This is a genomic window from Streptococcus oralis, from assembly GCF_016028255.1.
GTDB lineage: Bacteria > Bacillota > Bacilli > Lactobacillales > Streptococcaceae > Streptococcus > Streptococcus oralis_AC.
Genome location: NZ_CP065707.1, coordinates 57672 through 115342, shown reverse-complemented (window position 1 = coordinate 115342; position 57671 = coordinate 57672). Strand labels below are relative to the sequence as shown.

40 protein-coding genes, 1 pseudogene and 1 riboswitch (2 of these 42 cut by a window edge) are annotated in these 57671 nt (G+C 41.2%); of the genes and pseudogenes, 30 read left to right on the top strand and 11 right to left on the bottom strand.

Annotation, left to right across the window (positions count from 1 at the left end; genetic code table 11):
* The 5 genes from I6G42_RS00515 to I6G42_RS00495 form a co-directional block, all read left to right on the top strand.
* Positions 1–473, top strand: partial view of a peptide ABC transporter substrate-binding protein gene (locus tag I6G42_RS00515; RefSeq protein ID WP_038804568.1) — the 3' end only. 1507 nt of this gene lie to the left of the window's left edge; the window shows 473 of its 1980 coding nt (coding positions 1508–1980); its start codon lies off the left edge, out of view; its stop codon occupies positions 471–473.
* A gap of 66 nt (positions 474–539) precedes the next feature.
* Positions 540–2036, top strand: a complete 1497-nt coding sequence (locus I6G42_RS00510) for an ABC transporter permease (protein WP_000759921.1) — start codon at positions 540–542, stop codon at positions 2034–2036.
* Complete coding sequence (oppC, locus tag I6G42_RS00505) at positions 2036–2962, top strand: oligopeptide ABC transporter permease OppC (RefSeq protein ID WP_000103692.1); 927 nt, start codon at positions 2036–2038, stop codon at positions 2960–2962. Before I6G42_RS00510 ends, oppC begins: the two co-directional genes overlap by 1 nt.
* An 8-nt stretch (positions 2963–2970) precedes the next feature.
* Positions 2971–4038: an ABC transporter ATP-binding protein gene (locus I6G42_RS00500; protein WP_038804567.1), complete on the top strand. Its 1068-nt coding sequence runs from the start codon at positions 2971–2973 to the stop codon at positions 4036–4038.
* Positions 4039–4048: 10 nt separating this feature from the next.
* Complete coding sequence (locus I6G42_RS00495) at positions 4049–4978, top strand: ATP-binding cassette domain-containing protein (protein ID WP_038804566.1); 930 nt, start codon at positions 4049–4051, stop codon at positions 4976–4978.
* 88 nt (positions 4979–5066) lie between these two features.
* On the opposite strand, the gene I6G42_RS00490 is transcribed toward I6G42_RS00495, so the two are convergent.
* The gene (locus I6G42_RS00490) at positions 5067–6506 is read right to left on the bottom strand and encodes a TrkH family potassium uptake protein (RefSeq protein WP_038804565.1); all 1440 of its coding nucleotides are present in this window, start codon (positions 6504–6506) and stop codon (positions 5067–5069) included.
* A 3-nt stretch (positions 6507–6509) separates the two neighbouring features.
* The gene (trkA, locus tag I6G42_RS00485; RefSeq protein WP_038804564.1) at positions 6510–7859 is read right to left on the bottom strand and encodes a Trk system potassium transporter TrkA; all 1350 of its coding nucleotides are present in this window, start codon (positions 7857–7859) and stop codon (positions 6510–6512) included.
* Positions 7860–8259: 400 nt separating this feature from the next.
* Between trkA and I6G42_RS00480 the strand changes: the two genes are divergently transcribed.
* The 19 genes from I6G42_RS00480 (at position 8260) to I6G42_RS00390 (ending at position 36483) form a co-directional block, all read left to right on the top strand.
* Positions 8260–8763, top strand: coding sequence for a tRNA (cytidine(34)-2'-O)-methyltransferase (locus I6G42_RS00480; protein ID WP_038804563.1), 504 nt, complete (start codon positions 8260–8262; stop codon positions 8761–8763).
* A 40-nt stretch (positions 8764–8803) separates the two neighbouring features.
* Positions 8804–9142, top strand: a riboswitch (FMN riboswitch).
* Between the two features lie 153 nt (positions 9143–9295).
* Positions 9296–9859, top strand: a complete 564-nt coding sequence (locus I6G42_RS00475) for an ECF transporter S component (protein ID WP_038804562.1) — start codon at positions 9296–9298, stop codon at positions 9857–9859.
* Positions 9849–10499 carry a phosphatase PAP2 family protein gene (locus I6G42_RS00470; protein WP_038804561.1) on the top strand — a complete coding sequence of 217 codons (651 nt, stop codon included), beginning with the start codon at positions 9849–9851 and terminating at the stop codon, positions 10497–10499. Before I6G42_RS00475 ends, I6G42_RS00470 begins: the two co-directional genes overlap by 11 nt.
* A gap of 27 nt (positions 10500–10526) precedes the next feature.
* Complete coding sequence (locus tag I6G42_RS00465; protein ID WP_038804560.1) at positions 10527–10946, top strand: hypothetical protein; 420 nt, start codon at positions 10527–10529, stop codon at positions 10944–10946.
* A 311-nt stretch (positions 10947–11257) separates the two neighbouring features.
* Positions 11258–12304, top strand: a complete 1047-nt coding sequence (pheS, locus tag I6G42_RS00460; protein WP_008289063.1) for a phenylalanine--tRNA ligase subunit alpha — start codon at positions 11258–11260, stop codon at positions 12302–12304.
* A 23-nt stretch (positions 12305–12327) separates the two neighbouring features.
* Entirely contained in the window at positions 12328–13008 is a 681-nt protein-coding gene (locus I6G42_RS00455; RefSeq protein WP_038804559.1) for a hypothetical protein, read from the top strand.
* A 255-nt stretch (positions 13009–13263) separates the two neighbouring features.
* Positions 13264–15669, top strand: a complete 2406-nt coding sequence (gene pheT / locus I6G42_RS00450; RefSeq protein WP_038804558.1) for a phenylalanine--tRNA ligase subunit beta — start codon at positions 13264–13266, stop codon at positions 15667–15669.
* A gap of 251 nt (positions 15670–15920) precedes the next feature.
* Positions 15921–16814: an ABC transporter ATP-binding protein gene (locus I6G42_RS00445; protein ID WP_038804557.1), complete on the top strand. Its 894-nt coding sequence runs from the start codon at positions 15921–15923 to the stop codon at positions 16812–16814.
* Positions 16811–18010 (top strand): ABC transporter permease, encoded by a 1200-nt coding sequence (locus I6G42_RS00440; RefSeq protein ID WP_038804556.1) that lies wholly within the window; start codon positions 16811–16813, stop codon positions 18008–18010. Before I6G42_RS00445 ends, I6G42_RS00440 begins: the two co-directional genes overlap by 4 nt.
* 210 nt (positions 18011–18220) lie before the next feature.
* Complete coding sequence (gene rplM / locus I6G42_RS00435; protein WP_001044624.1) at positions 18221–18667, top strand: 50S ribosomal protein L13; 447 nt, start codon at positions 18221–18223, stop codon at positions 18665–18667.
* A gap of 18 nt (positions 18668–18685) precedes the next feature.
* Positions 18686–19078 carry a 30S ribosomal protein S9 gene (rpsI, locus tag I6G42_RS00430; RefSeq protein ID WP_000075973.1) on the top strand — a complete coding sequence of 131 codons (393 nt, stop codon included), beginning with the start codon at positions 18686–18688 and terminating at the stop codon, positions 19076–19078.
* 187 nt (positions 19079–19265) lie between these two features.
* Positions 19266–19451 (top strand): hypothetical protein, encoded by a 186-nt coding sequence (locus I6G42_RS00425; RefSeq protein ID WP_000443230.1) that lies wholly within the window; start codon positions 19266–19268, stop codon positions 19449–19451.
* 217 nt (positions 19452–19668) lie between these two features.
* On the top strand, positions 19669–20367 hold the full coding sequence (locus I6G42_RS00420) for a class B sortase (RefSeq protein WP_000698673.1): 699 nt from the start codon (positions 19669–19671) through the stop codon (positions 20365–20367).
* Positions 20364–20993 carry a hypothetical protein gene (locus I6G42_RS00415; RefSeq protein ID WP_000590655.1) on the top strand — a complete coding sequence of 210 codons (630 nt, stop codon included), beginning with the start codon at positions 20364–20366 and terminating at the stop codon, positions 20991–20993. The genes I6G42_RS00420 and I6G42_RS00415 overlap by 4 nt, the downstream gene beginning before the upstream one ends.
* Entirely contained in the window at positions 20971–26094 is a 5124-nt protein-coding gene (locus I6G42_RS09990) for a DNRLRE domain-containing protein (protein WP_232234403.1), read from the top strand. Before I6G42_RS00415 ends, I6G42_RS09990 begins: the two co-directional genes overlap by 23 nt.
* Positions 26091–30437 carry an RHS repeat-associated core domain-containing protein gene (locus I6G42_RS09985; protein ID WP_232234402.1) on the top strand — a complete coding sequence of 1449 codons (4347 nt, stop codon included), beginning with the start codon at positions 26091–26093 and terminating at the stop codon, positions 30435–30437. The genes I6G42_RS09990 and I6G42_RS09985 overlap by 4 nt, the downstream gene beginning before the upstream one ends.
* 2 nt (positions 30438–30439) lie before the next feature.
* Positions 30440–31045, top strand: coding sequence for an immunity 26/phosphotriesterase HocA family protein (locus I6G42_RS00400; RefSeq protein ID WP_001095475.1), 606 nt, complete (start codon positions 30440–30442; stop codon positions 31043–31045).
* Between the two features lie 158 nt (positions 31046–31203).
* Entirely contained in the window at positions 31204–36051 is a 4848-nt protein-coding gene (locus I6G42_RS00395; protein WP_232234401.1) for an RHS repeat-associated core domain-containing protein, read from the top strand.
* Positions 36052–36072: 21 nt separating this feature from the next.
* Positions 36073–36483 carry a hypothetical protein gene (locus I6G42_RS00390; protein WP_001019659.1) on the top strand — a complete coding sequence of 137 codons (411 nt, stop codon included), beginning with the start codon at positions 36073–36075 and terminating at the stop codon, positions 36481–36483.
* A gap of 570 nt (positions 36484–37053) precedes the next feature.
* Here I6G42_RS00390 and I6G42_RS00385 read toward each other — a convergent pair.
* Positions 37054–37953: a tyrosine-type recombinase/integrase gene (locus tag I6G42_RS00385; RefSeq protein ID WP_038804555.1), complete on the bottom strand. Its 900-nt coding sequence runs from the start codon at positions 37951–37953 to the stop codon at positions 37054–37056.
* A 94-nt stretch (positions 37954–38047) separates the two neighbouring features.
* On the opposite strand from I6G42_RS00385, the gene I6G42_RS00380 reads away from it, so the two are divergent.
* Entirely contained in the window at positions 38048–41092 is a 3045-nt protein-coding gene (locus I6G42_RS00380; protein WP_038804554.1) for a hypothetical protein, read from the top strand.
* A gap of 208 nt (positions 41093–41300) precedes the next feature.
* On the opposite strand, the gene I6G42_RS00375 is transcribed toward I6G42_RS00380, so the two are convergent.
* Complete coding sequence (locus tag I6G42_RS00375) at positions 41301–42263, bottom strand: glycosyltransferase family 2 protein (RefSeq protein ID WP_004243870.1); 963 nt, start codon at positions 42261–42263, stop codon at positions 41301–41303.
* Positions 42264–42492: 229 nt separating this feature from the next.
* Between I6G42_RS00375 and I6G42_RS00370 the strand changes: the two are divergent.
* Positions 42493–43295: pseudogene (locus I6G42_RS00370) on the top strand (transposase).
* A 151-nt stretch (positions 43296–43446) separates the two neighbouring features.
* Here I6G42_RS00370 and I6G42_RS00365 read toward each other — a convergent pair.
* From I6G42_RS00365 to I6G42_RS00345, 6 genes are all read right to left on the bottom strand, one after another.
* Positions 43447–49800: an alpha-L-fucosidase gene (locus I6G42_RS00365; RefSeq protein ID WP_038804553.1), complete on the bottom strand. Its 6354-nt coding sequence runs from the start codon at positions 49798–49800 to the stop codon at positions 43447–43449.
* Positions 49801–50087: 287 nt separating this feature from the next.
* On the bottom strand, positions 50088–50564 hold the full coding sequence (locus tag I6G42_RS00360) for a glutathione peroxidase (RefSeq protein ID WP_038804552.1): 477 nt from the start codon (positions 50562–50564) through the stop codon (positions 50088–50090).
* Complete coding sequence (locus I6G42_RS00355; protein ID WP_038804551.1) at positions 50561–51139, bottom strand: DUF3278 domain-containing protein; 579 nt, start codon at positions 51137–51139, stop codon at positions 50561–50563. Before I6G42_RS00355 ends, I6G42_RS00360 begins: the two co-directional genes overlap by 4 nt.
* A gap of 12 nt (positions 51140–51151) precedes the next feature.
* The gene (locus tag I6G42_RS09975; protein ID WP_000838125.1) at positions 51152–51493 is read right to left on the bottom strand and encodes a hypothetical protein; all 342 of its coding nucleotides are present in this window, start codon (positions 51491–51493) and stop codon (positions 51152–51154) included.
* A gap of 10 nt (positions 51494–51503) precedes the next feature.
* Positions 51504–52046: a DUF3278 domain-containing protein gene (locus I6G42_RS00350; protein WP_068981903.1), complete on the bottom strand. Its 543-nt coding sequence runs from the start codon at positions 52044–52046 to the stop codon at positions 51504–51506.
* Between the two features lie 15 nt (positions 52047–52061).
* Positions 52062–52256, bottom strand: coding sequence for a helix-turn-helix transcriptional regulator (locus I6G42_RS00345; protein ID WP_001082470.1), 195 nt, complete (start codon positions 52254–52256; stop codon positions 52062–52064).
* A gap of 164 nt (positions 52257–52420) precedes the next feature.
* Here I6G42_RS00345 and rsmH point away from each other — a divergent pair, with 164 nt between their 5' ends.
* Genes rsmH through mraY form a run of 4 tightly spaced genes read left to right on the top strand, consistent with a single transcriptional unit; the run spans position 52421 to position 56940 of the window.
* Entirely contained in the window at positions 52421–53371 is a 951-nt protein-coding gene (gene rsmH, locus I6G42_RS00340) for a 16S rRNA (cytosine(1402)-N(4))-methyltransferase RsmH (protein WP_000159386.1), read from the top strand.
* Positions 53372–53381: 10 nt separating this feature from the next.
* The gene (gene ftsL / locus I6G42_RS00335; protein ID WP_000840800.1) at positions 53382–53699 is read left to right on the top strand and encodes a cell division protein FtsL; all 318 of its coding nucleotides are present in this window, start codon (positions 53382–53384) and stop codon (positions 53697–53699) included.
* A gap of 3 nt (positions 53700–53702) precedes the next feature.
* Positions 53703–55958 carry a penicillin-binding protein PBP2X gene (gene pbp2X, locus I6G42_RS00330; RefSeq protein ID WP_038804550.1) on the top strand — a complete coding sequence of 752 codons (2256 nt, stop codon included), beginning with the start codon at positions 53703–53705 and terminating at the stop codon, positions 55956–55958.
* 1 nt (position 55959) lies between these two features.
* Positions 55960–56940: a phospho-N-acetylmuramoyl-pentapeptide-transferase gene (mraY, locus tag I6G42_RS00325; protein WP_038804549.1), complete on the top strand. Its 981-nt coding sequence runs from the start codon at positions 55960–55962 to the stop codon at positions 56938–56940.
* A 51-nt stretch (positions 56941–56991) separates the two neighbouring features.
* Here the strand turns inward: mraY and I6G42_RS00320 are convergent, their stop codons facing one another.
* Positions 56992–57671, bottom strand: partial view of an SIALI-17 repeat-containing surface protein gene (locus tag I6G42_RS00320; RefSeq protein ID WP_080641279.1) — the final stretch only. It continues 4384 nt past the right edge of the window; the window shows 680 of its 5064 coding nt (coding positions 4385–5064); its start codon lies beyond the right edge, outside the window; the stop codon is at positions 56992–56994.

Below are 57671 nucleotides of genomic sequence, written 5' to 3'. Positions count from 1 at the left end.
CATGGAACCCAGACTATGAAGATCCGTCAACTTACCTTGATATCTTGAAAACAACGAATGCTGAACAAACAAAAACATACATGGGTTACGAAGGTGCAGATAACGCTGCGGCGGCTCAAGTTGGTTTGAAAGAATACGATAAACTAGTTGATGAAGCTGCTAAAGAAACAAGCGATTTGAATGTTCGTTATGAAAAATACGCGGCTGCTCAAGCTTGGTTGACAGATAGCTCACTCTTCTTGCCAGCTATGTCATCAACTGGTGCTGCACCATTCATTTCTCGTGTTGTACCATTCACAGCATCATACAGCCAGTCTGGAGATAAGGGCTCAGATGTATACTTCAAGTATATTCAGTTACAAGACAAGGTAGTAACCAAGGCTGACTATGAACAAGCTCGTGAGAAATGGCTCAAAGAGAAAAAAGAATCAAACGAAAAAGTTCAAAAAGAATTGGCTAATCACGTTAAATAAATAACTCTCAAGAGAACTTTCTCTCCATGAGGAGAAGGTTCTTTTGGGATTTTAAAAGGAAACGATATGAAGAAATATATTTTTATGCGTGTATTGCGTTCATTGGTGTCTATCTTCTTGGTGACAACCTTGACCTACACGATTATCTATACGATGGTTCCTCGAAAACTGATTTTCAAGCAGGATACCAACTATAACAAAATTGCAACGACGCCAGATAAACGGGATAATTATGAAAATACCGTTTATGAGCGGATGGGCTATATCGAGTACTACGATACCAAGGAGTTGCAAGAAAAAGCGAGCACAATGGACTCATCTGTAACAGTAGATGCCAATGATACAAATAAGGCAATCTACGAAAAATACATCAACCAACTCGGTAATGGTTGGACACTCGGTGTATTCTCAGAAAGTGGTCAATTCTACGCTACGCGTGAAATTCCAATTTTTGAACGTGTTTTCAAATTCTACTCGAACTTGCTCGACATTGATCATACAAACAAGATTCAAGACCCTGAAAATCCAAACTTGGAACGTTATCTTCGTTTTGAAAATGACCCCGCTATCGGTTGGTCATTGGTTGGTTCAGGTACAAAACATAAATATCTTTTGTATTTCAATAATCAGTTCCCATTTGTACACCAAAACTTTGTGAACATTAACTTGGGTGACTCTTACCCAACTTATGCAAACACACCAGTGCTTCAAGTTATCACACAGGGTCAGGGACAAACCAAGACATCAGAAGTTCAATTCCCTACGGGTAAAAAGACTTCCTCTGTAGATATTTACTCTCGTACCTACAAGTCGCCAAGTCAAGCAGATGCGCGTGAAGTAGCTAACTATGGTAAAGACGATCCATATACAGCTACAGAAAGCAATTATCAATATCCATCAATGATTGCAAGCTCGGCTGTTGCTGGTTTGATCGGTTTGGTTATTTCTTATGCTATCGCAATTCCTCTTGGATCTGCTATGGCTCGCCACAAGAATACTTGGATTGACAGCTTCTCGACAGGTGCTCTAACCTTCTTGCTTGCCCTTCCAACGATTGCCTTGGTTTATATCGTTCGCTTGATTGGATCATCTATTGGTCTGCCTGACTCATTCCCTATCTTGGGGGCTGGAGATTGGCGTTCCTACGTCTTGCCAGCAGTCATTCTAGGTCTATTGGGTGCGCCAAGTACAGCTATCTGGATCCGTCGTTACATGATCGACTTGCAATCTCAGGACTTTGTACGTTTTGCTCGTGCAAAAGGACTGTCTGAAAAAGAAATTTCAAATAAACACATCTTTAAAAATGCCATGGTTCCTTTGGTTTCAGGTATTCCTGGTGCCGTAATCGGGGTTATTGGTGGTGCAACATTGACAGAAACAGTCTTCGCCTTCCCAGGTATGGGTAAAATGTTGATTGACTCTGTTAAGGCATCAAACAACTCAATGGTAGTTGGTCTTGTCTTCATCTTCACATGTATTTCTATCTTCTCACTCTTTGTAGGAGACATCTGGATGACTATGCTTGACCCGCGTATTAAATTGACAGAGAAAGGAGGCAAATAATGTCAACAATCGATAAAGAAAAATTTCAGTTCGTAAAACGTGACGATTTTGCCTCTGAAACAATTGATGCTCCTGCCTATTCATACTGGGGTTCTGTATTTAGACAGTTTCTAAAGAAAAAATCAACAGTCTTTATGCTAGGAATTTTGGTTGCCATTATCTTGATGAGCTTTATTTACCCAATGTTCTCAGATTTTGACTTCAACGATGTAAGTAAGGTCAATGACTTCTCTGCTCGTTTTATCAAGCCCAATGCTGAGCATTGGTTTGGTACAGATAGCAATGGTAAATCCTTGTTTGACGGGGTTTGGTTTGGGGCGCGTAACTCTATCCTCATCTCTGTCATTGCAACTTTTATCAACCTTGTGATTGGGGTTATTGTTGGTGGAATTTGGGGAATTTCAAAATCCGTTGACCGCGTCATGATGGAAGTTTATAACATTATTTCAAACATTCCATCTCTCTTGATTGTCATCGTCTTGACTTACTCGATTGGCGCTGGTTTCTGGAATTTGATTTTTGCCATGAGTGTGACAACTTGGATTGGGATTGCTTATATGATTCGTATCCAAATCATGCGTTACCGTGACTTGGAATACAACCTTGCTTCTCAAACACTTGGAACACCAACCTTTAAAATCATCGTTAAAAACATCATGCCACAATTAGTATCCGTTATTGTTTCTACGATGACCTTGATGTTGCCAAGCTTCATCTCTTATGAAGCCTTCCTTTCCTTCTTTGGATTGGGATTACCTGTAACAGTGCCAAGTTTGGGACGTTTGATCTCAGATTACTCACAAAACGTTACGACCAACGCTTACTTGTTCTGGATTCCGTTGACAACCTTGATCTTGGTATCCCTATCTCTTTTCGTTGTTGGTCAAAACCTAGCGGACGCTAGTGATCCACGTACACATAGATAGGAGTAGACATGACAAAAGAAAATAATGTAATTTTGACTGCTCGTGATATTGTCGTGGAATTTGACGTTCGTGACAAAGTTCTGACGGCTATCCGAGGAGTTTCTCTAGACCTGATTGAAGGAGAAGTTCTTGCCTTGGTAGGTGAGTCTGGTTCTGGTAAATCTGTTTTAACAAAAACCTTTACAGGGATGTTAGAAGACAATGGACGTATTGCCCAAGGAAGCATCGACTATCGTGGACAAGACTTGACCGCCTTGAATTCTAACAAGGAATGGGAGAAGATTCGTGGTGCTAAAATTGCGACCATCTTCCAGGATCCAATGACAAGTTTGGATCCAATCAATACAATCGGTAGCCAAATCACTGAAGTTATCGTTAAACACCAAGGAAAAACAGCTAAGGAAGCCAAAGAGATGGCAATCGACTATATGAACAAAGTCGGAATTCCAGACGCTGAAAAACGTTTTGACGAGTATCCTTTCCAATATTCTGGAGGGATGCGCCAACGTATCGTTATCGCGATTGCCCTTGCATGTCGTCCAGATATCTTGATCTGTGACGAGCCAACAACGGCTCTTGATGTAACCATTCAAGCGCAAATCATTGATTTGCTTAAAACCTTGCAAAATGAGTACCACTTTACCATTATCTTTATCACCCATGACCTTGGTGTGGTAGCAAGTATTGCGGATAAGGTAGCAGTTATGTATGCTGGGGAAATTGTAGAATACGGTACTGTTGAGGAAGTCTTCTACGATCCACGTCATCCATATACTTGGAGTCTCTTGTCCAGTTTGCCACAGCTTGCTGATGATAAAGGAGAATTGTACTCTATCCCAGGAACACCACCGTCTCTTTATACTGAGTTGAAAGGTGATGCCTTTGCCCTTCGTTCAGATTATGCGATGCAAATTGACTTTGAACAGAAAGCACCTCAGTTTTCAGTCACTGATACTCACTGGGCTAAGACTTGGTTGCTTCATGAGAATGCTCCTAAAGTTGAAAAACCTGGGGTCATCGCAGATTTGCATGACAAGATTCGTGATAAAATGGGCTTTGCTCATCTAGAAGACTAGGAGGAAGGAAATGTCTGAAAAATTAGTAGAAATTAAAGATTTAGAAATTTCCTTCGGTGAAGGAAGTAAGAAGTTTGTGGCGGTTAAAAACGCCAACTTCTTTATCAACAAGGGAGAAACTTTCTCTCTTGTTGGTGAGTCTGGTAGTGGGAAAACAACGATTGGTCGTGCCATTATTGGTTTAAATAACACTAGTAAAGGTGAGATTATCTTTGATGGCCAGAAAATCAATGGGAAAAAATCTCATAAGGAATCAGCAGACTTAATCCGTCGTATCCAGATGATTTTCCAGGATCCTGCAGCAAGCTTGAATGAGCGTGCGACTGTTGACTATATCATCTCTGAAGGTCTTTACAACTACCACTTGTTTAAAGATGAAGAAGATCGAAAAGAAAAAGTTCAAAAGATGATCCATGAAGTTGGACTTTTGAAAGAACACTTAACCCGTTATCCACACGAGTTTTCTGGTGGTCAACGTCAGCGTATCGGGATTGCCCGTGCCCTTGTGATGGAACCTGATTTTGTTATTGCAGATGAGCCAATTTCAGCCTTGGACGTATCAGTGCGTGCGCAAGTCTTGAACTTGCTCAAGAAGTTCCAAAAAGAGTTGGGCTTGACCTATCTCTTTATCGCGCATGACTTGTCAGTTGTTCGCTTTATCTCAGATCGTATCGCGGTTATCTATAAGGGAGTCATCGTCGAAGTGGCGGAGACAGAGGAGTTGTTTAACAATCCTGTCCACCCATATACTCAGGCGCTTCTATCTGCTGTACCGATTCCAGATCCAATCTTGGAACGCAAGAAGGTCTTGAAAGTTTACGATCCTGACCAACATGATTATGAGACAGACAAGCCATCTATGGTGGAAATTCGTCCAGGTCACTATGTTTGGGCCAATCAAGCAGAACTTGCTCGTTACAAGGAAGCTCTTAAAAAATAATTAGATTCGGAGAGGACCGAATGGTCTTCTCATTTTTAATAGAAAAATTCCCCTTCTACTAGCTTGTAAAAGGGGAATTGTATTGTAATTAACGTTTAGACCAAGTGCGTTTCATAAAGAGGAGCAAAATGGGGTATATCTCTAAGCGGCCTGCAATCATTGCAAAGGAGAGCAGGATTTTAGAGATGGGACTAAAGATGGCAAAGCTCGATGTTGTACCTAGAATAGGTCCGATATTGTTAAAACAGCTGAAGACAGCACTGGTCACGACTAGAAAATCATTACTATCAAGACTGACGATAAAGATGAGAGAGAGTATAATCATCACGTAGATGGCAAAATATTTGAGAATCTTGTGTTGGGTATCCTTGTCAATCACAGTTTTGTTGACATGTAGAGTCAAGACACGGTGAGGGGATAAGATGGACAAAATCTGATTTTTTGCAATTTTTGAGAGGATGAGTCCTCTGATCACTTTGAGACCACCTGCGGTTGAGCCAGCTGATCCACCGATTCCCATGAGGAAGAGGAGGATAAACTGGGAGAAGAGAGGCCAGTTGGTAATATCTCCGTAACCAAAACCTGTTGTCGTGATGATATTGGAAACCTGGAAGAAGGCCATTTCAACACTCTTAGAGACACCTTGGTAGAGGTGGAGGGTGTTGAGGGTAATCAAGCCTGTAGACACTAGGACAATAATCACATAAGCCCGCAGTTCTTCATCTCCAAAGAAGGCCTTGATCCGACGGAGCATGAGGTAGTAGTAGAGATTGAAGTTAACCCCAAAAACCAAGACTCCGATACTAACTAGATAGGTGATGAGTGAGCTACCGTAGTGGGCAATTCCGTCGTTATAGACGGTGAAGCCCCCAGTTCCCGCTGTTCCCATAGCAATGACAAAACTATCATAGAGAGGCATGCCTGCTAGATAGTAGATGACCACAAAAAGGGAGAAGAGAGCCAGATAAAGCAGATAGAGGATCTGGGCAGTGTTTTTTAGTTTGGATACGACCTTGCCAAAGACAGGTCCAGGAACCTCAGCCTTCATCACCTCTAAGTGACTATTTTTGGCATTGTCCATAATGGCAAGTGCGAAAACAAGCACCCCCATCCCTCCGATCAAGTGGGTAAAACTTCGCCAGAAGAGGAGGGAACGACTGAGAACGGAAACATCGTTCAGAATAGTTGCTCCTGTAGTTGTAAAACCAGAGCTTATTTCAAAGAAGGCATCGATGATGCTGGGGATTTGTCCTGAAAAGACAAAGGGGAGGCCACCAAAGAAAGACCATAGAATCCAACAGAGGGCAACAATTAAGACCCCTTCCTTGGCATAAATCCGTTGATTTTTCGGTTTCCGTAAAACACCTAGACCACCAAGAAGGACTAAAATTCCAATCGTAGAAAAGAGAGCGATGAATACTTGACTGGATTCTTGGTAATAGATCGCTACACTAACAGGGACTAGGAGAAGAACAGCCTCAATCAAGAGAAGTTTTGAGAGGAGGTAACGAATCATACTTTTATTCATTTTTTACCTCTCAATCAAATCATAAATTTTGGTGATGTTCGGCAATAAGGTCGTCACGAGCAACTTGTCTCCTACCTCAAGCATATCCTCTCCAGTAGGGAAGATTGTTTTTCCTTTTCGGATAATGGCTGCGATGAGAACCCCTTTTTTCAATTTCAACTGTGATAGAGGTTTGGCAGTCATTTTATTAGTTTCCTTGATTTGGAATTGGAGAGTTTCAATTTGACCGTTTGCTAGATGGTGCATGGCTTGAAGGTCTGAGTACTGAGCGTTTACTCGACCACGGATAAAGTGCATAATGGTATCCACTGCGATGATTTTGGGTGTGATGATACTTGAAAAATCAGGTGCATGGATAATTTCTAGGAGGCTAGTCCGGTTGACCTTGGTGATATTTTTCTGGACGCCAACACGGTCAAGAAACATAGAGGTGATGATGTTTTCCTCATCAACCCCAGTTAAGGTTGCGACTGCATCATAGCTAGGAGCACTTTCTTCCAGTAAGATGTCCTTAGCTGTTCCATCTCCTTGTACGATATAGAGATTTGGGAATTTTTCACTAAAGAAACGAGCTCTTTCAGGATTGATCTCGATAACCTTGGTATCGATGCGACTGTCTTTTAAAATGCCAAGTAGATAATAAGCAATTTTTCCAGCTCCAACGATAAGCAAGCTTTTCACTGCACGTGATTTGAAATAGTTGTGGAAAAGCATCATATCTACACGATTTCCCGTAACAAAAATCCGATCCTTGTCCTGGATAGTAACATCACCACTTGGAATCATGAGTTGATGGTCTCTTTCCATAGCGCAGACAATGATGTTGCCAAATTTCTTACGAAAGTCTGAGATTGGCATTTGACAGAGCCCGCTAGAATCTTTGATAACAAACTCCATCAGGCTGACACGACCTCCAGCAAAACGCTCAACTGAGAGGGCGTTAGGGAAATCGATGATATTTGAGATGGCACGGGCTGCTAGGAGTTCTGGATTAACGATAAGTGAAAATCCAAGAATATTTTTCTCTTTAAAATAGGCATTAGAGTATTCAGGATTTCGCACTCGAACGATGGTTTCTTTAGCGCCCATTTTTTTGGCAAGTACCGCTGAAATCATATTCACTTCATCGTATTCAGTTAGAGCGATAAAGATATCACACTCTTGGACGCCGGCTTGCTCCAAGATGGCAAAGTCAGCACCATTTCCAAGGAGGCCCATGATATCAAAGCGACTGACAATATGGTTAAGTACAGCTTCATTTTGCTCGATGAGGACAACGTCATGGTTTTCCGCTACTAGTGAACGACAGAGGGCAAAACCGACTTTCCCTCCACCAACAAGGACAATTTTCATATAAAAAACCTACTTTTTCATGATGTAACTATCATACCCTTTTTTAGCAAAAAATGCACTTGCCAAGCCAATTTTTGAAGGAAGAAAGGTCTTTTCCAAGTTTTTGAAGATAAACTTGCTTAACTTCTATGACAATGTCTCTGATTTGAAGTGATTTTACTCTCTTGATAAGGCTATTTTGAAAGTGAATGTCTGAGTATGAAAATATAATAAAAAAAGTAAAAAAATCAAGTCGTTTCTATTGACATTGATTCTGAAAGTGTTATACTAAGAAAGTAGTTTCGCTGATTTACTTCAAACCTGTTGTGAGGTAAGTTAACGATGCCTTAACCACGCTGTTTGCTGAGCTTGACTCCGGGCAGTGTGGCTATTTTTTTGCAATGATAAAAGGAAGCCAATTATGACAAATCACATTGTTTTATTTGAACCTCAGATTCCACAAAATACGGGCAACATCGCGCGTACTTGCGCTGCCACCAATTCTCCCCTCCACATCATCAAGCCAATGGGCTTTCCCATTGATGATCGCAAGATGAAGCGAGCAGGTTTGGATTATTGGGACAAGTTAGAGATTCATTTTTATGATAATTTGGAAGATTTCATGTCTCAGATGAAGGGTAAACTCTATCTGATTTCCAAATTTGCAGAAAAGGTCTATTCTGAGGCGAATTTGGCAAGCGATGAGGATCATTATTTTCTCTTCGGACGTGAAGATAAGGGCTTACCTGAGGACTTTATGAGAGAACATCCTGAGAAAGCACTCCGTATTCCCATGAATGATGAACACGTTCGCAGTCTCAATGTTTCCAATACCGTATGCATGATTGTCTACGAAGCTCTTCGTCAGCAAAATTTCGCAGGTTTGGAACTCGTTCACACCTATGAAGTGGATAAATTGAAATAAACAAAATGCTTGCACTTGCAAGCGTTTTTTGTTAAGATTAAAGGGTCTTCAGGGCTGGGTGCAATTCCCGACCGGCGGTGACTTTAATACTCTTCGAAAATCCAATTCAAACCACGTCAGCTTCGCCTTGCCGTACTCAAGTACAGCCCGCGGCTAGCTTCCTAGTTTGTTCTTTGATTTTCATTGAGTATCATTAGGAAAAAATTTTTCCTTTAAAACTTTGTTGACAAGTTTTGCCTAACTGGAAGTTATGCCTACAGCTTGTCGCCTAGTCTAAAAGAAAAATCTCTATTTCCTTCCCTTAAAGAAGTCCGCGAGCGCAAGCTGATGTGGTGCGATTCCACAACCGACAGTATAGTCTGGATGGGAGAAGACGAAAGAATAGCCTTGTCTGTTCTGATGGGTTTATAGATAAATTGCAACCGCTTGCTCAATAGAGTGAGGGGGAGCTTTTGGAATATAAAAAGTGAGAATAGATAGAGGGATCCTTTCCAACTTCTTCTGATTTTATAGAAAATTGGAGGAACCTGTTATGACAAACACACGTCGACTTTCGACCATTGCGATTTTATCAGCCATTTCATTTGTGCTGATGTACTTTGACTTTCCGCTCTTGCCAGCGGCGACCTTCCTCAAGATCGAGTTTAGTATCTTGCCCGTCCTTCTGGGCTTGGTGGTGATGGATTTGCCTGCTGCTCTAGGGATTCTTTTGCTTCGATCGCTCTTGAAGTTGCTTCTGAATAGCCAGGGAGTGAATACCTACATTGGCTTGCCAATGAATGTCGTAGCTCTGGGAGTTTTTGTTATCGCTTTTGGTTTGATTTGGAAAAAGGAACGTAGCACCCTTCGTTTCCTACTGGCATCTCTAGCGGGAACTATTGGATTGACTTCTGCGATGTTGGTTCTCAACTATGTCTATGCGGTTCCTTTGTACGCGCAGTTTGCCAACTTTGATATTAGAGAAATTATAGGACTTTCTAACTACTTGATGACCATGGTTTTACCTTTTAACCTGATTGAAGGTTTAATCTTTGCCGTTTCATTCTGGTTGTTATACGTCCTCTTGAAACCAACCTTAAAACATTATGAGAGATAAACAAACATTTTTAATGAAGGGCAGTTTTGCCCTTTTACTTTTCGTCCTTCTTGGCTATATGGTTAAGTTTTACCCTGAAACGCTGGTCGACTTTGACCAACCGCTTCAGACAGCTATTCGTGGGGACCTGCCAGATTATTTGACAGTTTTGTTCCGTGCCCTTACGCATTTGATTGATATCCCAGTGATTATCACCTGGGTTGCCATCGCAGCCTTTATCTTTTATCGTAAGCAGTGGAAGATAGAAAGCTACTTCATGGCGGGTAATCTAGCCTTAGCTGGTCTTTTAATCGTGACCTTTAAAAACATCTACCAGCGCCCTCGGCCGGCTATCATACACCTAGTCGAGGAGAAGGGCTTTTCCTTCCCAAGTGGGCATTCTCTGGCTGTAACTTTGATGGTAGGCACTCTGATTGTTATTCTCAGTCAGCGGATTAAAGATCCAGTCTGGAGAAAAATTGTGCAAATTGTCCTTGGCTTCTACCTAGTCAGTGTGCTAGTATCAAGGGTCTATCTGGGGGTTCATTATCCATCTGATGTTCTTGCCAGTTTCTGTGTGGGCTTGGGAGTCTTGTTTATCGAATTTCCCTTCTATGACAAGCTTCGCTTCCAATGGCGATTTAAAGGAATACAGAAGTAAGTATCAAATTTCCTTGAGGAGAAAGAAATGAAAGTCAATATAAAAGATCTCCATCCGACTCAACTATACTTATCAGAAAAGAAACTAGCAGGCATCCAGATACTTTATCAGCCGGAAGAAATGAGCAATGTTGCTCCAATCAGTATTCTTGCGTTCGGAGACTTCTTGTTGATTACAGACGGGCATCACAGGGCTTATCAGGCTTTATTGGCAGGTAGGGATACGATTTCTGCTGAGTGGGATAGAGATGGTGGCGATGAACTGTATTATCTCTATGCGCAAGCTTGTGAGGAAAGAAAGATTTACTCTGTTCTGGATTTAAAAAATCATATCGTATCTCAAGATGAGTATGAAGCAAAATGGTATAACTGGTGTGATGGTTTTAATAAAGCAGCAACTCTTTTATTGAAAAGAAAAGCAGATGAAACAGATCCTACAAATAGGTAATGCATTGTGTTTTGTTCCTTTTTATATTGAAATTAGTCTAATCTAACTTGTTTTTTAACTAAAAATCTGATAAACTATGTAGTAATTGAATAGGAATCCGCAAGACTAGTAACTCAAGGGAAGTATATCAGGGAGGAGAGCCGTGACTGCAAGCTCTCTATATGAAAGCTGGGTGAATTCACTTGCGCATGGATTTAGAAATGAAGGTCTGACTTGTCAGATGAAAACGGATGGTACCGCGTGTCAACGCTCCGAGTGGAGTTTTTGGCATGTGGTTTTCTTTTTATCTACGAGAGACTGATGGAGGAATTATGTCAACTATTGAAGAACAATTAAAAGCGCTTCGCGAAGAAACGCTGGCTAGCTTGAAGCAGATTACTGCTGAAAATGAAAAAGAGATGCAAGACTTGCGTGTCTCTGTCCTTGGTAAAAAAGGTTCCCTTACGGAAATCCTCAAAGGGATGAAGGATGTCTCTGCTGAGATGCGTCCAATCATCGGGAAACACGTTAATGAAGCGCGTGATGTTTTGACAGCGGCCTTTGAAGAAACAGCTAAGCTCTTGGAAGAAAAGAAAGTAGAAGCTCAACTAGCAAGTGAGAGCATCGATGTGACACTTCCAGGTCGCCCAGTTGCGACTGGTCACCGTCACGTTTTGACACAAACCAGTGAAGAAATCGAAGATATTTTCATTGGGATGGGTTACCAAGTCGTGGATGGTTTTGAAGTGGAGCAAGACTACTACAACTTCGAGCGTATGAACCTTCCAAAAGATCACCCAGCTCGCGATATGCAGGATACTTTCTACATCACAGAAGAAATCTTGCTTCGTACTCACACGTCTCCAGTTCAGGCGCGTGCGATGGATGCTCATGATTTTTCAAAAGGTCCTTTGAAAATGATCTCACCAGGACGTGTGTTCCGTCGTGATACGGATGATGCGACCCACAGTCACCAGTTCCACCAAATCGAAGGTTTGGTTGTTGGGAAAAATATCTCTATGGCAGACCTTCAAGGAACACTTCAGTTGATTGTCCAAAAAATGTTTGGTGAAGAGCGTCAAATTCGTTTGCGTCCATCTTATTTCCCATTCACAGAGCCATCTGTCGAGGTGGATGTTTCTTGCTTCAAGTGTGGTGGAGAAGGCTGTAACGTATGTAAGAAAACAGGTTGGATCGAGATTATGGGGGCCGGTATGGTTCACCCACGTGTCCTTGAAATGAGTGGAATCGATGCGACTGTTTATTCTGGATTTGCCTTTGGTCTTGGACAAGAGCGTGTCGCTATGCTCCGTTACGGAATCAATGATATCCGTGGGTTCTACCAAGGCGATGTCCGCTTCTCAGAACAGTTTAAATAATAAATCAAACGCGAGGAAATTTTATGATTTCGGAACAAAACTATAATAAACTTTTAGAGAAGTTTGGTGATATATCTTCATTTGTGATTTATAAAGAATCTAAAAATAATGATAAAGCGACATCTGAAAATATATCCTATGAAGAAGCTATTGAAAACCATCAAAAAGACTACATAAATCCTTCAAATATATTACTTATGGTAAATCCCTCTGCTAAAAGAGAACAATCTCCTGATAGTAATTTTTCTTCATTTCATCATTCAAATATCAATGATCGTCATTTAAGATTTTTAACTATGAAAACAAGTACATTTTGGAGAAATCTATACGGATCATATGTAACTGATCTATTTTCTGATGTTGTTGAATCTGTAATGGATAATGTAATTTCGGCAGTAAAGGATGATAATAAAAAGGACTACCGAAAACAATCGTATAAAAAATTAATCGAACAATTAGAAATATTGTCCCAGGATTCAAAAGAAGATAAATTAAATATATATGTTTGTGGTGCTTTAGCAAAGAGTAAGCGTGAAGATTTTAGTTTTTTTATAGAAGAGTTGCTAGAAGAAGTTTCAGAAAGCTCGTATTTAAATATAGAACTTAATTTTTATGCTGTATATCATCCTGGTTATCAAAATTTAAAAAAATTAATTCAAGGTGGTTGTGAAGAAATAGTTAAGCATTCTATGAAGATTGAATGAATAGATTTTAATTGGGAAGTTATTTTTTGCTATAAAAAATGTAGCTTCATAGCAAGAATTTGCTCATAAATTTATGTTTAAATACTTCTGCCAAGGCGATGTCCGCTTCTCAGAACAGTTTAAATAAGATTGAAACCTGAAACACAGTCCTATACAGTCCTAGTCATTTTCTCTCGATGAGAATAGTAAGGACTGACTCGAAGAAAAAGAAAGGAATTGAAAAGAACTTACTTGTGGGTTCTTGCAATTAGAATTATGTTAGTATCTTATAAATGGTTGAAAGAATTGGTGGACATCGATGTGCCATCACAAGAGTTGGCTGAGAAAATGTCAACTACAGGGATCGAGGTCGAAGGTGTCGAATCACCGGCTGCTGGTCTCTCAAAAATTGTCGTCGGTGAGGTTTTGTCTTGCGAAGATGTGCCAGAAACTCACTTGCATGTCTGTCAGGTTAACGTTGGCGAAGAAGAAGCCCGTCAGATCGTTTGTGGTGCCCCAAATGTGCGTGCTGGTATCAAGGTCATGGTGGCACTTCCGGGAGCTCGTATTGCTGATAATTACAAGATTAAAAAAGGGAAAATTCGTGGCTTGGAGTCACTTGGAATGATCTGTTCCCTTGGTGAATTGGGAATTTCTGACTCAGTTGTACCAAAGGAATTCGCAGATGGTATCCAAATCTTGCCTCAAGATGCCGTTCCAGGTGAGGAAGTCTTCTCATACCTAGACCTGGATGATGAAATCATCGAACTTTCTATCACACCAAACCGTGCAGATGCTCTATCTATGCGTGGGGTAGCTCACGAAGTGGCAGCCATCTATGACAAGGCAGTCAACTTTAAAGAATTCAGTTTAACAGAAACAAATGAAGCTGCAGCAGATGCCCTTTCTGTAGGCATTGAGACAGACAAGGCGCCTTACTATGCAGCCCGTATCTTGGACAATGTGACCATCGCACCAAGTCCACAATGGTTGCAAAACCTTCTTATGAACGAAGGGATTCGTCCGATCAATAACGTAGTTGACGTAACCAACTACATCCTGCTTTACTTTGGTCAACCGATGCATGCCTTTGACTTGGATACCTTTGAAGGAAGCGAGATTCGTGTGCGTGAAGCGCGTGCTGGTGAAAAATTGGTGACCTTGGATGGTGAAGAACGTGACTTGGAAACAAATGACTTAATCATCACTGTCGCTGACAAACCAGTAGCCCTTGCAGGTGTCATGGGCGGTCAAGCAACAGAAATCTCTGAGAAATCTAGTCGTGTTGTCCTTGAAGCGGCTGTTTTCAATGGCAAATCGATTCGCAAGACTAGCGGACGCCTCAACCTTCGTTCTGAGTCATCTTCTCGTTTTGAAAAAGGGATTAATGTAGCAACAGTCAATGAAGCCTTGGATGCTGCAGCTAGCATGATTGCTGATCTTGCAGGTGCGACGGTGCGTAAGGGTATCGTTTCAGCAGGTGAGCTTGATACTTCTGATGTAGAAGTTTCTTCAACCCTTGCAGACGTCAACCGTGTCCTTGGAACTGATCTTACTTATGCCGATGTCGAGGATGTCTTCCGCCATCTTGGATTTGGTCTTTCTGGAAATGCTGAAGCCTTTACAGTCAGCGTCCCACGTCGTCGTTGGGATATCACCATCGAAGCTGACCTCTTTGAAGAAATCGCTCGTATCTATGGTTACGATCGTTTGCCAACTAGTCTTCCAAAAGACGATGGTACAGCTGGTGAATTGACTGCGACACAAAAACTTCGCCGTCAAGTTCGTACGATTGCTGAAGGGGCAGGTTTGACAGAAATCATTACCTACGCTCTAACAACTCCTGAAAAAGCAGTTGAGTTCACAGCTCAACCAAGTAACCTTACAGAACTCATGTGGCCAATGACTGTGGACCGTTCAGTTCTCCGTCAAAATATGATTTCAGGTATCCTTGATACGGTGGCTTATAATGTGGCTCGTAAGAATAAAAACTTGGCCCTTTACGAGATTGGAAAAGTCTTTGAACAAATAGGTAATCCAAAAGAAGAACTTCCAAATGAAATCAACAGCTTTGCCTTTGCCTTGACAGGCTTGGTGGCTGAAAAAGATTTCCAAACAGCAGCAGTTCCAGTTGATTTCTTCTATGCTAAGGGAATCCTAGAAGCATTATTTACTCGCTTGGGGCTAGAAGTGACCTATACAGCAACAGCTGAGATTGCTAGTCTTCACCCAGGTCGTACAGCTGTGATTTCACTTGGTGACCAAGTTCTTGGTTTCCTTGGGCAAGTGCATCCAGTCACTGCTAAGGCTTATGATATTCCAGAAACGTATGTAGCGGAGCTCAATCTTTCAGCCATCGAAGCTGCCCTTCAACCAGCTGCTCCATTTGTGGAAATCACCAAATTCCCAGCAGTCAGTCGTGACGTGGCCCTACTCCTCAAGGCAGAAGTGACTCACCAAGAAGTTGTAGATGCTATCCAAGCTGCAGGCGTGAAACGTTTGACAGATATCAAACTCTTTGACGTCTTCTCAGGTGAAAAACTGGGACTTGGAATGAAGTCAATGGCCTATAGCTTGACCTTCCAAAATCCAGAAGATAGCTTAACAGACGAAGAAGTCGCACGCTACATGGAAAAAATCCAAGCATCACTCGAAGAAAAAGTGAATGCAGAAGTACGTTAACTCATCAATCCATCCTTCGGGGTGGATTTTTGCTTTTCAAAATGACAATTCAGGATCAAAAATGGACAATTGAGGAGTAAGAGCACCTGTATGCACTTTAATGGGCTATAATTGTTCTATCACTTGGGTACTCAAAATCCTTAGAGAGTTTAGTTTTTAAGGAAGGATGAACAAGATAAAAATGTACATAAATCCTTGTAAAGGCTATCAAAAAGGAGTATAATAAGTGCAACATATTTCGGAGGTGGAAAATGCTAGAAGTAAGAAATCTAGAGAAAAGTTTCGGTTCCAAGCAAGTCTTGTTTGGTGTCGATTTTCAGGCAAGTCCAGGACGAATTTTGGGACTGGTAGGGAAAAATGGTGCTGGGAAAACAACGATTTTCCACAGTATGTTGAAATTTTTGGACTATCAAGGAGAGATCATTCTGGATGGGCAGGAGATTCGTCAGGAGACCTACGCTCGGATTGGCTATCTGCCTGAGGAACGCAGTCTTATGCCCAAGCTGACAGTCCTTGAGCAAGTTCGCTACTTGGCGACTCTAAAGGGCATGGATGCTAAGGAGGTCAAGGAAAAACTCCCTCAATGGATGAAAAAACTGGAAGTGAAGGGCAAATTGACTGACAAGATCAAGAGCCTCTCCAAAGGAAATCAGCAGAAAATTCAGCTCATTATCACTCTGATCCATGAGCCAGACTTGATTATCTTGGATGAACCTTTTAGTGGTTTGGATCCAGTCAATACTGAGTTGCTCAAGCAGGTCATCTTGAAAGAGAAAGAGCGCGGTGCAATCATTATCTTTTCTGACCATGTCATGACCAACGTCGAGGAACTTTGCGATGATATTTTGATGATTCGTGATGGGCGTGTGGTCTTGCATGGACCAGTTCAGGATGTCCGTAATCAATACGGAAAAACACGTCTCTTTGTCTCAAGTGAACGAAGCAAGGAAGAGCTGGAAAAACTTCCTCATGTCAAACAGGTAAGCTTGACCAAGCAAGGCAGTTGGAAATTGATCCTAGATGACGAGAGCGCTGGAAGGGAACTCTTCCCAATCCTCACTCAAGGTCAATATATCGCGACCTTTGATCAACAAGCTCCAACAATCGATGAAATCTTTAAACTAGAATCAGGGGTGGAAGTATGAGAAATATGTGGGTTGTAATGAAGGAAACCTATCTTCGACATGTCAAGTCGTGGAGTTTCTTCTTTATGGTGATTTCGCCGTTCCTCTTTTTAGCCTTATCTGTAGGAATTGGCTATCTCCAAGGGTCTTCTATGGCCAAGAATAGCAAGATAGCAGTAGTAACAACTGTGCCATCTGTGGAAGAAGGGCTCAAGGGTACCAATGGTATCAACTTTGATTATAAGGATGAAGCCAGTGCTCAAGCTGCTATCAAGGATGAGAAAATCAAGGGATACCTAACCATTGACCAAGAGGACAGCGTTCTCAAGGCCGTTTATCACGGTGAAACTTCTCTTGAAAGTGGCATCAAACTAGCAGTAACCAATAAGCTAAATGAACTGCAATACCAACTCAATCGTTCGGCAGCCAATTTGTCTCAAGAACAGGAAAAACGCCTGAGTCAAACCGTTGATTTTACTGAAAAAATTGATGAATCTAAGGAAAACAAAAAAATTGTTCAAACCATTGCGGCCGCAGGGCTCGGTTTCTTCCTTTATATGATTTTGATTACCTATGCTAGCGTCACTGCTCAAGAAGTGGCTAGCGAGAAAGGAACCAAAATCATGGAGGTGGTCTTCTCTAGTATCCGAGCTAGTCATTATTTCTACGCTCGCATGCTAGCTTTGCTTCTTGTGATTTTGACCCATATTGGGATTTACGTCGTGGGTGGACTGGCTGCCATTCTGCTCTTTAAAGATATCCCTATCTTGGCACAATCTGGTATTTTAAACCACTTGGGAGAGGCCTTCTCGCTCAATACCTTATTGTTTGTCTTGGTTAGCCTCTTTATGTACGTTGTTTTGGCAGCCTTCCTAGGATCCATGGTTTCTCGCCCTGAGGATTCGGGAAAGGCCTTGTCGCCATTGATGATCTTGATTATAGCAGGATTTGTCGGTGTGACCTCTCTAGGTGCTGCTGGGGACAATTTAGTTTTGAAAATTGGTTCCTACATTCCTTTCATTTCGACTTTCTTTATGCCATTTAGAGCTATAAATGGGTATGCAAGTGGTCTAGAAGCTTGGATTTCGCTTGCCATAACGGTTGTTTTTGCAGTCATTGCAACAGCCTTTATCGGACGTATGTATGCTAGCCTAGTCCTTCAAACAGATGATTTGGGAATCTGGAAAACCTTTAAACGTGCCTTAGCTTACAAATAGGAGAGCCTCGCGAAAGCGAGGTTTTTCTAGATGTTAAACAGCGAAATCAGTAAAAATATTTTTCATATCTATTGACTTTTAGTAGTAAAATTTGGTATGATAGTAGACGGTATTGTTTACCCCATTTGTAAGGCCCCGGAACCTTTCAAATACCCCGCGGACCGGAACATCCGCCCCGTAAACAAAAACGATATTCATATAGGAGAAATCATGAACAAAACTACATTCATGGCTAAACCAGGCCAAGTAGAACGCAAATGGTACGTTGTTGACGCAACTGATGTACCTCTTGGACGCCTTTCAGCAGTTGTTGCTAGCGTACTTCGCGGAAAAAACAAACCAACATTCACACCACACACTGATACAGGTGACTTCGTAATCGTTATCAATGCTGAAAAAGTTAAATTGACTGGTAAAAAAGCAACTGATAAGATCTACTACACTCACTCAAACCACCCAGGTGGATTGAAACAAATCTCTGCTGGTGAACTTCGTTCTAAAAATGCAGTACGTTTGATCGAAAAATCAGTTAAAGGTATGCTTCCACACAATACTCTTGGTCGCGCTCAAGGTATGAAATTGAAAGTATTCGTTGGAGCTGAGCACACTCACGCTGCACAACAACCAGAAGTTCTTGATATTTCAGGACTTATCTAAGGAAAGGAACAATAAAGTATGTCACAAGCACAATATGCAGGTACTGGACGTCGTAAAAACGCTGTTGCACGCGTTCGCCTTGTTCCAGGAACTGGTAAAATCACTGTTAACAAAAAAGATGTTGAAGAGTACATCCCACACGCTGACCTTCGTCTTGTTATCAACCAACCATTCGCAGTTACTTCAACTGTAGGTTCATACGACGTTTTCGTTAACGTTGTAGGTGGTGGATACGCTGGTCAATCAGGAGCTATCCGTCACGGTATCGCTCGTGCCCTTCTTCAAGTAGACCCAGACTTCCGCGATTCATTGAAACGCGCAGGACTTCTTACACGTGACTCACGTAAAGTTGAACGTAAGAAACCAGGTCTTAAGAAAGCTCGTAAAGCATCACAATTCTCAAAACGTTAATCAATACGATTATATCAACGTTTCGAAACACTTCATGGTTCACACCATGGGGTGTTTTTTTTGATGATTTTTAGCAAAATTCACACCAAATTCACACCATTATTTATTTAAGGAACGATAAGCGCTCTCTCCAACAGTCATTGGGATTACATTTCTATTTATGAAATCTATCATTACGAAAGATTTCATGGAATCGGATAAATATGTGGTGAAATATGAGAAAGAAATCGCACATTCTGACTATCTAGGCCATAAAACATCTAGGGATTCTTCTCAATTAAAAACGATTTTTAAACTCGATTTTCCTATAGAAAATATAAGAATTGGAGTTTTGCAGGTTCAAGAAGTCATCTATAAAAAGGGAGTTTCGTAAGAAATCAGAGTCAGCTCAAACAGCCATTAAAAAAGGAGCCCATTCTTATTTGGAGAGGGCTCCTCTTTTCTGTTAAAAAGTAGATATCAAATAGGTAATGAGACGATATACATGTATATGGTTATCAAAATACTTTAATAAGAGCATAATTTTCAAAGGATAGTGTATTTACAAGGGAGATAAGGGTCTGATATAATGGTAATGTGGGAGAGATTACATGAAAATTTTAAGGTTTAGTTTGTCATTAATTGCAATGACTACAGTTTTATTTCTAGGTCTAAAGATCTTGGATGGATTCGAACAGAACGCTGTGGAGCAGCGTTCCCAAAATGCAGTAGAGACGAGGTTTCATCAGAATCCAGATGTCTTTGCTTGGTTAACAGTCGAAGGGACTCGAATTGACTATCCAGTCGCTCAACATTCAAGGGATGATACCTATTACCTATCTCACAATATAGATGGTGAAGAGACTTATTATGGAGCCATATTCACAGAGCTGGTCAACAAAAAAACATTTGAAGATCCTGTCACTATTATCTATGGACATGCTATGCTAGATGATTCTATGTTCGGATCTTTAGATTATTTTGCGAAGCCAGCTTTTTTTAACGAGCATGAGAGCATCAAAATTGATACGTTGACTCAGCATTTTGAATATGAGGTGCTGGCAGCCCATTCTTATACCGATGATCATCTTTTTCATACGTTCGAATTAGGAAGTCGAGAAGGCCTCAGATATTATTTAGATACATTACAGACAAGAACATCAGACTATGGGGGATTCTATCGCCAGATAGCCACTGACCCTAAAAAAGATCGGTTTTTAATCTTATCAACCTGTGATGTTGCTGGAAATGATCAACGATTTGTGGTTACTGCTCGTTTAAAAAGTGTCAAAGAAAGGACAAGTACATGATAAAAATATTAAGATTCTCAAGGTTTTGGAGACTAGCTACTGGCCTACTGTTTTTAGGAGTGGGGCAACGCCTTCTATTTACAGGTGTGATTTCCCCTGCGGTAGTCGAGGAAGGTTTATCGCTCATTCTGACCTTACTCAGTCTGCTATTTTTAATGATAGGAACAGTTCTTATTTTTCCAATAACGATTTGGTTTTATAAGCAGTACCGATCAGATCAACGCTTAAATTACACCATTCTGATTTACTTGTTTAGTGCGATTTTATGTGGCATCCTCATCGGAGGCTTGGGTCAAGTTTTATACGATAATACGAGCTTGGAGTATGATCATGTCAAGATTACTATCTGGGCTTTTACTACAATTATACAAACTTTTCTTAAAGTAATCTTATCCTATAGCCTAGTTAGTATTTACAAAGCTTTACCAATTAAAAATAGGGTAGATCAAATGCGCCTACCTGTTCTGGTATCCATGCTTCTTGTTGCCTTTTGTTTAGCTATCGCTGTATGGTTCCCAATACTAGGTTCCTTCGTTTTATCCATCGGTGATGCTCTTATTTTAATTTTTACACTTTATTATTTTATTTATCTTACAAAGGAGAATGATGATGAAAAGACTTCGTAAGACCATACAGTGGTTATTATTGCTGAGTTTATTTATTTCTAATACCCCGCTTATTTATGCGGAAGAAATAAGCCATGCAATTAAGCAAGGTCAGGCGGAGGTCGCGTATAAAAAAGCTGTTACAGAGGCGAGTGACCAGACTGTAGGTTCTGAAAATGCGAATACGGAACATTCGACGAGTGCTGACGCCTCAAAACCAGCAAAGGATGGTGGAGATGCCCTACAACAACCAAAGGTGGTCAACGAAGAGAGTAAGGCAGAGGCAGAACTAAAGAAACAATATGGAGAACCAGTAGCGGTTAGTGGGCAAGAACAACTGTTTCGGGTGGATGAGACTCACTTTGTGACGCATATTGGGAGTGATATTAAAACCTATACTGATCAAGAAGGGGTAGAAGTTCCTGTTGACTTATCTCTCTATTCTTATCATGCCAATGGGAAACACTATTATCTACCTAAAGAATCTCCAGTAGGCGTAGTTCTTCCGAGCGAAGTCAAAGAAGAAACCCCTATTGATATTACACATAAGGATGACAAAATTTCCCTGTATCCGCTTGATAAAACGTATGATCAGGCAACTGTAGAAAAGAATGCCATCCTATACAATAATGTTGATGGCAAAACAGATGTACAATATACGGTACAGCCTAATGGGGTAAAAGAAGAGATTATCCTAGCAGAGTGGGGCGGAAAGAACTCCTTTACTTACGGTTTAGATGCATCTAAGTATGATGTTTCTTTGAAAGACAATCAAATCCTTGTTCGTGAAAAGGGCAAAACGAAGCTCCTCTTTGTACTAACTGCCCCAATGATGGTGGACAGTGCCGGTGCTACTAGTAATGTCATAACCCTTGGATTGAAAAAAGGGGATGGGCGACATGAAGTTACCGTAACAGCTAGTAAAGAGTGGTTGTCTGCTTCAGACCGTAAGTATCCTGTTCGGATCGACCCGACTGTAACGGTTCCAAGAGAAAAAATCCTTGATGTTGTGACTTCATCCGTACATGGTCAGTACCAAGGTTATGCCTATGGATATGTTGGGTATATGACAGCTGAGATGATGGGGATGGCTGGTATTCCAGGTGTTCGTGATATCGGTCGCGCAAGGATGTACTTTAAGATTAACTACGATTTTCAAAAGAGTATTCCTAAAGAAGCGCGTATCGATAGTGCGAGTTTAAATATCTATGAATACACTGCTCCAGATTCTCAATCAACCCAGTTTGCGGCTTATCGCTTGAAGCAAGATTTTGATATCAATACCCTTACATGGGATACTTCTGTGGGTCTTGATATGGAAATCGCAGGAAAAAATGCGACCAGTGGTAAGAAGATTGGGATGCACAACTTTGATATCCGCGAGACTGTAAATGCATGGGTTCAAGGTTTGGAGCCAAACTATGGTTTAGTTGTAGCCGCAACCGACGAAGGCTCAGACGGTGGTGCCTTCTATACAACTGAAGCTACTGCAGATAATGCAGGACAGATTGGGTTTACCCCAGACAAGGCTCCGAGTTTGACGATTAATTGGTCTGTTCCAGATCCGGTTGATGTCAATTATCCAATTGGGAACACTACCATCAATCTTCGGACCATGGTGAAGACAGATAAGAAAGGAAAACTGCAATTTCAGGGAGTCTTTGCGGATGGTCTGACAACACCGGGTGCTCAGGTTGATTATAATCTTAGTGACACTGCTAAAGACTACAAGGGTCAAAGTTCTGCAAGTTTTTCTTACAAATACCCTGATAGTAGTTCCTTTGATGCAGCCTTTGAAAAAGGAACAACTAAATATAAAGACAAGCTCTCAAACTGGCAGACTCAGGTGCCTTTCACAGAACCTGAACTAAACAAGGTTTATACGATTGACGCAGAGAGTAAAAAGGATGGTCAAACCAGCGGTAAAAAATCAAGTGATACTTTTTTGATTTACAAAGTTACCCAGTTTGATACCCTTCCAAAGATTGCGGCTTACTATGGAGTACCACTGAATCAACTTGCTTACGATAATCGTATCCAGGATATGATGGTTGTACAAAATAATACCCTTTTTATTCGCAATCCAAGAAAGAATACTGATAAACCTTATAATCCACCAGCCCTGACATCTAATACCAAGGCAGAAATAGACAGACTTTTAATGGGACGCGGTCTTCACTGTGAGTTTGGATTTGAGCCAATCAATCTAAACACGGGGAATTTCTACCTAGATCGAACAGATGTTTCTATCACAGATGTTGACGGAAAGTTTGAAATTACTCGCGCCTATAACTCTAAAGTAGCAGGGATCAATAGTCTCTTTGGTCGTGGTTGGTCATTTGCCTTTAATGAGCAGTTATCGAGCGATGAAGATCAAAATCTTTACTATACTCGTACAGACGGGTCTATTCTTAAGTTTACGAAAGATGGTGATAACTATCGTGCTCCAAGCGGTTATGACCTCACTCTCGAAGTAAAAACAGTTGAAACGAAGAAAGGCGACTTTGGCGGAGACGAAAAAGAAGACTATGATGTTAAGGAATACCGAGTTGTTGATCACAATCATCAAGAGAAAATCTTTAACTATCACGGCCTCTTAACGAGTCAGACGGATGAAAAAGGTAACAAAACAAGCTTTGATTATAATGAAAATTACCAGCTGACCAAGATTACATCTCCTACAGGCTTGATTTATAGTATCACCTATAACTCAGAGGGCTATATTGGTGCGATTCAAATCCCAAATGGCTCGACTTTGACCTATGAATATGACACGAATGGTCATTTGATCACCTATACGGATGCGACAGGAGTTCCTACTCGTTATGAATATGACGATAAGGGACGTATGACAGCTTGGTACGATGGAAATGGCACCAAGGTTATCCAAAACGAGTACGATGAGGAAAATCGTGTCACCAAGCAAACAGATGGTGCAGGCGCTGTTTCAACTCTCTCTTATAGTGAAGGTCAGACAATCACTACCGATGGAAATGGCAATCAAACCGTATATACTTACGATGAGCAATATCGTACAACGGGCATTCGCTATGCTGATGGAACTAGTATCTCAAAAACGTATGATGACAACAACCGTCTGTCAAGTGTGACGAATGAAGCAGGTCAAACGACTCGCTACACTTATGACAGCAATGGTAATACCTTGACAGAAACGCGTTTTGACGGTGCAGTAAAAACTTCTAGCTATGATGAGAAGAACCATCTTCTGTCTCTCACTGACTTTAGTGGTGCATCAACAGCTCATAGCTATGATGCCAATGGCAATCTAATCCAGACGACATTACCAGATGGCTCTAAGATTACTTATACTGTCGATCAGCAAGGGCGCATCTTATCTACGACAGATGCGGCTGGTCATACAACCTCCTTTGCCTATCAAGGTGCGAATTTGGTAAGTCTTACCAATCCTTTGGGAGGCGTATCAACCTTTACCTACAATGCACACAATCAAGTCACCAGCATTACGAATCCTCTCGGTGGGGCAAAGACCTTTACCTATGATGCTGAAGGTCGCAAGCTGAGTGAAAAAGATGCTGATGGTGTTGGGACGAGCCATACTTTTGACAAGGCAGGTCAAGTGACAGCTGTGACAGAAGGTAATGGTAACACGACTACCTTCACCTATGATGGTTTCGGTCGTAAAATCGGTGCTTCGAATGGAGAAGGAGGGAACTATAGCTACACTTATGATGGTGTTGGGAATCAGCTTTCCGTTACCGATGGAGAAGGACACACTACTAGCTATACATATGATAGCAAGGGTCGTTTCCTAACAGAAAGCAATGCTTCAGGTCAAACGACTACCGTTACTCGTGATGCACTGGGTCGAATTGTCACTCGAACCAATGAAGCAGGTAATAGCAGTAGCTTGACTTATGATGATAGAAATAATGCCGTTAAAACCATCACAGATGCTCTGGGGCAAGTTACTCAAAACACTTATGATGCTGCAGGCAAACTAACCGCGGTCTCTTACCCAATTGGTACAAAAGCTGAGACTACTTATGATATCATGGGCCGAGTGCTCTCTTACACCGATGAAGCAGGTCAGACAGTGACCTACACTTATGACAGTGTTGGAAATAAACTTAGTGAAACCAAAGGGAAAAAGACTACCAGCTATACCTATGATGCAGCGGGGAATGTTACTGGTATTACCTACCCAGATGGTAGCAGTGTTTCATATGTGTTGGATGCGATGGGGAATATCCTGTCCATGACAGATGCCCTTGGAAAAGAAACGACTTATGAATACAGCAAGGCAGGGCGCCTGATCGCAACAACCAATGCCTTGGGTCACCGCACCAGCATGACCTATGATGCCAATGGCAATCAAAATAGCCTAACAGATGCTGCAGGCTATACTGCTAGCACGACCTATACAGGTCAAAATCAAGTTTCCAGTATTACAGATGGTTTAGGCAATAAAACTACGATGGCCTATAACCAGATGGAACAGTTGACAGAGTTGACAGATGCCTTGGGCGGCAAGACTCAGTACACCTATAATGAACTGGGCTATCCGATTCAGGTCACCGATGCCAATGGCAATGTCACTAAGATGACCTATACCTCAACGGCTCAACTGGAAGAAGTGACTCTTCCAGACGGAACCACCGTAAAGCAAGAATACGATGCCCTTGATCGTCTCATCAAGCAGACGCATTCTAGTGGTTTGGTAACAGAGTACAGCTACGATGCCGCCAACCGTGTAGTGAACAAAAAAGATAATCAGGATCTCAATGAGACCTACACCTATGATAAGGCAGGAAATCGTCTCACTTTAACAAACAGCTTGGGTGAGGTTACCCAATACAGCTATAATAGTGACAACCAACTGACTAAGGTGGTCTACGCAGATAAGACCAGCGAAATCTTCACCTATGATGTCATGGGCAATGTCGCAAGTTCAACTGACCAAGAAGGAAAGACCAAGACCTATCACTATGATCAAAATGGCAATCTGCTCAAGACTGTCGATCATCTGAAACGTGAAACCAAGTATAGCTACGATGCTCTCAACAGAGTGGTGACAGAGTCGGATGCCGATGGCAATACCTCTACTTATGAATATGATGTCCTTGGCAACCTATCTAAATGACCGATGCCAATGGCCATTCAAGTAGCTATGGTTATGATGCCAATAAGAAATTGGTACTCTATACGGATCCAAATGGTCATGCGACAGCCTTTAAGTACGACCCATTAGGACGAATCATTGAAACAGTAGCTCCGACAGGAAGCAAGCAAAGTTTCAGCTATGATGCTTTGGGAAATCGCTTGAGTGAAACCAGTGGTGAAGGTCATACAACGACCTACAGCTATGACAGTATGAACCGTGTCAGCAGTAAGAAACGCCCAACAGGTGGAGTGACTCAGTACGCCTATGATGCTACAGGTAGCTTGGCAAAAGAAACCGATGCCAACGGTCATAGTACCAACTATGTCAATGACCTTTATGGTCGTGTAACCAAACGCACTCTGCCAAATGAGGCAGCTTACACCTATGCCTATGACGCCTTGGGCCGTCTCACCAAGCAAACAGGTCCACAGGGGCTATCAAAAACCTATAGCTATGATGTATCTGGAAACTTGGTGCAAGAGACAGACCAATCCGACCGAAGCAATCACTATAGCTATGACAAGGTTGGCCGTCTCCTAACGGCTAAGAACGCCCTTGACCTTGAAACCAAGTATAGCTACGATGAAGCGGGGAATCTAACCAAACTGACCAAGCCATCCGGTGCTACAACCACCTTTGACTATACGACCCTTGATCAACTAAAAACAATCAAAACGCCAACTGGTCGAACGGTGGAATCAAGCTATGACCCCGTCGGTCAGGTGACCAAACGAACTATCAATGGTAAGCGCGAAACGACCTATACCTATGACCCGAATGGCAATCTCCTTGAGGAGACGAATCCTCTCGGTCAAGTAACTAAGAGAACCTATGATAGCCTCAATCGCCTCACCTCAGAAAGTGATGCGGCAGGCCAGTGGACTAAGTATCGCTATGACCACGATAACCATCTCACGAAGATCACAGATGAGGCTGGTGGCGTCGCAAGCATGACCTATGATGCCAATGGCAACCTCACCAGTGTCACATCCGGAAGCAAGCGTGTCAAGACCTACACCTATGACCTAAAGGATCAGTTGCTTACAGCGACGCAAGGAAGTGGAGAGAAGGCTTCTACCTCTAGCTATACCTACGACAGTGTGGGCAATGTCACTTCGGTCACGAATGGAAATGGCAAGGTCACAAGCTACAGCTATGACCAACTTTCCAATCTAGTGGAGCGCTTGACCAGTCTCGGAGATAAGGAAACCTATACCTACAATGTCAATAACCAGCTCGAAAAAGTAACCAAGTCCGATGGGAAAACCATCAGCTACGACTACAACAAGCTGGATCAATTGCTCAAGGTGGAGTACTCTGAAAAGCAAGATGGTCAAGTCCTCTATACCTATGATGCGGATGGCCGTCGGGTGTCTATGAGTGACCTGACAGGAACCAGTCAGTACGCGACCAACGAAGAAGGCGAAATCACGGGTGTTCGTCAGGGAGATGGGAGCTTGATCCAGTACGAGTATGATGCCTATGGTAATATCTCGAAGATGATTTACCCAGATGGTAGTACAGTCTCTTACACTTACGATGAACTGGACCGCCTGACCTCTGTGACAGATGTCAAGGGACAAAAGACCAGCTATAGCTACAACCAAGCAGGAGATCTGACGGAGGTTGTTCGGGGAGATGGAACCAAGAGCTTCTTGGCCTATGATAAGGCTCACCGCCTCACCGAACTTCGTCACATGGACAAGCAGGACAAACTCATCTCCAGCTACGGTTATGAGTATGATGATGGAGGCTATATCTCCAAAGAAACCATCCAGCAAGATGGCGAAACCCTAGTCCATACCTACACTTACGATACTCTGGGTCAAGTGGAAAACATGACCGTATCGGATGGAGCTGGTAAGGAACTCTCTAAACTCTCCTATACCTACGATCTAGCCGGCAATAAACTGACCAGCACCGAGACAGTCGATGGCAAGGAGAGCCAGACACGCTTTACCTACGATGACCATAACCGCTTGACCAAACTGGAAGGGCCAGATGGTACCATCACCTATACCTACGACAAGAATAGCAATCGCATCGCTTCTGAGAAGAACTCAGAAAAGCTAGACTATATCTATGACACAGAGAACCGCTTGCTTGCGATCAAGGACAAGAAAGGCCTGCTCATGGCTGCGCTTTATGATGGGGATGATAACCGTGTCTTCACTGCCAGTCGCAAGGAAGGCAAGAACACCTACCAGCTCTTCCAACGCAAGCCAAAGGATATCAAGTCCGGTCGTAAGTCACCATACACAGCCCCAAGTGGGGAGCAACACTCCCTCTTCTGGTATGGCTTTAGTCAGAATGTCCTCCAAGCCCTGTCTGCTTTACCACAGACAATAGGAAGCATCTGGCACAGCATCTTTGACGATGTGTCGACAGCCTACCACCAGAAGGTGGCTAAGGATCGAGCGACCAAGGAGGGGATCGTGGTCAACCCACCAGAACTCGGGAACTTACCGGGTCAGGGAGAAGTGACCTATACCAGTCAGGTTCAGGATGTCCTCATCCCTTACACCACACGAGAGGAGACCTACAACTACTACGAGGAACGCAACTATGTCAACGATGTCAATCGTGAACATACAGAAGTCCTTGAAACCTATGACCATGATGGCAAGGCACGAGAGACCTATAGTTATGGCAAAGGTCGAGCTAGCTACCTCAACAACCAAACAGGTGACAGCTACAACTACTTGACCAACCAATCAGGCTCTGTGACAGGCTTGACCAAGGATGGACAAGCCGTCGCCTCAACTAGCTATCATCTCTATGGGGCAAGAAAGACAAGCACAGATACAACAGGCAATCCATTTGCCTATAACGGTGAATCCCGCGACGATACTGGACTTGACTATTTACGAGCAAGGTATTATGATAGTCAGGGAGGTACTTTCTTAAGCGAGGATAGTTACCCAGGTGAGGCGACGGATCCTCTCAGCCAGAACCGCTATAGCTATGTGCAGAACAACCCCGTCAACTATACAGACCCGAGTGGGCATAGAATGGTCTGGGCGGTTGATGGTAGTGAACCAAGTCGCCCTCGTCGTATCAATACGCGCCAACAACGTTTCTACCAACGGAGTATTGTTGAACAAGATTCTTTAGGCCGTGCAGTGTCATTACGTGAATACACGGATCATCGCATTAAAACCGATCGAAACTTCCGAGCACCAGAAAGTTATTATCAAGCTTTTGGTCCTAATGTGGCAACCTACCAAGGTGGAAGTTACGGAGGACAAAGTTCTTACGCTTATACCCAACAACAAGCAGCACGTGCAAGAGCCCAAGCTGAACAACGTCGTCGTCAACAGATTCGCTATGAATATGGCTTGGCGACAGGACTACAGTCCTTGCCGATAATTCGAGAAGGTCTAAATTTACTTCGTAACTGGAATACGTCTTTACTGAACACATTGAAGCATGTATGTAATCCAAAAACGACTAAGGCTCAAGATGATGCCAGCAAGAAAAAGCTGACGGCTAGTGAATTGCAGCGGCTCATCAAAAAAGCCAACTCTGGCGATATGTCTGCGATTGCAACCTTGTCGAGAAGCTATGATGGTACATCAGGCATAGGAACAGATACACGTACAAAAGAAGAGATAGAGGCAGGGAATAGACGCTTTTGGCAAAATACAGTAGATGGCTTAAAAAAAATACCGTATATAATCGGAGAGTTTTTCTCTGTCAACGATACATACCGTCTAACTACAGGGAAGGATCCTGAAACAGGTGAGAATGCCAGTCGCTTAGAAGCAGCAGGATGGTTAGCAGCTGATTTAGCCTCTTTTGGAATTAGTAAAGTTGCCAAGGGCGGGAAATTAGCTGGTAAAGGCTTAAAAGCACTAGATAAGGTCAATGATGCTTCGAAAGCTACGAAGGCAGTGGATAAAGCGTCAGGAAATCTTTTGCCTATGACCTTAGATAATCTCCAAATGTTTGCGGAGAAGCCTAAAGTCAATTTAGTAACCTCTAAAGATAATCATTTTAATAATTGGCTAAATAAAGGTTCGTCTAATAATAGTGTTTATTATGGAATCTATGGTAAAGAGAGGGATGCTGTTTATACAGGAATAACAAAACAAGATTTAGAATCAAGATTGTCTCAACATAATCGTCAAGGTAAGAATTTTGTAAAACTCAATGAACAATATAGTGATTTGACAAGAAACCAGGCTAGGGCTGTGGAGCAGTATCTCATTGAAAACGGCCATGCGAATCAATTGAATAAAATTAATAGTATTAGCCCTAAAAATAAAATGTATGATGAGGCGATGAAATGGGCAGAAAAATATCTTAATGGAGGAAATTAATAATGAATACAAATCTAATAGCTTTAAGAAGAAAAGAACGTTTTGAGAGTTTAAATTTAGAAATTCAGAAGGAGTTAGATAACTTTTATGATACAAAGGCAGCTACTCATCAACTAAAAGTGATTAAAAAAAGTAGGTCAATTCCAAAAGTGGGAGATGTATTTCTTGTGTCTCCTAGGGAGGGAATCTACTTTTATGGTAAAGTTCTGATTTCTAATATAGTTAGAAAAGTTCCGGATTCTTTTGTGGAAGGGAAACATGTTGTATTTATCTTTAAAGGAAATACTCATGAAAAAAATATTGATAAATACATGCCAGATTATTCTAACTTGTTAATTCCACCTGCTATTGTAGGTGATGAATATTGGAAAAAAGGATATTTTCATACTATCGCTAATATTCCCTTAACAGAGGAAGAGAAAAAGCTGGATTTTGGATTCTATAGTATTCATTTTAAAGGTAACTTTTTCTGTAAAGAGACTGGAGAATTATTGGATAAAGAGCCTAAATTATTAGGGATGCATGGAATAACAACTATCAGTGGAATAGGATTGGAAATTGAAGAAGAATTAATTATTAATCCCTCTTTATTAGAAGAAACTGAGTAGCTTGAACTTTGCTATAATAATCTAAAACTCTCGAAGAAATCTTTCATCGAGAGTTTTATACTATCACTATCAACTATAATAGTGGCAAGACTCAGTACACCTATAATGAACTGGGCTATCCGATTCAGGTCACCGATGCCAATGGCAATGTCACTAAGATGACCTATACCTCAACGGCTCAACTGGAAGAAGTGACTCTTCCAGACGGAACCACCGTAAAGCAAGAATACGATGCCCTTGATCGTCTCATCAAGCAGACGCATTCTAGTGGTTTGGTAACAGAGTACAGCTACGATGCCGCCAACCGTGTAGTGAACAAAAAAGATAATCAGGATCTCAATGAGACCTACACCTATGATAAGGCAGGAAATCGTCTCACTTTAACAAACAGCTTGGGTGAGGTTACCCAATACAGCTATAATAGTGACAACCAACTGACTAAGGTGGTCTACGCAGATAAGACCAGCGAAATCTTCACCTATGATGTCATGGGCAATGTCGCAAGTTCAACTGACCAAGAAGGAAAGACCAAGACCTATCACTATGATCAAAATGGCAATCTGCTCAAGACTGTCGATCATCTGAAACGTGAAACCAAGTATAGCTACGATGCTCTCAACAGAGTGGTGACAGAGTCGGATGCCGATGGCAATACCTCTACTTATGAATATGATGTCCTTGGCAACCTATCTAAAATGACCGATGCCAATGGCCATTCAAGTAGCTATGGTTATGATGCCAATAAGAAATTGGTACTCTATACGGATCCAAATGGTCATGCGACAGCCTTTAAGTACGACCCATTAGGACGAATCATTGAAACAGTAGCTCCGACAGGAAGCAAGCAAAGTTTCAGCTATGATGCTTTGGGAAATCGCTTGAGTGAAACCAGTGGTGAAGGTCATACAACGACCTACAGCTATGACAGTATGAACCGTGTCAGCAGTAAGAAACGCCCAACAGGTGGAGTGACTCAGTACGCCTATGATGCTACAGGTAGCTTGGCAAAAGAAACCGATGCCAACGGTCATAGTACCAACTATGTCAATGACCTTTATGGTCGTGTAACCAAACGCACTCTGCCAAATGAGGCAGCTTACACCTATGCCTATGACGCCTTGGGCCGTCTCACCAAGCAAACAGGTCCACAGGGGCTATCAAAAACCTATAGCTATGATGTATCTGGAAACTTGGTGCAAGAGACAGACCAATCCGACCGAAGCAATCACTATAGCTATGACAAGGTTGGCCGTCTCCTAACGGCTAAGAACGCCCTTGACCTTGAAACCAAGTATAGCTACGATGAAGCGGGGAATCTAACCAAACTGACCAAGCCATCCGGTGCTACAACCACCTTTGACTATACGACCCTTGATCAACTAAAAACAATCAAAACGCCAACTGGTCGAACGGTGGAATCAAGCTATGACCCCGTCGGTCAGGTGACCAAACGAACTATCAATGGTAAGCGCGAAACGACCTATACCTATGACCCGAATGGCAATCTCCTTGAGGAGACGAATCCTCTCGGTCAAGTAACTAAGAGAACCTATGATAGCCTCAATCGCCTCACCTCAGAAAGTGATGCGGCAGGCCAGTGGACTAAGTATCGCTATGACCACGATAACCATCTCACGAAGATCACAGATGAGGCTGGTGGCGTCGCAAGCATGACCTATGATGCCAATGGCAACCTCACCAGTGTCACATCCGGAAGCAAGCGTGTCAAGACCTACACCTATGACCTAAAGGATCAGTTGCTTACAGCGACGCAAGGAAGTGGAGAGAAGGCTTCTACCTCTAGCTATACCTACGACAGTGTGGGCAATGTCACTTCGGTCACGAATGGAAATGGCAAGGTCACAAGCTACAGCTATGACCAACTTTCCAATCTAGTGGAGCGCTTGACCAGTCTCGGAGATAAGGAAACCTATACCTACAATGTCAATAACCAGCTCGAAAAAGTAACCAAGTCCGATGGGAAAACCATCAGCTACGACTACAACAAGCTGGATCAATTGCTCAAGGTGGAGTACTCTGAAAAGCAAGATGGTCAAGTCCTCTATACCTATGATGCGGATGGCCGTCGGGTGTCTATGAGTGACCTGACAGGAACCAGTCAGTACGCGACCAACGAAGAAGGCGAAATCACGGGTGTTCGTCAGGGAGATGGGAGCTTGATCCAGTACGAGTATGATGCCTATGGTAATATCTCGAAGATGATTTACCCAGATGGTAGTACAGTCTCTTACACTTACGATGAACTGGACCGCCTGACCTCTGTGACAGATGTCAAGGGACAAAAGACCAGCTATAGCTACAACCAAGCAGGAGATCTGACGGAGGTTGTTCGGGGAGATGGAACCAAGAGCTTCTTGGCCTATGATAAGGCTCACCGCCTCACCGAACTTCGTCACATGGACAAGCAGGACAAACTCATCTCCAGCTACGGTTATGAGTATGATGATGGAGGCTATATCTCCAAAGAAACCATCCAGCAAGATGGCGAAACCCTAGTCCATACCTACACTTACGATACTCTGGGTCAAGTGGAAAACATGACCGTATCGGATGGAGCTGGTAAGGAACTCTCTAAACTCTCCTATACCTACGATCTAGCCGGCAATAAACTGACCAGCACCGAGACAGTCGATGGCAAGGAGAGCCAGACACGCTTTACCTACGATGACCATAACCGCTTGACCAAACTGGAAGGGCCAGATGGTACCATCACCTATACCTACGACAAGAATAGCAATCGCATCGCTTCTGAGAAGAACTCAGAAAAGCTAGACTATATCTATGACACAGAGAACCGCTTGCTTGCGATCAAGGACAAGAAAGGCCTGCTCATGGCTGCGCTTTATGATGGGGATGATAACCGTGTCTTCACTGCCAGTCGCAAGGAAGGCAAGAACACCTACCAGCTCTTCCAACGCAAGCCAAAGGATATCAAGTCCGGTCGTAAGTCACCATACACAGCCCCAAGTGGGGAGCAACACTCCCTCTTCTGGTATGGCTTTAGTCAGAATGTCCTCCAAGCCCTGTCTGCTTTACCACAGACAATAGGAAGCATCTGGCACAGCATCTTTGACGATGTGTCGACAGCCTACCACCAGAAGGTGGCTAAGGATCGAGCGACCAAGGAGGGGATCGTGGTCAACCCACCAGAACTCGGGAACTTACCGGGTCAGGGAGAAGTGACCTATACCAGTCAGGTTCAGGATGTCCTCATCCCTTACACCACACGAGAGGAGACCTACAACTACTACGAGGAACGCAACTATGTCAACGATGTCAATCGTGAACATACAGAAGTCCTTGAAACCTATGACCATGATGGCAAGGCACGAGAGACCTATAGTTATGGCAAAGGTCGAGCTAGCTACCTCAACAACCAAACAGGTGACAGCTACAACTACTTGACCAACCAATCAGGCTCTGTGACAGGCTTGACCAAGGATGGACAAGCCGTCGCCTCAACTAGTTATCATCTCTATGGCGCAAGAAAGACAAGCACAGATACAACAGGCAATCCATTTGCCTATAACGGTGAATCCCGCGACGATACTGGACTTGACTATTTACGAGCAAGGTATTATGATATTCAGGGAGGTACTTTCTTAAGCGAGGATAGCTACCCAGGTGAGGCGACGGATCCTCTCGGCCAGAACCGCTACAGCTATGTGCAGAACAACTCCGTTAACTATACCGACCCGAGTGGGCACTTCTGGAACAGTATCAAAAAAGGCTGGAATTATGTTAAAAAGACAGCATCTAATGCTTGGAATGGTGTTAAACGAGTCGTATCTAATACCTGGAATACAGTAAAAAGAGCGGCCTCAAACACCTGGAATAGTGTGAAGAGCTTCGCCTCCGAGGCTTGGAATGCGACTAAGAGTGCTTTCAACCACGCAACCAACTGGATCAGCACCCAATACAACCGTGTATCGAATTGGGTTGGCAGACAGTGGAATAAGGTTCAAACGGCCTACAATAGTGCAGTCAATTATGCTCAAACGAAATACCAGCAAACAGTAGCTCAGATAGAGGCCAAGCGCCAACAAGTGGTTCGGTCTGCCTATGCCCTAGCCACAGGCTTGAGCTCTTCCCCAACCATCCGAGAAGGTCTCAATCTGTATCGTAACTGGAATACGGCTTTACAGAATACATTGAAGCATGTATGTAATCCAAAAACAATCGGTGCCTCCGATAAGGGAGAAACTAAAGTCCCATCTGTCGCAGATTTTAGAAAGTATGAAGATGCGGCAAGACATGGACTCAGATTGGATCAGAAAGAACGGATTGATAGGATGACATTAGAGGAGTATCTAAAGGCTCCCCCAATGACTCCTGAGGAAAATGCCTATGCATCTAATGTAAAATTTGCGAAGTTTAACCAAGAAAATAAAGCTACACTTCCAACTATAGCAGCTGAATTTATAGGCTGGAATAATGGAGAACGTTTAATTACAGGGAAAGATCTACTAACGGGCGAAGACGCAAATCGTTGGGTAGCAGCTGCAGAGCTAACTGTTGATATTGCAAGTAATTTCTATCCTATAGCTAAGGCTGGCAAATTAAGGAAACTTGAAAAAGCACTCGATGCCGTAGATGCAGTCAATGATGCATCAAAAGTTGCGAAGGTAGCTGATAAAGCTAATGATGCTTTGAAAGCTACAAGAGCGGTAGACAAGGCGTCCGATGCTGGTAAGCTTTTTAATCCTCCTAAATTAGATAAATTATCTCCAAAAGAGATAGTTGACCTAAATATACAGGAGCTAAAAGGAAGACTGCCAGAAGGCTGGACATTCAATGAGCATAATGGACGTGTTCATATAAAAAATAGCAAAGGGAACTATAAAATCAGAATAGATGCACCTGACCGCATAACTGACTATAATCATATGCACATTTATGATGAAAATGGAAAACCTTTAGATATAAACGGTAATATTGTTAACAGAAAAAGTCCAGATGCCCATATTCCATGGGATAAGTATTAATGGATATTACAAAATAGAGATATGAATATTGAACAAAAACAAAAAGAATTAGATTTAACAGATTATTGGGACGCATCTATTTACAATTTTTATGTGTCATTTTTTGGCGATGAAACTATTATTGAGTATGAGGATAATCAAAAAAAATATTGGCGCGTAACCTTCCTTTTATGTGGTAAAGTAGAGTATACAACAGATGCTTTATGGAAGAATTGGCGTGATTATGATGTGAAAAGTTTGAAAAAGACTCAACTCGGTTATTCCGCACAAAATTTCACGTTGCTTCAGTATGCTCAAAATAAAAATTTTGTTGAGTGCAGAATTGATCTAGGTATTACGGATATAATAATTGTTTGTCGTGACATTCAGATAGAACATCTTGATTTAAAGGGTGCTCATTTCTTTTGGCAGGATAATGAAACTTTAGAGTGAGTAAAGTGTTGAATTTAGATGATTGGAAATTATAAATTACTTTCACAAAGACAATTTGTGACTTAGTTCAATTTCTAACTAGGGGAAATTTTCCCCTAGTTTATTTTATACTAGCCTCACAGTAGACAAGCAGTATAAGCCCATATCGCCAAGGAAACCATCCAGCAGGATGGCGAAACCCTAGTCCATACCTATACCTACGATACTCTGGGTCAAGTGGAAAATATGACCGTATCGGGAGGAACGCAACTATGTCAATGATGTCAATCGTGAACACACAGAAGTTTTTGATTCTGTAGAGTTTTTAAAAGATACTATTGCTAAGATTGATAATCAGGGGAAAATACAGCCTTTTTGGTTACGACCTGAGTTTAAATAGTAGTCATACAAGTCGAAAAGGAAGTAAGATAAATTAAGGGTATTTGTATGAGATACAATAATGGAGATTAAAGTATAAATAAGTCATGATTAGTGCGCGTAATATTATCGTTATCTTCGTTAAAATTTAATTACTAGAGAAGATCTTTAAAAAGATGACACTAAAATAGGGTTACCTCCATGAAGGTAGCCCTATTTTTTGGACTGTGAATGAATCAAAGCGATGGGATTACACAGAGTTAGAATTTCTTTTTGCTTTGATTGGGATACATGAGTATAGATTTGTGTGACTGAGATAGAACTATGTCCAAGAATTTGTTGAATGTATCGGATATCAACATCACTATCTAGAAGCATTGTTGCGAAACTATGTCTAAACATATGGGGGGTAATAGGTGTAGTTAAGTTGTGTTGTTCAACAAGATTATTTAGAATTAAACGTATACTTTGCTCGGACAATGGTTTGAGAGAATATTTTCCAGGGAATAGGTAGTCACTGGGTTGAAAGCAGTAGTTATTTATATATGTTTCTAGTAAGCTAAATGTTATTTGATCTCCTAGAAATAGGATACGTTCTTTTTTGCCTTTTCCCATAATATGAAGAGTCCTATTTGAAAGATTAATATTTTTGAGATGAATATGACAAAGTTCGGAAATCCTGATACCAGTTGAAAGCAATAGAGAAATGATTAGCAAATTTCTTTCAGTTTTTTGTTTTTGATATTTAGTTTTTGAATAGGTAACTTTCTGTTCTAGATGTGAAAAAATACTTTTTAAAATATCATAGGGAATCGTTTTAGGTAATATTTTTTCCGTTCTAAATTGAAAACGTAATTGATTAAAAGGATTCTCATCAATTAAATTATGATACTTTAAATAGCTGTAAAACACTTTCAAACTAGCAATTTTACGACGTAATGTACTAGATTTAATATTGGATTTCGTCAAATGTTCAACATATGTTTCCACACTGGTGTAATTTGAATTGTAAAACTGCAAAAGATCATTTTTATAAGCTCGAATCGTATGTAAACTCAAGCGTTTATGAGTTTTGCAGTAGTCTAAAAAAGTAGAAATAAGTTTATAATCCATGAATAACTCCTTTATCAATAATCATGCTATTATAAACTTATTTTGATGCTTTGTATAGTGATAATAAATAGTTATCATTAGGAGATTTATAAAATTGAATATTTGGCAATATCTAAAACCCAAAAATGATAAAACATTTGAAGTATTAGCATTAAAATATGTTGAAAAAGCTTATCCCAGTGAGAGAAATTGGTCCCCAACAAAAGAAACTCGTGATGGAAATAGAGATGCGCAGGTCATCTTTTTTATAGAAGACGGCCAATTTATTAGATGGTGGATGGAAGCAAAATATACCTACAAAGAAAAACTATCTCGGTATCGTCTTGATGCGACTATTGTCACTTCTATCTTACAAAAAAATGTTAAAAAATATTTCTTTGTTACTAATTCGAATATTTCTACTGAGAATATTATTAATATAAAAACTGCAATTACCGAAATTTCTCCCGAAGCGGTTGTACATTTTATAACTAAAACAAATCTAGAAAGTTGGTTAAAACGAAATCCCAAATATATCAAAGAATTTTTTTCTTCCAATATCTCAGAAAAAGATATTGATATATCAGAAATTGAAACTACTTCAACTAGATTTGTTGAAGTGACCACGATAAATTCCTATGCCATTCGAAACCCCAATTTTTCAGTAGATTACCTGTCGTACAATACAGGCTATCGATTGTCCTTTTCATTTTTTTCTTACAATGATGACATAATAGAAATTTTACCTAACAATATAGGAAAATATCCCTGGAGAATTGTTAATACATCTTCTCTTAAGGAGATTCCAGTAAATGCTGGTGAAAATCATATTCAAATAGAATTTCAAATAGTTCCTGACGATAGGTATGATGCTTCACCCAATGGTAGCCAGAATAATTCTTTTATTTACGAAAAAAATCAAGACAGTTATTCTATCTATCATTTTTTCGATTTATGTAAGAAATCTAATAATACCAAAATTTCAATTCTTAGTCCTAAGCATTTTACTTTAATAAAAAATACTGTTATGAAACCTATTTATATAAAATCACAAGAGAATGTCAGACAGAAATTGGAAGAGTATTGTAAAACAACTAGGAATCATACTAAAACTACTCAGATTTTTTCAATTATTTCTCCCTATAAATATGGAAAAAGCTATCTAGTCAAAAATTATTTTTCATCACCTACTATTCAGCAATTCCCCAAAATATTTATATCATTTTCATCGGATGATGTCTACAATTTGGAAAATTTAGTTCAGCTAGTGCATTTTATTTTGTTTCCGTTGCTACACGATCTGGTCATCAAAGAAGATTATCCAACTCCTCTCAGTAGTTCCTTAAAATCATTTATACAACAGTATCAAGCTAAAAATTACGAAGCACTTTTTAGATATTTTCAATTAGACATTCTAACGGACTTTTTTCAGCAATTTAAGGAAACTCAATTCTTTAAATTAGTTATTGTAGAAAACTTTCAATTTTTATCAAACGAATACAAAGAATTTTTTGAACATATAATTCAAGCTTGCTATAATGAAGATTACAATATTTTCTTTGTCGTTACTTCAACAAATCCATTAACTTTTCCAAAAGATGTCATTCACATATCAGAAGTATTATCCCTGGACGGGATAAACCCAATCTATGAACCATTAAAAGAATCCATTAAGAATATAAAACAATTACAGGACTTAAATACTTTTCCTATCTTAAAACTCGAACCCGCTAAACTATTAATTCATTTCAGTAGCAACGAGAATATTAAAAGTTTTGAAGATTTAAGCAAAGAGGAACTTGAAGTAGTAAAGTCTGTTTTCTTGAACTATAGTCTCCCACCAAATGATATTCAAATATATAGCGAAGCAACAATATCTTTATTGGAAAAAAATTTTCTAGGTTTTGACATCAACCAACAACTAGTGCCATTCTCTTCTAATTTATTAGAGGAGTTCTTGAACTGGATTATAGACAATGGGAATGAATTATTTATCTCTGAAAATATAAATTTCAATCATCCTCTCCAGGAAATATTTGTCTCCTTATTTATAGATAAGAATAGAGAAAAAAGTCAAAAAGCAATTGCTACGCTTCAACAATATTTTTCTCATCAAGAATACCATTCAATTTACTATCTCCTTCGCAAATTTAAAGGAGGAGACAACTACTTGAGGTTGTTCTATAGATTTCAAAATGATTATTATTTACTGCACTATTTTTTTGCAATGGCTAATGCAAATGTTGGACAAGATAGTAGTGGATATGCAGAATTTTTAAAACTTTTCAATATACTTGATGAAAAATTAAACTATAATAGTGAATCTGAAATTTTTTTAAATATTATATTAAATGTAGTCTATGAAATAATCAATAGTGATTATGAAAACTATCGCTTAGAACAATTTCGAAAACATAGCAAGAAGTTCCATAATTTGCTATCCTATCGTAATGTAAATCATGATCAAGTTCAGACAATTAAATCTAACCAAAAATTTTTGGAGGCTCTGATTAAAACAGAGAACACTTTATTACTAGATTGTAAGCTCTTAGAAGAATTTATGAACTATTCAAAAATAGATGAATATGGAAAAATTTATACCCAACGCCTTGCGAGAATCTTTTATTCAAGTAATATAACACTTGCCAAAGAAATTTTATTTAAAATTGAACCTATTTCAATTGATAAATATAATTATTTTTTAGAAATAGAGAAATTATTTATAAAATTTTTAGAGAATCCTAAGCAAGAACAGTTCTTAATTATCCTACAGAAAGTTAGTATCTTAAAAAAGGACTACCTTAACGACTATAAAAAGTATATTCTTGGATTGGTAGCCGGAGCTATCATTTTAGATGATCAAACAACTCTTAAGAACTTAATCAAAGAAGTCTACGATTCGGGGAAACGTCCCTACAGAGCTCGTCAAAAACTATTTTTTGCTAACATATTTAATTATTTAGAATTAGTCCCAAATAATCAATATCTAGAAATTGAAAACAAATTGAGATTAATTGATAGTTCCCCTCTTCCTAATCATTATAAAAATATTAATTTACACAATCTTAAATTAAGTTGTTCACCAGCTCATGTTGAATTTTATTTAGGAGGTGAGCTGAAAGATAATACGTTTTATTTTGATCCTCGTTCAATATGGTAAGGGAGTCTAATTATTAATACAGTAAAGTAAAGTGATTACGTTCGAATACTCCGTATACCTATTCTAGCGTAGTCATTGATAATTTTTAATATACCTAAATAAACAGATTTTATCATTTCAATTTTTAAATACAAAAATTACAATATATTTACAAAATACTTTCCTGATATTAGGATTAATTTAATAGAACATGTAGAACAATTTATGTTTATAGTATATTTGTATCAATGATGTAAGGTTGAATATGCATTCTAAGTTTTTCTGCTGAAATAGAGGCAAGATACTCATCTAAGTTAATTTGCTGTAATAAATTTTTAACAATAAAAGTCATTTCAGCTTTTTTAATATTTTCATCACTACAAAATTCATTAATTTGTCTAATGATTAAGTTCATAAAATGTTCACAAAAAAGATAGAAGCTTTTCTTATAAATTTCAAAACAATTATTGTTTTCTAAATACACTTTAATTTCTTTCAAAATGAATAACATATCTTCGCTATTTTTGTGTTCAAAAGATTGGACAATTGACCCCTTACGCCGATAATGAAAGTAAGTTGCATCAGGAATACAAATTAATTTAGAGGCTACAAGCATCGTCTTAATACTGAATAGTAAATCTTCAAATTTACGATTCTCAGGAAAAAATATATTATTGTCAATTAAAAATTGACGTAGGTAGATTTTATTAGTTGTTGATGGAACTATGTTTACATCAAAGTTATACTCTTTTGCCATTACCTTTATACTCTCTTCAGGCCCTAATTGTAGCAAAGTATTATACTTACACTTGTAGATTATATCCTTTATGTCGTCGTATTCACGTTTTAAAGTAAACATTCCAATTTCAGATGCACATTGCTCCATATACGTTAGACCTTTTTCTAAATAATCGTAGGAAATCCAGTCATCACTATCTATAAAGCATATGTATTTCCCACGAGCCATCCTTATTCCTAAATTTCGGGCTCCCCCTGCTCCTAAACTTTTCTTAGAATAAAAATAATGAATATCATATTTTTCTGATAAAAATTCTGAAGGTTGCTTTGATGCATCGTCAATAATGATGACTTCATACCTATCCCTAGAAAGCGTATTGATTTTGATAGAATCTAAACATTTCATTATTTGATCTTCGGTATCTTTCATTGGAATAATAATTGTAATATCCATAACTTTCTCCTAATGATAACTATTTATTATCACTAGTATACCATAGTTTCCTATCTTCAGTATGTTTGCGATTGTAGTTTTCTTATTTTTTAATACCCTCAAAGCCTCTTTGAACAGCCTCATAGTAATTTTTCTTCTATAACTGAATGTGCGCCATTTCATCTATCGGTAGTAAAACGTTTCCCAAATAGTGCCCCAGATTGTCATATAAATAGAGATAAGAAGAATTGTGAGGTTTCGCAAAGAAAAACCAGATTATAATTGCCGACAATATGGTTTCTATACAACAGACCAATTGGTTCTAAAAGATTGCTTCCTTCGCCAAGTAGATTTAATGATTAATTTTGATTTTATCTATGACTTGGTAGAAGATACCTATCGTCCAACTACTGGTCGTCCTAATCTCAATTCTATCCTGTTAGTTAAAATTCCTTTGATTCAATGTTTTTGTAGTATCCGTTTCATGCGCCCAATCATTAAAGAGATGGAAGTGAATCTAGCTTATCGTTGGTTTCTTGATTTTACTTTGGATGATAAGGTTCCTCATTTTATCACATACGGAAAGAATGACGGCCGTTGCTTTCGTGATAAAAAACTAATTTCTGAGGTTTTCTCACGGCTTCTCAACCAAGCTTTATGCGCTGGTTTAATTGAACCTATCGAACTACGACCCGCGAAGGTTATCGAAAGTATAAGAGTAATCCCAAAGTATGTGTCGCCTGTCCCTTATTATCTATTTGTACAAAAAGTCAAAACAAGCAAAATGTAATAACGAGGCATGTCGGGAAAGATGATCTTGAGTGTCGTGAAGCGATTCGGCATCAAAGAGGTATGAAAGAGTTCTATAGAAAACACAAAGCAACCATTGAGCGAATCTTTGGGACTGCGAAGGAATACCATAAATTAAGATACACTAGAGAGAAAGGGAAGTCCAAAATGGAGGATAAGGTTGGGCTTACTTTGGCGTGTTTAAATATCAAAAAATTGATGAAGTGGATAGCGAATATCCTTTTTTATTTTTCTCTAATTTAGATTTTTGGAGAGATTAGTGATGAAGAAAATATTTTCGAAAAGATAAAAAGACAAACGCCAAAAATGACGTTTGTCTATGTTATGAGAAGACCAAATGGTCTTCTCAACGGGGGAACTGAAATAATGGGAAAGAATCAACCAAAGATTGTTATTAGTCTTTAAAATTCTTTTGGAAGATGAGGAGAGACAAGATAGAAGTAATGGCTGCCAAGAAGAGGAAGGCATTCGTTTCTTGTTCCCCGGTTGCAGGGAGTTCTCTTTCCTTATCTTCTTTGATTGTAGCTGTAACAGGAGCTTTTTCATCTTTTGATGGTGAATTGTCTGTTACGGCTGGAGCAGTTTTTTCAGTCTCTCTTGGTAGAACATACTCAGGAAGAGTCACAACTGGTGGTGCCTCTGTTCCAACTGAGCTTTGTTTGCTACCTACCTCAATCACTCGATCTTGAGCTGGAGTTGCTTCTGTTTGGAGAACCTTGCGATTGTCACCGTCCACTTCAACATACTCGACTAAGAGACCGTCTTTTCCTTCTGATAGAACTTGCTCTTTTCCTTTGTCTAATTGTGGGTGTTCGCGACGGATAGTCTTGAACGGTACTGTCTTATTGACGATTTCCAAACTTGGAAGTGTAAAGACAAGGTCCTTGAGCCCTTCCTCAGGACTTGAAGAAGTAATTGGTTTCTCAGGCACAGCTGGTTTCTCAGGTTGAGCTGGTTTCTCAGGTTGAGCTGGTTTCTCAGGTTGAGCTGGTTTCTCAGGCACAGCTGGTTTCTCGGGTTCAGCCGGTTTCTCGGGTTCAGCCGGTTTTTCAGGCACAGCTGGTTTTTCCGGATGAGCAGGATTTTCCGGATGAGCAGGATTTTCCGGATGAGCAGGATTTTCAGGCACAGCTGGTTTTTCAGGCACAGCTGGTTTCTCAGGCACAGCTGGTTTCTCAGGTTGAGCTGGTTTCTCAGGTTGAGCTGGTTTCTCAGGTTGAGTTGGTTTTTCCGGTTCAGCCGGTTCAGCCGGTTTTTCCGGTTCAGCTGGCTTTTCCGGTTGAACTGGTTTTTCAGGCTCAGCAGGCTTTTCCGGTTGAACTGGAGTTTCCGGTTGAACTGGTTTTTCAGGCTCAGCAGGTTTCTCAGGTTGCGCTGGAGTTTCCGGTTGCGCCGGTTTCTCAGGTTGAGTCGGATTTTCAGGCTGAGCAGGTTTTTCCGGTTGAGCAGGATTTTCCGGTTGAGCAGGATTTTCCGGTTGAGCTGGCTTCTCAGGCTCAGCAGGTTTCTCAGGTTGCGCTGGAGTTTCCGGTTGAGTCGGTTTCTCAGGTTGCGCCGGTTTTTCCGGTTGCGCCGGTTTCTCAGGTTGCGCCGGTTTTTCCGGTTGCGCCGGTTTCTCTGGTTGAGTCGGATTTTCAGGCTGAGCTGGCTTTTCAGGCTCGGCAGGTTGTTCCGGTTGCGCTGGAGTTTCCGGTTGAGTTGGTTTTTCAGGCTGAACTGGTTTTTCAGGTTCAGCAGGTTTCTCAGGCTGAGCCGCTTCGAGTTTGTTGATTTGTTCGAGAGCGGTTTCTAGTGCTTGATTGACTGCTTCCTGAGTTTTAGCTTCTTGGATGGCAGCAATGGCTTGGTCAGCAATTTCTAATAATTTCTTCTTAGCTTCCTTGTTGGATCCAAGCTCAGCGACTTTTTTCTCGATAGCTTTTGTCAAGCTGTCCATAGCCTTATCATACTCAATTTCCGGTTGTTTTGGTTCAGTCGGTTGCTCAGGCTGGTCAGGTTTCTCAGGTTCTTCTGGCTGTTCCGGTTGCTCTGGACTAGGTTCCTCTTGGCCTCTTTGATAGTTCTCATCCTTAGATAGGATATCTTGTAGGGCACTGACTGTCAACATGACATCCTGAACATCCACTGCATCAGCACTGAGTTGGTTTCTCAATTTTTCTAGATTTGCTTGGAAAGCTTGGCGTGCAGTAGCCGTATTTTTCAAGCCTGCTGGATCAAAGTTGGACAGATCATCTTTCCATTTAGAGATAGACTGGATGATATCTGCTTTGCTGTAGAGTTCACTGCCTTCGCCACGAGTGATGAATTGGTCCACTTGAATACCGATATTTTGAGACAAATCGTTTCGATCAGGATCGAGTTGAAGGGTGACTGCATGCAAGTTTTCGTCCAGACCTTTTAGGCTAACCAGAGTTTGATTGCCTTGGCGTTGGGCTGCACGACCGCTAAAGTATTTCTTGCCATCAATAGTTGAAGCATTTCCCATGCCATCTTGGTAAGGAACTTCTTTGCCATCTAGAAAGACTTTGTAGATACCATGATTTGGATCAACATAGCCCTTGATATCAAGTCCAGTACCGTAGAAGTAAGCTGTGACAGTTGTCTTTTTCTTTTGCTCGTCAGTTAAGCGGCCAAAGGAAGCCCAAGACTCCGTTTTTTGGTACTTGTCTGCCGAATTGGTTTCATGGTGCCAGCCAGGACTATAATCCAACTGACTAGCTTGGTCATCATAACTTGTTTGGCCCTTGATCAGCAATTCAGCTTTCATCACTTGGATGGTTGCATCTGTAGCGAAACCGAGCAGGGCACCATCAGTGACAGAAGTGAGCTTGGCTTTGAAGTCAAAGACAGAGTCGGCTTGTTCTGTAAAGTCAATCGTTGGGATGGTAACAGTCTTTTCTGTTTCTCCGTCTTTAAAGGTCACATCTTGAGTTGTATCTTGGTAAACTTTACCGTGAACCCCAGTTCCAGGTTCTGTGATGAAGCGCACAGTAGCAGCCCCCTTGCTTCCACCAACACGTTTAATCTTAACAGTGACTGGTTTTCCTTTTTCGACTTCGTAGTTAGTAGACTCGAGTTCAAACATCCCTTTACTATCATTGTTTAGGGTGTAGATTCCTTCTGTAGCAATTGGTTCGCCTGTTTTGTTCACGAGGGTAATAGTGTGTTGGCCTGGTGCTAAATCGCCTGTCTCAAAGACTTTTTGGCTGCGTTTACGACTAGCATTCTTAGTTTGCACATCTGCAACCTTTTGACCATCAACGTAGACGGACATTTCTCCGTGACCTGGATCGACCGTAGAGACGACATAGGCCTTGGTTCCTGTGAAGGTATAGCTTACTTTGGCATCTTTTTGATTGGTCCACATAGAAGTGCCACGAACACCTTCAGATTCATTGTACCAAGTTGTTCCAGCTGTATCTGCCGTTGTGTTTGAGTGGTATTCCAGTCCAAGAGGGTAGCCATCTGTCTTTTCAATGCTGCTTGGTGTCTTGTAGACTGAGAAGTTGGTTAAGATTGGGGTTGCTTGAGCACCGGTGATGGTTACACGGATTTTTTGTGCTTCTACAGGTTTGCCTTGAACCAAGCGACGGTAACCAACGGTCGAACCTTCGCCGTAAGTCACCCAGCGTCCGTTGATTTCGACTTCAATCTTGAAACCAGAGATACGTTGACCTTTGGCGATGTCTTCCTTGAGTTCAACGACGTCAAAGCGTCTCTTTTGCCCCAAATCGACTGTAAAGCTACCGGTTGTGGCATCATTTGAGAGCGCCCAGCTGGTGTCATCTTTACCGTCTGTGAGGTGGCTTTCTTTGTAAAGGTGGTTTTGACGAGTCGAACTTGCTGTTACAGTGGCACCTTTGGCAAAGTCAGTCGCATACATTTGGTCTAGGGTTGCTTTGAATTCCTTCAAGCGAGCCACATCTGCATCGGCGAATTTTCCTTCTTTATTTGGTGGAATATTGAGAAGGAGTGGCGTTCCACGACCAACAGACTTGAAGTAGATATCCATCAACTCTTTGAGTGATTTCGGCTGTTGATTGTCGTGGTAGAACCAGCCTGAACGGATCGAAACATCAGCTTCCCCTACAGAGTACATATCACCATCAGGGTCACCATGGTTGAGGTATTCGTTTTTCACATCGTCTGTGATGTTGGCCCTTTTGACTTTATGCCATACAGGGTCACCTGCGATCCCCCGTTCATTTCCGATCCAGCGAACACTTGTCGGCTGAGCAGAGAAAATGGCAATATCTCCTTCAGCTTCTTTGATGTATTTGAACCATTCATCAAAGGTATAGGTCACTTTTTGGGCACCGCTACCACGCGCACCATCCATCCAAACCTCGATAAATTTCCCTTTATTACCGTATTTCGGATTACCAAGGATTTCTTTCAGTTGGTTGAGATAGTATTGGTTGTATTCTTTTTCGGTTGCAACATGGTATTTAGGATGGTTGGCATCCCATGGTGATAGGTAAACACCCATGTTCATATCATACTTGCTAGCAGACTTGGAAACTTCTTCGAGAAGGTCACCCTTTCCATCTTTCCATGGGCTAGCAGCTACGGTATGGTTGGTGTACTTAGATGGGTAAGCAACGAATCCGTCGTGGTGTTTAACAACCATAATGGTTCGTTTGAAGCCCGTTTCCTTCAGAGTACGGATCCATTGGTCTGTATCCAAGTTGGTTGGATTGAAGTGTCGAGGGTCTTCTTTCCCATTTCCCCATTCAGAATTGGTATAAGTGTTCATTCCGTAGTGGATGAAGGCTGCCAATTCTTCCTTGTGGTAATCGAGTTGGGCCTTGCTTGGAAGAGGTCCATGATTACCAATCTCAGTTTCCTTATCTTCTGGATGAGAGACTGGTGGAGTCGGTGTCGTTGGATTAGCTGTATCAGCGACTGGCTCGTATTCAAAGACGACCTCATTAACCCCTTTTTGCTGGATCCTTGCTTCCAAGCTAGTTTTTACTGGACGGTAGCCAGCAATGTCTTTTGCATGGAAAGTGTTGACAAAGGAAACGTCGTACTCTTGACCGTCATTGTTATCAACTGTTGCTTCCGCTAGTTCAGTAGCGGTTCCTTTTTGACGGTAGTAAACTTTGAAGGTGCCTTTGTTGACTTTATAGACTACCTTGATGACACGGGTTCCAGGAGCTGTTTTGCTAACGACATTGTGGTTCCACTCGTCTTTTAGTTGCTTCTGAATCTCGACCCCATCAATGGAAACAATCTGGTATTTCTCTAGGTTTTGCTTGTAGAATTCGGTTGGAGTGATTGCTTTCTTGAAATCATAGTCAAAGCCAGTTCCCACTTCTGTTTTGTCTAAGAAAGTATCATTTTCTTTGACTGGATTGCCTGCTTCATCCACGTGCTGGATAACCACACGTCCGTAATCAATTCCCTTGACCAGAGTAGCGACACCGCTCTCATCAAAGGAGTACTGATTTTCTCCGATGACAGCTGTCTTATTTCTAAGCATTTCACCTTCGGGTGTAAAGTAGTAACGTTTGCCATTATCCCCTTGATACCATCCTTTGACACCATATTTGTCAATGATATCTTTGACCCATTTGAGTTGTTCAGGAGAGAGGACAAGTCCACCACCAAAGCGGTCTTTCTCAGGGACACCGTTGTCAACAGTTCCGTGTTGGTGTACGCCGATGACTTTTCCATCACCATTGATAATTCCACCACCAGACAAACCAGATACAGAAGTTGTTTGATAAGTGATGCCAGTAGCTCCTTTGTCATCATAAGGATCAACGGATTTTACCTTGCCGTCAGCTTTATAGAGTTGGCCAGCTACGATAGGCTGTTTGAGTTCTTTTGAGCTTGAGTCAGTTGGATAACCAATCGTGCTGACAGGGTCTCCTGCTTTATAAGTCTTATGCTCAGCGAGTGGCACAAAAGTTGCTGCTTTATTTGGGCTTGCAATTTGTATAGGGACAGGTGATACAACTGCTGCCAAGTCATTTTGATATCCCTTGCTAAATTCTTCTTTGTTCCAGAAGTGGATATCTTTCTCTTGGAAGAGTGTGGTATTTCCTGAATTTGGCTGAGAATTTTTAACAGGAGCGTTGGATCCTAGATTGTAATAGAAGCGCGCAGAGTCTCCACCGCGAACATGGCCCTCTTTGTCTAAAAAGTTGTGCGCAACTGTCAAGAAGACGTTAGGAGATACGAAAATACCAGAGCCAGAAACGATGTATCGTTGAGTCCCACCATTATAAATGCTGTAGACCATAGTGGCAGCAGTAGCAGGTTGTCCCTCGTAGTTGATATGTTTGAGGTCTTGACCACCGTTAATGATGGCACGGTTTCCGTTCTCAGTTTCTTTTGGAGCTTCTTCCTTATCCTTTAGAATGCTCTCAGTTTCTACTTTTGGACTAGCTTTCTGGTCAACGATAGTCTTTGTGTCGAGTTCTTTGATAGGTGTGTCTGGATAGGCACGGTCCTGAATGTCTTCAGGGAGCAAATCAGCACTGCTGGTATCGGCAGTAGGCGTTTCTTGTTTTTCAGCTTCTACACGGCCTTCTTCTTTGACTGGTTCAGCCTTGGTCTCTTCTATATCTGCGACTTGTTTCATTTGCTGATCTAAATTGGATGTCGTGGCAGGAGACGTTTCGTCTGCACGCACGGTTCCAGAAGCAAAAAATGCTAGTCCCACGATAACAGAGGCCACACCTACAGTCAACTTCCGAATGCTAAATGTTTGCCCTTTTTCAAAAAGGTATCGATTCATAATATACTCCTAGTTTTTAGAAAGGCAGTCAGCTACTGCCCGAGCCCAAGTCTGACTTGGTTACAACTTGATTTAATGAAAAAACTCTCTGATAATTTGTAAGCCACCTTACCTCCTGTTTATAAAGCGCTTTCATTTTAAGATAAAAAAATTTAAAAGGTCATTTCTCCCTTAAAATGACTGAAAAGTTTTAATATAACAAATATACTAAATTAATGAAAGAATTGCAATAGAAAAAAACAAAAAATAAATATAAATTAAAGAAAATCAGTTACTTTTTAAAGAAATTAGAGTATTTTTTGGAGAGACTCTTGGATGGTTTGGGGCTCTGTTTTGGAAGAGAAGCGCTCAAGGACTTGCCCATCTCGGCCAATGAGAAACTTAGCAAAATTCCATTCGATTCGTTTTCCTAGCGGGCCAGATTTCTGGTCTTTTAGCCAAACATAAAGAGGATCTGCTTCCTTGCCGTTGACCTTGATCTTGGCAAAGCGGGGGAAAGTGGTCTGATAGTGTAGGCTGCAGAAGCTATTGATTTCCTCTGCGCTGCCGGGTGCTTGTCCCATGAACTGATTGCAAGGGAAATCTAAGATTTCAAAACCCTGATCTTGATAGCGTTCATAGAGTTCTTGGAGACCTTGGTACTGGGGCGTTAAACCACATCCAGTAGCAGTGTTGACAATCAAGAGAACCTTGCCACGATAGCTCTTCAGGGGAGTTGCTTGGTTGTTTTGGTCTAAAACGGAAAAATCATATATATTGGTCATTTTTCTATATTCTCCTTATGCATTCCTGATTCAGAGTGTTTCATCTCGTGTTCCGATAAAAAGGCGTAGGTCATGGTTCCAAAGATGGCACCAATTCCTAAACCCAAGACTAGTAAAGGGAGCATTTTATCGAACTGGGAGAGATTGTCCCAAAAGGTGTCGAGAGGAAGATGCTGAACAAAGAGTTTGTGAAAGGCTGATAAGACAAACAAGCTAATTGGAATGCTGATGAATACACCCCAACTACGAACTTTAATCTGGCTTTTGCTGTAGCTTTTGTGATGGATTTCGGACGGGTCATCCTTGTCTAAATGTAAGTTGCGAACTGCTAGTCTCGCCCTAGATGCGAGGACGAAGATAAGTCCAAAATAGAGGTAGGGCATGGCATCTCGAACCAACTCTATGAAGCGTCCAAATAGGAGATAGAACAAGAAGAGTAGGAGGGAGGAGTAAACGATTTGGATCAAGGCACGAGCACAAGCCTTGTAAATCATCTCTTGGCGGCATTCATCAAAGGGGCCTTGTATGTGAAAGAATAGTTTGAGTAAGCGAGTAGTGAAATCTTCTTTTTTCATGGGAGTAACTTCCTAAATGAGCGATTTTTGATTGACTTCTTTAAATAGTTGATAGAGAGTATAGAAGTAAACCAAACTAAAAATGATACAGATTATTAGAAATACCAGGTATCTCCAATCCATAGGATTTGATAAAAGTTGTGAAAAGGATACGAGGATAAAACAGAGAGATGCGTTTAGAAGACGTATTTTTTTTGATTGGATTTTTTGGAATCTCTGTCCCTTGTTCAATACAGGAAGGAATAAAAGAAAGATAATCAAGAAAGGATGCTCAATATGTCCAGAAAGTAGGAAAAAGGTAATAAAGATACTGATAAAAACATGACTGATCAGTAGTCTAGCTAGTGATTTCATAAGGCACCTCCTAATTGTCGTCCTGCTCTTTCTTAGCTTTTTCAATGCGAAGAGAGACAACAATTTGCATCATCAGTCCGAAAAAGAAAGCTCCCAGTATAGTTTTTAAAATATGTTTTGAATTCAGAAGAGAACTGATGAAATTTGGATTTTCACTTGTTAGAGTATCGATGAGAGGCATTATAAAAAATATCGCTATTCCAAAGATTAGGCCCGCTTTTAGACCAGGAAAACGTAGCTGTTTGCTTTCTTTTTGAATCAGCATTTCGGGATCAATAGCTGTGATGCCCGTTTTCTTGGTTTGGGAGACCACATAGAGGGAAGCTACCATCGAAATGCCAAACACCACGAGAGGATAGCCGATAGCGACAATTTGTGGGTATTTATAGGCAAGAACGAGCGGGATAAGATTGCCAAATGTCATCAGATAAAAGAGGACAATAAAGACCTGATTCCCGATACGATCGGCCTCGCGCCGTTTGTGTTCGTCAAGGGGACCAGAAATACCGTATATGCGTTTGATGAGTTTTTCAGTGAGAGTTTCTTTTTTCATTTGTTTGCTCCTTTTTTAAAAATCGTCCTCCCAAAAGAGACTGTTGAGGTCAGTTTGGAGGCTGCGGGCGAGATTGAGACAGAGTTCCAGGGTTGGATTGTACTTGTCGTTCTCAATCATATTGATGGTTTGTCTCGAGACACCGATATCCTTGGCGAGTTCGAGCTGGGAAATACCCAGTTCCTTGCGAAATTCTTTCACACGATTCATCTGTTCTCCTTTCTGATTTATGTCGTATATATTTGACTATATTATATTCTTCTATGAAATAGATGTCAAGCATATTTGACATATTTTTGAGAATTTTTTTCGAAGAAACTTAGCCTTGTCTGACAAGTGCAAGCTGGTCAGATTTGTGGTAAAATAGATAAGATATGACAAAAGAATTTCATCATGTAACGGTCTTGCTTCATGAAACGATTGATATGCTTGACGTAAAACCTGACGGTATCTACGTTGATGCGACTTTGGGCGGAGCAGGCCATAGCGAATATTTATTAAGTAAATTGAGCGAAAAAGGGCATCTCTATGCCTTTGACCAGGACCAGAATGCTATTGACAATGCGCAAAAACGGTTGGCACCCTATATCGAAAAGGGGATGGTAACCTTTATCAAGGATAACTTCCGTCATTTGCAGGCACGTTTGCAGGAGGCTGGTGTCCAGGAAATTGATGGAATTTGTTATGACTTGGGAGTGTCCAGTCCTCAGCTGGATCAGCGTGAACGTGGTTTTTCTTATAAAAAGGATGCGCCACTGGATATGCGCATGAATCAAGAAGCTCGTCTGACGGCCTATGAGGTGGTCAATCATTATGACTATCATGACCTGGTTCGGATCTTTTTCAAGTATGGTGAGGATAAGTTTTCTAAACAGATTGCCCGTAAGATTGAACAAGCGCGTGAGGTGAAGCCAATTGAGACAACAACTGAGTTGGCAGAGATTATCAAGTCAGCCAAGCCTGCCAAGGAACTCAAGAAAAAGGGGCACCCTGCCAAGCAGATTTTTCAGGCTATCCGAATCGAAGTAAATGATGAGCTGGGCGCTGCAGATGAATCCATCCAGCAGGCCATGGACATGCTGGCTTTGGATGGTAGAATCTCGGTCATTACTTTCCATTCGCTGGAAGACCGCTTGACCAAGCAGTTGTTTAAGGAGGCTTCAACAGTGGAAGTTCCCAAAGGCTTGCCTTTCATTCCAGACGATCTTAAGCCCAAGATGGAATTGGTATCCCGCAAGCCAATCTTGCCAAGTGCTGAAGAGCTAGAAGCCAACAACCGTTCGCATTCAGCCAAGTTGCGCGTGGCCAGAAAAATTCACAAGTAAGAGGAAAAACATGGCAGAAAGAATCGAAAAAACAAGCCAGTTATTGCAAACGAAATTTAAAGGTTTTTCACGTGTGGAAAAGGCCTTCTATGTTTCGATTGCTGTTACAATGATTATCCTGGCAATCAGTGTTGTGTTTATGCAGACCAAGCTATTACAAGTTCAGAATGAATTGACCAAGGTCAATGCTCAAATCGAAGAAAAGAAAACAGAGCTAGACGATGCCAAGCAAGAGGTCAATGAATTGATTCGTTCAGAACGTTTGAAAGAAATTGCAAACTCCAAGGATTTGCAGCTGAATAACGAAAATATCCGAGCAGCGGAGTAAGAAATGAAACAGTGGAAAGAAAAAATCATCCGTTATGCCGTTCGTAACCGTAAATCTCCAGAAGAAAACCGCCGAAGAGTAGGGAAAAGCCTGAGTTTATTGGCTGTCATACTCTTCGCTGTCTTTTTGGTCAACTTTGCGGTCATTATCGGAACGGGTAAAAAATTTGGTAAGGACTTGGTTCAAGAAGCAAACAAGGTCCATCAAACAACCAAGACGATTCCTGCAAAACGGGGAACCATCTACGATCGCAATGGAACGCCTATTGCAGAAGATGCGACATCTTATAATATCTATGCCGTTATTGACAAGACCTACAAGTCAGCAACAGGCAAAATTCTCTATGTAGAGGACTCTCAATTTAATAAGGTAGCTGAAATTTTCCATAAGTATCTGGATATGGAGGAGTCTTATGTCAAAGAACAGCTTTCTCAGCCAGATTTAAAACAGGTATCTTTTGGTACCAAGGGAAATGGGATTACCTATGCCAATATGATGGCTATTAAAAATGACCTAAAAACTGCTGGCGTTGAGGGAGTTGACTTTACAACTAGCCCTAACCGTAGTTATCCCAATGGACAGTTTGCTTCATCCTTTATCGGTTTAGCGCAACTCCATGAAAATGAGGATGGCACCAAACGTTTGATTGGGACATCTGGATTGGAGAGTTCCTTAAATAGCATTCTAGCGGGTACAGATGGGATCATCACCTATGAGAAGGATCGTCTAGGAAATATTGTTCCAGGTACAGATCAAGCTTCTCAACAAACGGTAGATGGAAAGGATGTGTACACAACCCTTTCTAGTCCCTTACAATCCTTTATGGAAACCCAGATGGATGCCTTTCAGGAAAAGGTAAAGGGTAAGTATATGACGGCTACCTTGGTCAGCGCTAAAACAGGAGAAATCCTGGCTACGACGCAACGGCCTACCTTCAATGCCGATACCAAGGATGGCATCACAAAAGACTTTGTCTGGCGTGATATCCTCTATCAAAGTAACTATGAGCCAGGATCGACCATGAAAGTGATGATGTTGGCCTCAGCCATTGATAACAATACCTTCCCTGGTGGGGAATACTTTAACAGTAGTGAATTGAAAATAGCTGATGCGACCATCCGAGACTGGGACGTCAATGAAGGATTGACCAGTGGTGGCACCATGACCTTCTCTCAAGGATTTGCCCACTCAAGTAATATCGGGATGACCTTGCTTGAGCAAAAGATGGGGGATGCAACCTGGCTGGACTACCTTAACCGCTTTAAATTTGGGGTGCCAACTCGTTTTGGTCTGGCAGATGAGTACACAGGTCAATTGCCTGCTGATAACATTGTCAATATCGCCATGAGTTCATTTGGGCAAGGGATTTCTGTTACCCAGACCCAGATGCTTCGTGCCTTTACAGCCATTGCCAACGATGGGGTTATGTTGGAGCCGAAATTTATCAGTGCCCTCTATGATCCAAATGACCAGTCTGTCCGTAAGTCTCAAAAGGAAATTGTCGGAAATCCTGTGTCAAAAGCAGCAGCTTCCTCTACTCGGGAGCACATGGTCATGGTCGGAACAGATCCTGTCTACGGTACCATGTACAACCACAGTACAGGAAAGCCAAATGTCAATGTTCCGGGACAGAATGTTGCCCTAAAATCAGGAACTGCTCAGATTGCTGATGAGAAGAATGGTGGCTACCTAACAGGTGAAACCAACTATATCTTCTCTGTTGTGTCGATGCATCCTGCAGAAAATCCTGACTTTATCCTCTATGTGACGGTGCAACAGCCAGAGCATTATTCGGGTATTCAACTTGGAGAGTTTGCCAATCCAATCCTTGAGCGAGCTTCTGCTATGAAAGAATCCCTCAATCTTCAGTCAACTGCCAAGAGCTTGGATCAGGTCAGCAAGACGACAAGCTATGCGATGCCAGCTACCAAGGACTTTACTCCGGGTGACTTAGCAGAGGAATTGCGTCGCAACCTTGTCCAACCAATCGTTATCGGAACAGGAACCAAGATCAAGGATCTCTCGGTTTCTGAAGGAGATAATTTGGAAGCCAATCAGCAGATCCTGATCCTATCTGATAAGGTCGAAGAAATGCCTGATATGTACGGCTGGACAGATGAAAATGTGCAAACATTCGCCAAATGGCTGAATATAGAAGTCGAGTGGGAAGGTAGTGGCAAAACGGTCAAAAAACAAAGTGTCCGTGCTAATATGGCCCTCAAAGACATTAAAAAAATGAAAATAACTTTAGGAGATTAAGATGATTAGTTCCATTAGTGCTGGAGTCCTAGCCTTTCTATTGACCTTGATAGGTATTCCAGCCTTTATCCGATTTTATCGAAAAGCACAGATTACGGGTCAGCAGATGCATGAGGATGTCAAACAACACCAAGCTAAAGCTGGGACTCCAACCATGGGAGGTCTTGTCTTCCTAATCGTTGCAGTAGTGATGAGCTTTTTGGTTGCTCTCTTTACCCAACAATTGACCAACAATGTAGGCATGATTTTGTTTATTTTGGTTTTATATGGTTTGGTAGGCTTTTTGGATGATTTTCTCAAGGTCTTTCGTAAAATTAACGAAGGCTTGAATCCTAAGCAAAAACTTGCTCTCCAGCTCCTTGGAGGAGTGATTTTCTACCTCTTTTATGAGCGTGGTGGCGACATGCTTTCAGTTTTTGGCTACCAAGTACATCTGGGTATTTTCTATATTTTCTTTGCCCTTTTCTGGCTAGTTGGCTTTTCAAATGCGGTGAATCTGACTGACGGGATTGACGGCTTAGCAAGTATTTCAGTGGTGATTAGCTTATCGGCCTACGGTGTGATTGCTTATATGCAAAATCAACTGGATATTCTTCTTGTGATTCTCGCCATGATTGGTGGTTTGCTAGGTTTCTTCGTCTTTAACCACAAGCCTGCCAAGGTTTTCATGGGGGACGTTGGAAGTTTGGCTCTAGGTGGGATGCTGGCAGCAATCTCTATGGCCCTCCACCAAGAATGGACGCTTTTGCTGATTGGGATTATCTATGTCTTTGAGACAAGCTCTGTTATGATGCAGGTTACCTACTTCAAACTTAGTGGTGGAAAGCGTATTTTCCGTATGACACCTGTGCATCATCATTTCGAGCTTGGAGGATTCTCAGGCAAGGGCAATCCTTGGAGCGAGTGGAAGGTTGACTTCTTCTTTTGGGGAGTTGGGCTTCTAGCAAGTCTCTTGACCTTAGTCTTTTTATACCTACTGTAAAAATAAAACAGGGTGAAGTTGATCTTCATCCTGTTTTTGTGTGCTTAAAGGTTAGTTGGAGTCATCCTTTCTTCCTTTTAACATAAAAGTGGCTGTAAGGGCTAGGCTGAGGCCTGCTAAGAAGAGGAGTGGGTTGGACGATTCTCCCGTTGCTGGAAGTTGTTCTTTAGGAGAATGATTTTCAGCTTTAGCAAGATTCGGACTAGCTGAAAGTTGTTCAGCCTCGTGTGCCAAGGCTTCTTCATCTGAAGTACTTGGTTTTTCCTCAGTGTTAGAGCTTGTTCCAGTTGCTTGATAGACGATAGCATAGGTACTGAAATGATTAGTGATGAATTCTGCCTTTCCTTCTCGAACGTCGAAATCAAGGGCTTGCAACTCCTTGTTCGGAGTAATATAGTAGATCTTTTCTACGTTAGCTGAAATAGGCAAGCGAACCAAGACAGAGCCTTTTGGCTGCAAGCTATGATCTGTTGGATTTTTAAGTTGTAGGTCGTAAGCATCATAGGTCTTGCCAAAGAGTTCTTGAGCTAGGACACGTCGGCTAGAGATGTGAGAAATTCCTTCTAAGTCGCTGGCTCCACCGATGATCTCTACTCCAGTCTCCTTATCTTTTAAGACTCGAACTGGATAGTCAGGAAGGGTAAGGGTTGGAGCGGCCTGATCTCCACTAGTTCCGATAGGTTTGGTGTATTCAGGTTTTTCAACAGTAGGAGCTTCCTCTTGACCTGCTG

Bases quoted from the DNA above. Each gene is read 5' to 3' on its own strand.
- I6G42_RS00510 (WP_000759921.1), top strand. From the start codon at position 540: ATGAAGAAATATATTTTTATGCGTGTATTGCGTTCATTGGTGTCTATC.
- oppC (WP_000103692.1), top strand. From the start codon at position 2,036: ATGTCAACAATCGATAAAGAAAAATTTCAGTTCGTAAAACGTGACGAT.
- I6G42_RS00500 (WP_038804567.1), top strand. From the start codon at position 2,971: ATGACAAAAGAAAATAATGTAATTTTGACTGCTCGTGATATTGTCGTG.
- I6G42_RS00495 (WP_038804566.1), top strand. From the start codon at position 4,049: ATGTCTGAAAAATTAGTAGAAATTAAAGATTTAGAAATTTCCTTCGGT.
- I6G42_RS00490 (WP_038804565.1), bottom strand. From the start codon at position 6,506: ATGAATAAAAGTATGATTCGTTACCTCCTCTCAAAACTTCTCTTGATT.
- trkA (WP_038804564.1), bottom strand. From the start codon at position 7,859: ATGAAAATTGTCCTTGTTGGTGGAGGGAAAGTCGGTTTTGCCCTCTGT.
- I6G42_RS00480 (WP_038804563.1), top strand. From the start codon at position 8,260: ATGACAAATCACATTGTTTTATTTGAACCTCAGATTCCACAAAATACG.
- I6G42_RS00475 (WP_038804562.1), top strand. From the start codon at position 9,296: ATGACAAACACACGTCGACTTTCGACCATTGCGATTTTATCAGCCATT.
- I6G42_RS00470 (WP_038804561.1), top strand. From the start codon at position 9,849: ATGAGAGATAAACAAACATTTTTAATGAAGGGCAGTTTTGCCCTTTTA.
- I6G42_RS00465 (WP_038804560.1), top strand. From the start codon at position 10,527: ATGAAAGTCAATATAAAAGATCTCCATCCGACTCAACTATACTTATCA.
- pheS (WP_008289063.1), top strand. From the start codon at position 11,258: ATGTCAACTATTGAAGAACAATTAAAAGCGCTTCGCGAAGAAACGCTG.
- I6G42_RS00455 (WP_038804559.1), top strand. From the start codon at position 12,328: ATGATTTCGGAACAAAACTATAATAAACTTTTAGAGAAGTTTGGTGAT.
- pheT (WP_038804558.1), top strand. From the start codon at position 13,264: ATGTTAGTATCTTATAAATGGTTGAAAGAATTGGTGGACATCGATGTG.
- I6G42_RS00445 (WP_038804557.1), top strand. From the start codon at position 15,921: ATGCTAGAAGTAAGAAATCTAGAGAAAAGTTTCGGTTCCAAGCAAGTC.
- I6G42_RS00440 (WP_038804556.1), top strand. From the start codon at position 16,811: ATGAGAAATATGTGGGTTGTAATGAAGGAAACCTATCTTCGACATGTC.
- rplM (WP_001044624.1), top strand. From the start codon at position 18,221: ATGAACAAAACTACATTCATGGCTAAACCAGGCCAAGTAGAACGCAAA.
- rpsI (WP_000075973.1), top strand. From the start codon at position 18,686: ATGTCACAAGCACAATATGCAGGTACTGGACGTCGTAAAAACGCTGTT.
- I6G42_RS00425 (WP_000443230.1), top strand. From the start codon at position 19,266: ATGGAATCGGATAAATATGTGGTGAAATATGAGAAAGAAATCGCACAT.
- I6G42_RS00420 (WP_000698673.1), top strand. From the start codon at position 19,669: ATGAAAATTTTAAGGTTTAGTTTGTCATTAATTGCAATGACTACAGTT.
- I6G42_RS00415 (WP_000590655.1), top strand. From the start codon at position 20,364: ATGATAAAAATATTAAGATTCTCAAGGTTTTGGAGACTAGCTACTGGC.
- I6G42_RS09990 (WP_232234403.1), top strand. From the start codon at position 20,971: ATGATGATGAAAAGACTTCGTAAGACCATACAGTGGTTATTATTGCTG.
- I6G42_RS09985 (WP_232234402.1), top strand. From the start codon at position 26,091: ATGACCGATGCCAATGGCCATTCAAGTAGCTATGGTTATGATGCCAAT.
- I6G42_RS00400 (WP_001095475.1), top strand. From the start codon at position 30,440: ATGAATACAAATCTAATAGCTTTAAGAAGAAAAGAACGTTTTGAGAGT.
- I6G42_RS00395 (WP_232234401.1), top strand. From the start codon at position 31,204: ATGACCTATACCTCAACGGCTCAACTGGAAGAAGTGACTCTTCCAGAC.
- I6G42_RS00390 (WP_001019659.1), top strand. From the start codon at position 36,073: ATGAATATTGAACAAAAACAAAAAGAATTAGATTTAACAGATTATTGG.
- I6G42_RS00385 (WP_038804555.1), bottom strand. From the start codon at position 37,953: ATGGATTATAAACTTATTTCTACTTTTTTAGACTACTGCAAAACTCAT.
- I6G42_RS00375 (WP_004243870.1), bottom strand. From the start codon at position 42,263: ATGGATATTACAATTATTATTCCAATGAAAGATACCGAAGATCAAATA.
- I6G42_RS00365 (WP_038804553.1), bottom strand. From the start codon at position 49,800: ATGAATCGATACCTTTTTGAAAAAGGGCAAACATTTAGCATTCGGAAG.
- I6G42_RS00360 (WP_038804552.1), bottom strand. From the start codon at position 50,564: ATGACCAATATATATGATTTTTCCGTTTTAGACCAAAACAACCAAGCA.
- I6G42_RS00355 (WP_038804551.1), bottom strand. From the start codon at position 51,139: ATGAAAAAAGAAGATTTCACTACTCGCTTACTCAAACTATTCTTTCAC.
- I6G42_RS09975 (WP_000838125.1), bottom strand. From the start codon at position 51,493: ATGAAATCACTAGCTAGACTACTGATCAGTCATGTTTTTATCAGTATC.
- I6G42_RS00350 (WP_068981903.1), bottom strand. From the start codon at position 52,046: ATGAAAAAAGAAACTCTCACTGAAAAACTCATCAAACGCATATACGGT.
- I6G42_RS00345 (WP_001082470.1), bottom strand. From the start codon at position 52,256: ATGAATCGTGTGAAAGAATTTCGCAAGGAACTGGGTATTTCCCAGCTC.
- rsmH (WP_000159386.1), top strand. From the start codon at position 52,421: ATGACAAAAGAATTTCATCATGTAACGGTCTTGCTTCATGAAACGATT.
- ftsL (WP_000840800.1), top strand. From the start codon at position 53,382: ATGGCAGAAAGAATCGAAAAAACAAGCCAGTTATTGCAAACGAAATTT.
- pbp2X (WP_038804550.1), top strand. From the start codon at position 53,703: ATGAAACAGTGGAAAGAAAAAATCATCCGTTATGCCGTTCGTAACCGT.
- mraY (WP_038804549.1), top strand. From the start codon at position 55,960: ATGATTAGTTCCATTAGTGCTGGAGTCCTAGCCTTTCTATTGACCTTG.